The following is a 57,671-nucleotide window of genomic DNA, read 5'->3' on the forward strand; positions in this document are numbered from 1 at the left end:
AACCAGATAGCGGACTTCGGCTTCGTAAAGATTGCCGCCAAAGTGCTGACCAAGGCCTGCAAGTTCACTTACGCCTGCGACAATATCCTTCGTGCGTGCACCATAGAGACGCCCATAATGCTGCACCAGTTTGCGTGGCATCCATGGATAGCTCTCGCGCAGGTTATTGGCGAAAGTTTCATAATCGGCATTTGGAATTTCGCCGCCCGGTAATGGTGCATCATGCGTCCAGTCGCCGCCCATTTTCGGGAAGATGTGCTTCAAACGATGCATGCCGCGCTCTGCAAGTTCACGAAATGTGGTGATCTTGCCGCCAAATACGTTCAGCAGTGGCGCGCCATTGGTCTCATCCAGATCGAAAACATAATCACGCGTGACGGCGGAGGGGTTGCCCTTGCCATCGTCAAACAGCGGACGCACACCGGAGAAGCTATGCAGCACATCTTCGCGACGCAGCTTTTCCTTGAAGTAGCGGTTTACGGCAGCGAGCAGATAATCAATTTCTTTTTCGTCAGCACTCACATCTTCGGCACGGCCTTCATAGGCAATATCTGTGGTGCCGATGAGTGCCTTGTCGCCTTCATACGGGTTGATGAAAATCACGCGCTTGTCGTGGTTCTGAACCAGATAGGCGTTCGCACCGGACCAGAATTTCGGTACGATGATGTGGCTGCCTTTGACCAGGCGCACATTGCGCGATGAGTTTGAACCAGCGACATTGGTGATCACGTCCGTGACCCATGGGCCTGCGCAATTGACGATGCAGCGTGCGCGGAAGCTGCGCACTTCGCCAGTATCGCGATTTTTGGTTTCAACGATCCAGCCGCCTTTTTCACGACGCGCGGACGTGACCGGCGTACGGGTCAGAATGGTTGCGCCTTTTTCAGATGCACCCACAGCATTCAACACAACAAGGCGGGCGTCATCGACCCAGCAATCGGAATATTCAAAGCCCTTGGTATATTGATCAAGGATCGGCGTGCCTTCGGGGTCGCGCTTCAAATCAAGCGTGCGGGTGCCGGGCAGCTTTTTGCGGCCGCCAAGATGGTCGTAAAGGAACAGACCAAGACGTACCAGCCATGCCGGACGGTCCTGCGGGCTATGCGGCAGGACAAAGCGCATTGGCCAGATGATATGCGGTGCAGCATTGAGGAGCACTTCGCGCTCGATCAATGCTTCGCGAACCAGTCGGAATTCATAATATTCAAGATAGCGAAGACCGCCGTGCACCAGCTTGCCTGAACGGGATGAGGTGCCTTCTGCGAGATCATCTTTTTCTGCCAGCACAACCTTGAGGCCGCGCCCGGCCGCATCGCGAGCAACACCCGCGCCATTGATGCCACCGCCGATTACAAACAGATCGCAGGTTTCCGGTTCAGCCATTCCATGCTCCTTCGGGTGCAACCGCATCCCATAGTCTAGAGCGCAATTCGATCTGGTTGAATCAGATCGGCGCTTTAAATGTTTGTTTTGAACCGCGCATCTTATCCGAAAGCCATTTCACACTTTCGGGATACGCTCTATATGCGTGCCAGCTTGTCCCAGACCGGTGTAAGGGCCAGCCGGGCTTCCTGATAGGCGAGGAAGAGTTCTTCATAGTGCTTTGAGCGCGGACCATCTGGGGCCTCGCAAGGGCCAAGCAGCGGCTCGACCCATTCCGCAATACACGCATCCATACTTGGATAGGCACCGATGGCCACGGCAGCCATCATCGCCGCTCCGGCGGCTCCGGCTTCTTCACGTGCGGAAACGCGCACGGGCGCATTCACCGCCGCTGCAAGCGTGCTACGCAATGCTTTTGAGCGCGCGGCGCCGCCAGTGATACGCAGCTCTGCGGGCATCTCACCCATGGCCGTGTAGCAATCGCGTGTTGCTATTCCGAGGCCTTCGACGACCGAGCGCACCATTTCAGGGAAACGGTCACGGCTGGAAAGGCCGACGAACCCGGCACGGGCATAGGCATTGACGAAGGGGCCACGTTCGCCGGCTTCCGAAATATAGGGATGATAAAGGATCGCGCCTGGCCGGCTGGCATTGAACCAGTCATCGAGGCGGGGAATAAGCTCATTGAGCGAAACGGGCTTGTCGGGCGTCGACATGAGGTCGGCTGCAACTTGCAATATCCAGTCGATATTGATGGTCGCGCCCATATTGGTCTGTACTTGCGTTACGATGCCGGGGATCGGCAGCGCAATGACGTAGCCGGTGCCTTCCTTGTTGAGGTGGATATCGGCAACCGGTTTGGCGCGCATGTGTACGCCGGTGGAACCGATGGTGGAGCAACCGGCATCAGCCGTGCCGCCGCGCACACCCGCACCCAGCGCGGTCATGGCCATATCAACATAGCCAAGGCTCACCGGCGTCCCCGCCCGCAGACCCGTTGCAGCCGCCGCTTCGGGGGAAAGCGGATGCTGTACTAGAGTCCCGTCGATAATCTCCGGCAGCAATCCGCGGCGGTTCGTGAGGCCGAGGGCCTCAATCACCACATCGTCATACTGACGATTGCGGAAATTGCCAAAGGTGAAGCTTGCTTCCGACGGATCGGTGGCGCGAACGCCGGTGAGTTTGAGATAGAGCCAGTCCTTACAATGAAAGGCTGTCTCCGCATTGTCCAGTAGCTCGGGCGCAATGCTGTCCATATGCGCCATCTGCGAGCCTTGCTGGCAGGTGTTCAGTCCGGTTCCGGTTGCTTCAAAGCGCGCTCGGTTCATGGGTCCGGAGGCCAGGCGCGTGACCGTCGCCGCAGCGCGGGCGTCAAGCCATATCCAGGCATCGCCAACGGGCTGGTTGTCACGTCCCACAAGCCAGGTTCCATCGCCCTGACCGGTAACGGCGATCGCCGCAGTTCGTTCGGCAAGACCTGGCATCTTCGCGCCAAGGTCGCGCAATGCGCGAGCGCAATCCTGCCATGTCCGGGAAAGTGATTGTGTGACGGCACCGTGATCGCCGGTATCGTATTTGTTGCGAACAGCCGCAGACTCGATCTGGCGCCCACTTAGGTCGAAAGCGACTGCCTTGAGCACGGACGTGCCAGCGTCGATCCCGATGATGATGTCACCTTTCTCATGCATGGCGGATCTGTGCTTTCATAGACATTTGGTGTCCTCCCGCGACTGATAATAGGTCGCCCGCCGCCCTGTTTATAATGAAGTCGGGCAATAGCGTATGTTGGAGATAACATAACACTATCACCTTGTCTGTAAAATTTTTAAATGTGCGCATTTTTTTTCACACCAGGGTGGTTGCCGGGAAAATCGCTATGCCATCACATGCGGATTTCGATTTTATTCTTGTCAAGAAATCGGCTTATTTCTCCTTTGATTTGTAATTAATATATTGAAAATAAACAATAAAAATTCTCAGCCACAGCGAGGCTAAGCCTAGTCAGGCCGAGGAGCCGCGTGCTGTGAATAGTGCGATCAATAACGGATTATGTAGTGGATTTCGCTAGATCGTGATCGGCTTTCGGCGTGAAATTGTGCTAATTCGCTGGTGTTTCTAAAACATCCGATTGACAGCTTTCGAGCTTTATAACATCATTGCTGGAGTTAATAACATGCCGCTATCATAAGTTTCGATTGCGGCGCTTGTTTCCAGGATGCACGGAGGAGCGGGCCCTGGAATTCATGTGGAGGCTATCATGATCTCGTCCGTTGCATCCTGTGCCGCTCTGGCGGAGGCTTTCGCCTATGCGGCAAGTGCCATGGCTTTGGTCGAGGGTAGTCTTTGGGCGGTCTGATTCAGCCGCATCATCCGTTTCCATAACGACAATACGGCAGAATTGCTGAAGGCGTTTGATAATGAGTGCACAAACCAGTCAAGTTTCCCCAAAACCCGCCAAGCTGAGCCGCGCCGTCGTTTGGAGCGTGATCGCTGCGATCGTGGTTGTCGGTGCGATCGCCTTCGACACCAAGGTCGTAAAGATCGGGTCTGATTCCGATGTGCGCCAGCAGGCTTTCTCTCCCGATGCCTATGGCGCTTCCGAGTTTCCCAAGGTGAAGGCCAGCATTGAGCAGCGCGCCGTGGATGCTGTCGAAGTTGGAGCCGCTATCTCAGCCGACAAGGCTGCTGCGGGAAAGAAATATGGCGTGGGTGACGTTAATCCTGTCGTCCCGGTCAAGTTCACGGGAACGGTCGAAGAGCGCAAGTCCAACTACAATGTGGTGAAGGTCGACGGCCTGCCAGAAGGCATTGTCATCCGTGTCCAGACCGGCCCCGCCGTCAACGGTACCGACCTGCGCGATGCGACCGGTGAAATCCAGTTCGGCCAGTTCAAGAACCAGATTGAATATCAAAATGCCGGTTCAGCCCTGAACAACGAGATGAAGAAGCAGGTGCTTTCGGGCGTCGATGTCGAAAACCTCGTCGGCAAGACCGTAACGGTTGTCGGCGTATTCAAGGTCGTCAATCCGAAGAACTGGCTTGTTACGCCAGTGGGGCTCGAAGTGAAATGAGCGCCGCTCCCAAAATCGAAGGCAAAAACGGCGATGTCGTTCTTGCCGCGCATAACGTCGCCAAGTCCTACGGTCGTATTCATGCGCTGAAAGGCGTGAATTTCGAAATCCGCCGCGGCCAGGTCACGACGCTTTTCGGCGAAAACGGCGCCGGTAAATCGACGTTGATGAAGGTGCTTTCCGGCGTCATTCAGCCGACTTCCGGCACGATCATACTCGACGGCGAGCCGGTAACGTTCAATTCGTCCACCGAAGCGCGTGACCGTGGCATTTCGATCATCCATCAGGAGCTGAGCCTCGCGCCCAACATGAATGTGCGTGACAACATCTTCATGGGTCGCGAGATACGCACCGCCACCGGCGTTGATTTTGCCGAGGAAGAGCGCTTGACGCGCGAGCTTCTGAAGGAACTGGAAGAAGACATCGATCCGCTGACGCCGGTCGAGGAACTGCGGCTTGGCCAGCAGCAGGTGGTGGAAATCGCCCGTGCGCTTTCGGTCAATTCGCGCATTCTCATCATGGACGAGCCGACTTCGGCGCTCAGCGCGTCCGAAGTGGAAGTCCTGTTCAAGGTGATCCGCGACCTGACGGCGCGTGGTGTCGCCATCGTCTATATTTCGCATCATCTGGAAGAAGCACTGCAGATTACCAATCACGCGGTGGTGCTGCGCGATGGAACCATGACGGCCTATGCGCCGCGTGAGGAAATCGATCTGGAATGGATCGTGCGCAACATGGTCGGCGAGAACTTCGATCTCGGCTCGCCTCCAAGCGGATATGAGTGGGGCGATGTTGCACTCTCTATCAAAAACCTGACCGTTCCCGATCCGGGCGGTGCGGGCTTTTCGCTGGTCGACCGCATGTCGCTTGACGTGCGCGCGGGTGAAATCGTCTGCATTTACGGTCTCATGGGTGCCGGTCGTACGGAGCTTCTGGAAACTGTTGCCGGTCGTCTCAAGGCAAGCGAAGGATCTGTTTTGCTGAAGGGGCAGGATGTTTCTGGCTTCACCATCGCGCAGCGTATCGAGAAGGGCCTTGTGCTGGTGCCGGAAGATCGTCAGCGCGACGGTCTCGTGCAGACGATGACCGTCGGCAAGAACCTGTCGCTCGCCAGCATTGCGGAAATGACCAAGGGTCTTTTCACATCGCGCAAGCGCGAGAAGCAGATTGTCGATCAGTCGATCCGGAATGTGCACATCAAGACCGATGGCGGCGAAGCGGCAATCGGGTCGCTTTCCGGCGGCAACCAGCAGAAGGTCGTGATCGGCAAGATGCTGGCGACCGAACCGGAAGTCATCCTGCTCGATGAGCCGAGCCGCGGCATCGACATTGGGGCGAAGGCGGAAGTGTTCAAGCTTCTGGCTGAAAAGGCGAAGCAGGGTCTGGCCGTGGTCTACACGACTTCGGAAGTCGGTGAATGCCTCAGCATCGCGCACCGTATCATCGTCATGCACCGTGGGCGCATCTCCGCCGAATTCGGATCGGACGTGTCCAAGGAAAAGATCATGGCCGCCTCGGGCGAAGCCATGGTCGGTCATTAAAATAATCATGGAGCACTGATAGAATGTCAGTCACGAGCACCAACAAAGAAACAGCGGCTCCGAACGGCGCGAAGCGGAAGACCAGCCTCGTGCATCTGCTGCTTGAAGGTCGTGCATTCTTTGCGCTGATCGCGATCATCGCAGTCTTCTCGTTCCTTTCGCCCTATTACTTTACCGTCGACAATTTCCTGATCATGTCGTCGCATGTGGCCATTTTCGGTCTACTTGCCATTGGCATGCTGCTCGTCATCCTGAATGGCGGCATCGACCTTTCGGTTGGCTCCACGCTGGGGCTGGCAGGTGTCGTCGCCGGCTTCTTGATGCAGGGCGTGACCTTGCAGGAATTCGGCATCATCCTCTATTTCCCGGTCTGGGCCGTGGTTCTCCTCACCTGTGCGCTCGGGGCGTTCGTCGGCGCAATCAATGGCGTGCTTATTGCTTATTTGCGCGTTCCGGCCTTCGTCGCGACCCTTGGCGTTCTCTATTGCGCGCGCGGCGTAGCCCTCCTGATGACCAATGGCCTGACCTATAACAATCTTGGCGGACGCCCGGAGCTTGGCAATACGGGCTTTGACTGGCTCGGTTTCAACAAGCTTTTCGGCGTGCCGATCGGCGTTCTGGTTCTGGCCGTGCTCGCCATCATCTGCGCCATCGTTCTCAATCGCACCGCATTCGGTCGCTGGCTCTATGCATCAGGCGGTAATGAACGAGCGGCTGAACTGTCTGGCGTGCCGGTCAAGCGCGTCAAGGTGTCGGTCTATGTCATTTCCGGCATTTGCGCGGCCATTGCAGGTCTGGTGCTTTCTTCGCAGTTGACGTCGGCCGGTCCGACGGCAGGCACCACATACGAACTCACGGCAATCGCCGCCGTGGTTATCGGTGGCGCTGCGCTCACTGGGGGGCGAGGTACTATCCAGGGCACACTCCTCGGCGCCTTCGTGATCGGTTTCCTTTCCGACGGCCTCGTGATCATCGGCGTGTCCTCCTACTGGCAGACCGTCTTTACCGGCGCGGTGATCGTGCTCGCGGTTCTGCTCAACAGCATTCAATACTCCCGGCGATGATCGATAGCGGCTCTGTCCACCGTTCCGGACGGAGCCGCGAAAATAGCCGGGCGTATAGAAAGACTTCCAGAAGGGCACAACATCTCGAAAACGGCCTGATGGAAATGAGTACCGCCGGGGAACCGGCATAACGCAAACGAAAAATGTTAAGGGAGTGAGACCATGTTCAAGAAGGGAATGCGCGTTCTGTTCGCCGCCGCGGCAGCGTTGCCTCTCATCGCCAGCACGGCTTGGGCCGAAGGACTGATGACGATCATCGTCAACGATCCGTCCAACCCGTATTGGTACACGGAAGGTGAAATCGCCAAGAAGACCGCCGAAGGTCTCGGTTACAAGGCTGTTGTCGGTGGCCATAAGGGCGACACCAACACCGAAAGCAACCTGATCGATACGGCTATCACCAACAAGTCGGTTGCAATCATCCTCGATCCGGCCAATGCTGACGGTTCGATCGGCGCGGTCAAGCGTGCAATCGCCGCCAACATCCCGGTTTTCCTCGTCAACGCGGAAATCAATCAGGAAGGCCTGGCCAAGGCACAGCTCGTCTCCAACAATGCACAGGGTGCCGCTCTTGGCGCAACCCAGTGGGTCGAAAGCGTTGGCGACAAGGGCAAGTATGTCGAGCTGTTCGGTTCGCCATCGGACAATAACGCTGCAACGCGCTCGAACGGCTATGAAACCGTTCTGTCGCAGTATCCAGATCTTGTGAAAGCCGGTCAGGACGTTGCGAATTGGGACCGTACTCAGGGTCACGACAAGATGCAGGCCCTGCTTCAGGCCAACCCGGACATCATCGGCGTTATTTCCGGTAATGACGAAATGGCTCTGGGCGCGATTGCCGCTCTGAAGAAGGCTGGCAAGCTGGATCAGGTGAAGGTTGGCGGTTTCGACGGTTCGCCGGATGCGGTTGCAGCCATCAAGGCCGGTGAATTGCAGTACACTGTTCTGCAGCCTGTTGCCGTGTTCTCGGAAGCTGCCGTCAAGCAGGCCGACAACTTCATTAAGACCGGCAAGACCGGTGTGGACCAAGAAAAGCAGCTCTTCGACTGCATCCTGATCACCAAGGATAATGTCGACAAGTATACCTCGCCGTTCGTTCTCGAACAGTAAGGTTTGAACAAAGCGCATCCCGGCGGCAGAAAGCTTTCGGGATGCGTATTCCGGAAGTCCCTCTCCTCAAGAAGGTCCCAAGCAATCACTCGCTGGATTTTGGGGCTGAAGACCGCGCAATATAAAGCCTATCAGGCGATTCCGAAGCTTTCGGAACGCGCAAGCAAGGGGACAAGTGACAAGCATGGCAGTGAGCAGTAAAGCAAGCATTGACAAGCTGATGACCGAGCAGGTGCCAAACGACAGTCGGCACGCCCGTCAGCTCGTCCGCCGCCAACAAATTGCGGAAACTGTAATGGCGGAGGGCTCGATGCGTATCGAGGACCTTACCGAACGGTTCGGCATCAGCCTGATGACGGCGCATCGCGATGTCGATGAACTGGTAAGCCGCGGCCTGTTTCGCAAGTCGCGCGGCATTGTGTCGGCAGCCCCCACAAGTCTGATTGAAGCCAGCGATCTTTATCGTGTCACACGACAGTCGGAAGAAAAGAAACTGATCGCCGAAGCTGCAATGCAGTTTGTCGAACCAGGCCAGGCGATTTTTTTCGATGATTCCACCACTGTTCTGCAAATGGTGCCGCATCTTCCGGGCAAGGGTCCGCTCACCGTCATCACCAATTCGCTGATCCTGATGAACGAGGTGCGCGACATCAAGGATGTGACACTGCTTGGCCTTGGCGGTCAGCTCTATAACTGGTGCAACGCCTTCGTTGGCGGCATGACGATCCACGAAATTCGTCGCCTTCGCGCCGATGTGGCTTTCATCTCCATTGCAGCGATCACCGACGATCTTCTGTTCCATCAGTCGCCGGAAATGGTGGAAACCAAACGTGCCATGCTGGACTGCGCCGCCAAGCGCATCCTTCTGGCCGATCACACAAAGTTCGAGCGCCGCGCTTTGCACAACTTTGGCGCGCTTAGCGATTTCGACGTGGTCATCGTCGATGAAGATACCCCTTTTGCGCATATTGAGCGCATGGAGGCGCTAGGCATCAATGTTGTGGTTGCGCGTGCCCGGAAGGGCGGAACGCCCGAATAGCCTGCGCATATTTATCAGGAATACGATACATGCCTTCTCTGCTCGGAATCGACAGCGGACTGACCGTCACCAAAGCCGTAATATTCGATATTGACGGAACCACACTTGCTGTTGCGCGCCGACGTGTGGCGCAATCTCTTCCGCGCCCCCGCCATGTTGAACGCGACATGGATGAATTCTGGAATGCAACGGCGGATGCTATTGCCGAAGCGATAGCCAAAAGCAGGCGACCAGCTTCCGACATTCTGGCCATTGCCACCACCGCGCATGGTGATGGCATCTACATGCTCGACAAGGATCGCCGTCCGCTTGGCGCAGGCATATTGTCGCTCGACAGTCGCGCCGCCGACATCGCGGAGCGTTGGGTTGATAGCCCTGTCGCAGAGCAGGCTATAGCCATTACCGGCCAGCTTCCCCATGCATCGGCACCATCCGCCATTCTGGCATGGGTGAAGGAAAACGAACCCGAACGCTTTGGCCGCATTGCGCATGTGATCGCCTGCAAGGACTGGCTGCGCTATTGCCTTACCGGCGATGTGGGCACGGATCGCACCGAAGCTTCAACCTCCTTCACGGATGTCAACACGCAGGAATATTCGAAAGAAGCACTCACTCTTTTCGGGCTCAATGCGCTGTGGGATGCACTGCCCGCCATGTCGCGTTCCGATGAAATCGTCGGTGGCGTTTCCGTCAGATGCGCACAGCGCACCGGTCTCGTCGCCGGGACACCGGTTGTCGGAGGCTTGCATGATGTGACGGCCTCGGCGCTGGGTGTTGGAGGGCTTGGCGTTGGAACCGTTGCCGTGGTTGCCGGGACCTATTCGATTAACGAAACATTGTCTTCCGAACCGCACGTCGGCAAAAGCTGGTTTTGCCGCAACGGCATTGCGCCGGGCGAATGGAACAATATGTCGATCTCGCCCGCATCGACAGCCAATTACGACTGGTTCCTCGACAAGCTCTGTCCGGCAGAACGGCGCGAGGCAGAAGCAACAGGCCGCTCGATCCACGATATGTTGCGCCCGGAAATCGATGCGGCATTGGCAAAGCCGTCCACGGCGATGTTCCATCCTTATCTTTTCGGCTCGCCCTATGGGGCTATGGCGAGCGGCGCATTCTTTGGCCTCCGCGGCTGGCAGGACAGGGGTGACATGCTGCGGGCCGTCTGGGAAGGTATCGCCTTCAATCATCGCATTCATGTCGATCATCTGAAGGACGGTTTTGCGATTTCCGCCGCGCGGTTGACCGGCGGCGTGTCGCGCAGCCCGGCTTTCGCACAGATGTTCGCCAATGTGCTGGGCATGCCTGTGACGGTTACTGATACAGATGAGGCCGCGGCATGGGGCGCTGCCCTTTGCGCAGGCACGGGAGCTGGTGTTTTTGCCGATGTGTACAGTGATCCGCGTGATCTCAATGCCATTGGTCGCAGCTACGAGCCGGACGCAGCGCGCAGCGCGCTCTATGAAAAGCGCTATCAGCTTTTCAAGGAGATGGCATCGGCGCTTGTGCCGATCTGGCCGAAGATCGAAGCTCTCACGGATTGAAATAAATGGCGTATCCCGCGCCTCAGCGACGTAAAGACAGTAAAATGAATGACTTCGTAGGCAATGCCGGAATGAAAAGCCGCATCGGGCAACTCGAGACCGAGGGTGTGGATGTGCTCATCCTTGGCGCGGGCGTAAACGGAGCAGGTCTTTTTCGCGATCTTTGCGAACAGGGCGTAAGCTGTCTCATCGTCGACAAGGCGGATTTCGGTTCCGGTACAAGTGCGGCGCCGTCGCGGCTTATCCATGGTGGTCTTAAATATCTTGAAACCGGCGAGTTCGGGCTTGTGGCCCAGTCGACGCTGGAACGTAATCTGCTTCTGAAAAATGCACCGCACAATGTCGAGCCGCTGCCAACCTTCATTCCAGTATTCTCGTGGACTAAAGGCATCATGGCGGCGTTGCGCACCCTTTTCGGCTCGACAACCGCGCCACGCAGCCGTGGCGCTGTGCTTATCAAGATCGGTCTTGCGCTTTACGACTATTTTGGTGCGCGCGAGCGCGTGATGCCGCGTCACCGTTTTCTGCTGAAGGAGACGGCGACGAAGGAGATGCCCTATATCACGCCGGCGATCGTGGCGGGCGGCATCTATCACGATGCGAAGGTCAGCCAGCCGGAACGTCTGGTCTATGAACTCGTCAGCGACGGGTTGCGCGCCAATCCGAAAAGCGCTGCCGCCAACTTCACGACACTGATCTCTGCCGAGAACGGCCTTATCGGTTTTGAAGGACCGGAAGGTGTGAAGTTTGCGGTGAGGCCGAAGCTGGTCGCCAATGCGGCAGGGCCGTGGATCGACCGGGTCAATGCCGCGCTTGGCAAGCCAACCAAGATGATAGGCGGCACCAAGGGGTCGCATATTCTTGTCGACCATCCTGAGCTGGTGAAGAGCCTCAATGGGCGAATGATCTATTTTGAAGCGGATGATGGACGCATCTGCCTCGTTTACGACTACCACGGTCTTGCGCTGGTGGGTTCCACCGATATTCCTTCGGATGATCCAGACAATGTGCGTTGCGACGATCATGAAACTGACTATTTCATCGATAGTCTGCGTTCGCTACTGCCGAAGCTCCAATTCGACCGCAGTCAGATCGTCTACACCTATAGCGGTATCCGCCCGTTGCCGGCCTCCAATGCTTCTGAACCGGGTTTGATCAGTCGGGACCACTCCGCTCCCGTGATCGAGCCGGATGGCAATCGGCCGTTCGCGATCATTTCGCTTGTTGGCGGCAAGTGGACAACGTTCCGTGGCTTTGCCGAGGAAGTGGCCGACAAGGTTTTGAGCCGTCTCAACAAGACGCGGCAAGTGTCAACGCGCAACCTTGCTATAGGCGGCGGTAGGGACTATCCAGCCGATGATCGCGCCCGCAAGGCTTGGATTGCCAACTATGCCACCGAAACAGGGCTGCCCGCCGCACGCGTCGAGACATTGCTGAGGCGTTATGGCAGTACAGCCTTGCCAATCCTCCGGGAGGAAGCGAAGGCACCGGTTACTATGCTGCCGGATACCGATACGGTCAGCGCGACGGAAATCGCTTGGATCGCGCGCAACGAATTCGTCGTGCATCTGGCCGACGTAGTGCTGCGGCGCACCACGCTCGCAATCGACGGAGCGCTGACGACCGGCAATCTTGCCGCAATCGCCGATATTGTGGCGCGGGAGCTTGGCTGGGACAATGGGCGCAAGACGCAGGAAATCGAAGCGGTTAACACAGAGCTTGAGAAACGCCATAACGTGATTTTGCAGCAGAACCCCGCCAAAAGACGCTGATCTATTGATGAAGTTGATCTATCCATCTGCTTGACGCGCATCTTGTTCCGAAAATCGTTTCACACTTTTCGGGATGCGCTATGGTGCGTCTCTCATGTTGGAAAGGTGAGCGTCATGGATATCAAGAGGAACGGAACCGATCCGTCGGGAAAAGGTCCAGCAGACTGGTTTACGGGCAATGTTCGTATCGATCCGTTGTTTTCTCCCAATGATGCGCGACGCGCCGCGGCTGCGACTGTGACCTTTGAGCCCGGCGCCCGCACGGCCTGGCACACACATCCCCTTGGCCAGACGCTGATCGTGACCGCCGGGCTTGGCCTCGCGCAGCGAGAAGGCGGGCCTATTGAAGAAATCCGGCCTGGCGATGTGGTGTGGTTCGCGCCCGGCGAGAAACACTGGCACGGCGCATCCGCGGGCAATGCCATGACTCATATAGCCATTCAGGAGCAGCTCGACGGCAAGGTTGTTGACTGGATGGAGCATGTCAGCGACGCGCAGTATGGCGGCGAAAAGTAAATTTCGTCCCGGTTTAGTGCAGCTTTCAGGAATAGACCGTGCCAATCATTGGTCAAAAGTTGCGCAAAACGCAAAGATGATTGCGTATATTGCGAAGAGGCATTTCGCGTTTTCCCTATCATGTTGTTCTCAATGAAAACAATGGGGAGAAGGTAATGAAACGCACACTTCTTTTGCTTGCTGCAAGCGTCGCGAGCCTTGCCAGCGTGCAGGCATATGCCGCTGAAGGCGCAAACTGCAAAGTGCCCAAATTCTCCGATGTCGGCTGGACCGACATTACCGCAACGACTGCGGTTGCTTCTCTTCTACTTGAAAAAGCCGGATACGAGCCGCAGACAACCATTCTTTCCGTGCCAGTCACCTTTCAGTCGCTGGAAAACGGGCAGATCGATATTTTCCTCGGCAACTGGATGCCGCTTCAGGAAGAAGCGCGCAAACCCTATCTTGAAGGCAAGACGATCGAGCAGGCTGGCGTTAATCTTAAAGGCGCGAAAATCGGCCTTGCAGCAACAGGCAAGGATCTCGGCATCAAGAATTACGCGGATATTGCGAAGTTCAAGGACCAGCTTGGCGGCAAGATTTACGGCATCGAGGCGGGCAGTAGCGCCAATGCCACGATCCAGTCGATGATCGAGAAGGATAAGTTTGGCCTGAAGGATTTCCAGCTCGCGGAGTCAAGTGAGCAGGCCATGCTTTCGCAGGTTCAAAATGCGGTGCGCAAGGATGAGCCGGTCGTGTTCTTTGCCTGGACGCCGCATCCGATGAACATTCGCTACAAGCTGACCTATCTGGAAAATGGTGAAAACCTGTTCGGCCCGGCTGATGGTGCCGCGACCGTCGAAACATTGACCCGCAAGGGTTATGCAACCGATTGCCCCAATGTCTCACGCTTCCTGTCGAACCTGAAGTTCAGCACAGATATGGAAAGCACGATGATGAACATGATCCTGAATGATGGCATGGAAGCCAAGGATGCCGTCATGAAATGGATCAAGGAGAACCCGGCACAGCTTGATGTGTGGCTTGATGGCGTAACAACTTTCGACGGCAAGCCAGCACTTGCTGAGGTAAAGTCGGGGTTGGGGCTTTAAGCCTCTTATACCAGGGCGCCAGGATGCTGACGCAATACGCTCTGAAAATGCTCAATTGCCGCAAGATCTTAACCTGAACTCAATGATGAAGCTCATCGAGTTCAGGCATTATTGCCGCAGCTTGCTCGGCGACTGACCGAAATGCCGCTTGAAGGCGCGCGACAGCGAACTGATTGACGAAAAGCCAGTCTGTTCCGCTGTGTCAGCCATGGAGAGATGCGTATCAAGGATCAGCCTCCGTGCCGCTTTCAGCCGGAGCGACAAGTAGTAGTTGCCCGGTGACTGTCCGATAACATTGGCAAACAGCAATTCGAGGCTACGTGTCGAGAGGCCAAGTCTTCGGGCAATGCTCGACACCGGGATCGGATGGTCTATATGGGTTTCCATGATTTTTATGGCGTCTGCCAGTCGTGGTTCGCGGTTGAGCAAACGACCGAGAGAGACCAGTGGCTGGGCATCGGAAGCTCGCTTCACTTCATCGTAGATATAGAGGCTCGCCACATCCAGCGCGATGGAATAGCCGTGACGGGCGCGAATGAGCGCCAGCATCATGTCGAGCGCGGGGGCCGCGCCTCCGGTTGTCAGAAAAGCTCCGTCCCGCACCCAGCGATCCGATTGGGTTTCAACCTCGGGGAAGCGTTGTGAAAAGGCTTCCATGTCTTCCCAGTGCGTGGTTGCCCTGCGTCCGTTGAGCAATCCCGCCTTCGCCAGCACCCATGATCCGGCTTCCACACCCACGACAAGCTTCGATTGTGTTGCCGTCTGGCGCAGCATGGCGAGAAGTTTCGGCGTCGCATGTTCAAGTGCATGAAAGGCGCTGACAATGATAAGAATATCCTGTGCGCCAGCCTCAAAACGGCCATCGGCTGCAACCTTCAGGCCACTGGATGTGACGGGATCGCTGCCGTCCGGCGACACTACCCGCCAGCGATAGAGCGAGCGCCCAGTTACGCGGTTGGCACCGCGCATAGGATCCAGCGTCGCAGCCAGTGACATGAGCGAGCAATCCGGCAGAACCAGTAACGTAACGCTTAGTTCTTCATCTGAGGGTTCAAAAATCATGCGCTTCGCTCTTCGCCAAATAGATTTCGCAAAATGATAATCCCGGCATTTCGCGACCTGTCAAGCTCGGTACAAATTGAGGGAAACGACCATGCCTTTAAAGCCCGCCCGCGAAATATTCATCACGGCTGCAGTCACTGGCGCCGGAGCCACTACGCATCGCTCGAACAAGGTGCCGATAACGCCGCGTCAGATCGCCGATGCGGCCATTGAAAGCGCCGAAGCAGGCGCCGCCGTCGCGCATATTCACGTACGCGATCCGCAAACGGGTGAACCATCGCGCAAGCCAGAGCTTTTCCGCGAGGTTGTGGACCACATCCGGGCGTCCGGTGTCGATATTGTACTGAATCTAACGGCAGGGATAGGCGGCGATCTGGTCCTAGGGTCGACAGAAGTACCCCTGCCGCCCGATGCCGCCAAGACCGATATGGCTGGGGCAACGGAGAGGCTTGCCCATATTGCTGAACTCTTGCCGGAAATCTGCACGCTGGATTGCGGCACGATGAATTTCGGCGAAGGCGATTATGTGATGACCAACACACCTGCCATGCTCAGAGAAATGGCAGGGCAAATACAGCGGCTTGGCGTGCGGCCGGAGATCGAGATCTTCGACACTGGCCATCTGCCACTTGCACAATGGCTGCAACAGCAGGGGCTGCTTGATGACCCGGTTCTGGTGCAACTGTGCATGGGTATCCCGTGGGGCGCGCCCGATGATCTGTCGACCCTGGTATCGGTTCTCCAGAATCTGCCGGATAACTGGATTTTCTCGGCGTTTTCCATAGGTCGCAATCAGTTGCCTTATGCGGCTCTTGCCGTGTTGGCAGGCGGCAATATCCGCGTGGGGTTGGAAGACAATATCTGGCTCGACAAGGGGGTTCTGGCATCGAATGGCGATCTGGTTGAACGGGCCAAAGCCATCGCCGTCAATATGGGAACCAAAGTTCTGACGCCTGCGGACGTGCGCAAAAAACTCAAGCTTACAAAGCGCTGGTGACCTCAATGAAAAGCCATCCTCCCAAAATCGCCTGCATTGGCAGCGGCGTTATCGGTAGCGGCTGGGCCGCACGCTTTCTGCTCAATGGTTTCGACGTGGCCATTTATGATCCTGCACCGGATGCACAGGCGACGACCGAACACATTCTCGGCAATGCGCGCAAGGCATTGGCGGCGCTGACCACTCTGCGTCTCCCGCAGGAGGGGCGGTTGTACTTTGCCGCTTCGCTGGGCGATGCTGTTGCTGGTGCGGCGCTCATTCAGGAAAGCGTGCCCGAACGCCTTGACCTGAAACTCGCCGTGCTGGCGGCTATCGAAGCCGCGTGTGCAGAAGACGCGCTGATTGCCTCCTCCACCTCCGGCTTTCTGCCAAGTAAGTTGCAAGCCGGGTTGCAGCGGCCGGAGCGTCTGCTGATCGCCCATCCCTATAATCCCGTTTATCTATTGCCGCTGGTTGAATTGGTGCCGGGAAGCAAGACTTCTGCATCGATAATTGAAAGCGCCTCGGCGCTCTACCGCCAGACCGGAATGGAACCGGTCGTTCTGGAAAAGGAGATTGATGCTTTTGTCGGAGACCGGCTTCTGGAAGCGTTGTGGCGTGAGGCATTGTGGCTCGTGCACGACGGCATCGCCACAGTAGAACAGATCGATGACATCATCCGCTATTCGTTCGGGCTTCGTTGGGCGCAGATGGGGCTTTTCCAGACTTATCGCATCGCCGGCGGCCCAGCAGGCATGCCGCACTTCCTTGCCCAGTTCGGACCTGCGCTGCAATGGCCATGGACGAAACTGACAGATGTGCCCGATCTCGATGAAAGCTTGATCGCTCGCATCGCCGGCCAGTCGGATGCGCAGAATGAAGGGCTTTCAATTCGTGATCTGGAGCGGATACGCGACGAAAATCTGGTGGCGATCCTCCGCGCTCTTGCGCACCAGCAAAACGGTAAGGGGTGGGGCGCGGGTGCACTTCTCAATGCCTATACGACGCGGCTCGGCGGAGCGATGGACCGTCCCGAACCGGATTCCGGTCCGCTACAGCTTCTGGATGTGCGTGTGATCCCCGAGTGGATCGACTATAATGGACACATGACTGAACATCGTTATCTTGATGTGTTCGGCCAGACGACGGACAGGTTTCTGGCACATATCGGCGTGGACGAAGCCTATTTGAAATCAGGTCACAGCTATTACACGGTTGAAACCCATATCATGCATCACGGTGAGGCTAAGGCTGGCGATGCGCTACATGTGGAAACGCAGTTGCTTTCCTTTGATGAAAAGCGTGTGCACGTCTTTCATAGTCTCCGGCGTGGCGATGCAGAAATTGCCAGCGCCGAGCAGATGTTGCTGCATGTCGATAGTAAGGCAAGCAAGGCGGTCGCTGCGAAGGCTGAAATTCTTGCCACGCTCGAGGGGCTTTCACATGCGCACCGTGAGCTGCCGACGCCCGTCACAGTCGGACGGCACGTCGGAAGACGAGGCTGACCGGTTTTCAGTGTCTGCTTGAAAATGAAGCGTCGATCTTGCGGCGGCGCTTCGTCTGTGATGCTTGACATTTAATCAATCGATTGATTAAATATGCCAATGAGCACGACAAAACATTACAGGCCTGAGCAGCCTTCGGTTGATCAGACGCGAAGCGCGCTGATTCATGCGGCATTGCAACTGTTCGGATCGAAGGGCTTCGACGCGACATCGACGCGCGAAATTGCCTCAACTGCCAAGGCGAATATAGGCTCCATCGCCTATCACTTCGGCAGCAAGGAGGGCCTTCGTCTGGCCGCAGCGGACTATATCGTGGAGACGATACAGGGCATTGCCGGGCAGGCGCTGGGGCATTACGGGGTAATCGGTGCTTCCGTCGCGACGAAAGAAGAGGCGCGCCAGCAGCTTGGTCTGGCGCTGGAGAGAATGACCTATTTCATTGTCGCACAGCCGCAGTCCGGCGAGATTGTCCAATTTCTTCTGCGCGAACTCGCGCATCCAACGGCGGCGCTCGACCGCATCTATTCCGGTGTTTTCGAGCCGACCCATAAAAGGCTCTGTGCCATATGGGAAGTCGCGACGGGCGAACCTGCCGAGAGCGAGGCCACGCGGCTTCTGATCTTCACCCTGCTCGGACAGGTTGTTTACTTCCGTATTGGTCGTGAGGCGGTGAAACGGCGCATGGGCTGGTCCACGATGGGCGCGAAAGAGGCTGGGGCGGTAGCGGCAATCACCCGCCGGAACCTCATGGCTATTCTTGCAGCGAAGGACGCCGCCCAGAACGGCGAGGTGTCAGCATGAGCGTTCTCTGTATGCTTCCTTTTGCTTCTTATATCATGGCCGCATGCAGCGCGCAGCCTCTTGCGGTTGGCTACGTCGAGGGGGAATTCGTGCAACTGGCCCCGCTGGAAGTGGCACAGGTCCAGTCTGTTGCCGTCAGGCGTGGCGATCATGTTCAGCCGGGCAAGCCGATCGCAAAGACGGAAGATACGGATGCAAAGATTGCGGTTGCGCAAGCCGAGGCGGCACTGGCACAGGCACGTGCGCAACTGGCGGATTTGCAAGTCGGCAAACGTCCCGATGAAATTGCGGTTCTGGAAGCCGCAGTCAGGACGGCCAAGGCGCAGGCAGATGACGCCCGGCGAACGCTTTTGCGTACGCAGGACCTGACCAAGCGCGGAGTGACAACGCAGGCACAGCTTGACGATGCGGCGACGCAGCTCGAAGTCGCGGAAGCCTCGATCAATCAGGCTACTGCCAACTTGGCGGTCGGTCGTCTGCCTGCGCGCCCCGAAGCAATCAAGGCGGCGGAAAATGCCGTCAAAAGTGCCGAAGCACAGCTTGATTCCGCACGCTGGCATCTGACCAAGCGGACGATCGAGGCGCCAGCGCCGGGGCGGATCACCGATGTCATCCGTAATCCTGGCGATATTGCGGGTCCGTCTGCACCGGTGCTGACCATGTTGCCCGACGGTGCAGTCAAGCTGAAGGTTTACATCCCGGAGGACAAGTTCTCGGCAGTGCGAGTGGGAGACATGCTTTCCGTTCGCTGCGATGGTTGTGCGCCCGGTTTACAAGCCCGTGTGAGCTATGTTTCGCCGGACCCTGAGTTCACACCGCCGGTTATCTACTCACTCGAAACGCGCCAGAAGCTTGTCTATCTCGTTGAGGCGCATCCGGTCGATCCCGCATCGCCTTTGCAGCCTGGTCAGATCGTGGATGTCGATCTGGCCCCCCGATAGGCGGAGGCGGCAATGTCGAACGCCATTCATGTCAAAGGTCTCGTCAAGCGGTTTGGCGATGCCACAGTCGTCGATCATGTGAGCATGTCGGTGGCCGAGGGCGAGATTGTCGGCTTTCTGGGGCCGAACGGTTCGGGCAAGACAACCACGATCCGCATGATGTGCGGGCTGTTGACGCCCGACGAGGGGGAAGGGCAGGTGCTTGGTTTCGATCTTCGTACCGAAGGGCTGAAGATCAAGCGCGAAGTCGGTTATATGACGCAGCGGTTTTCGTTCTATGAAGACCTGACCATTGCCGAAAACCTTGAATTTGTCGCGCGTCTCTACCGGTTGAAGCCGGTGAGGGAGCATGTGGCGCGGACACTTGAGGAACTGGGCTTGACATCGCGCGGAGATCAGTTAGCGGGCACGCTTTCCGGTGGCTGGAAGCAACGGCTCGCGCTGGCGGCATGTATCATGCATAAGCCAAAGCTTCTGCTATTGGACGAGCCGACCGCCGGGGTCGACCCGAAGGCCCGGCGCGACTTCTGGGACGAGATACATCGTCTTGCAGACGGCGGGCTGACTGTGCTCGTTTCGACCCATTACATGGATGAAGCCGAACGTTGCCATCGCATCAGTTATATTTCCTATGGCAAGCTACTGGCGACGGGAACCGTCCGGGACGTTATCGACAAAGCGGGACTGACGACGTTCATCGTCAATGGCCCAAAGCTCGGGGAAGTGGCGCGGGAACTGGAGGGCGATCCAGGCGTTGAACAGGTTGCGCCTTTCGGTGCGACACTGCATGTCGTGGGGTCTGACAGGGTGAAACTTGAGGCGGCTCTGGACAAGATCAGACACTACGATGGGATTACCGTCGAGGCGGGGGAGACCAGCCTTGAGGACGTGTTCATCCAGTTCATGGCCAATGCTCAGGACAATATGTCCAAAGGCAAAAATTCCGGGAGCGGCAAGTCATGAGCGACTGGTTCTCATTCGAGCGCCTTGGCGCGATGCTGGTGAAGGAATTCATCCAGATGCGGCGCGACCGTATCACCTTCGCCATGATGCTGGTCGTCCCGTTGATGCAGTTGCTACTTTTCGGTTTTGCCATCAACAACGATCCGAAGAGCCTGCCGAGTGCTCTGGTGGTGACAAGTCAGGATCATTATACCCGCGCCATGATTTCCGCACTGGAAACCACAGGCTATTACCGCTTTGATCATGTCGTGCAAAGTGCGGCGGAGGCTGAGGCGCTGATTGCCAGTGGTGCGGTTTCCTTCGTGGTGACGATCCCGTCGGACTTTGCAAGGCGTGTCGATGCAGGTGAACAGCCGCAGATCCTGATTGAGGCTGATGCGACCGATCCGTCTGTGGCAAGCGGTGCCATCTCCACGCTTGGAACTGTCGCAAGTCAGGCGCTCCTGCGTGAACAGGGCAAGCAGGCTGAGGCTGCCGATGCCGCACGAAGCCAGTTACAGGTTGTCGTGCATCGCCGTTATAATCCAGAAGGCGTATCGCAGTACAATATTGTTCCCGGCCTGCTGGGCGTCATCCTGCAAATGACGATGGTGATGATGACGGCCATGGCGCTGACCCGAGAGACCGAACGCGGTACAATGGAAAACTTGCTTGCAATGCCCGCCACGCCTGCCGAAATCATGTTGGGCAAGGTTCTACCGTTTCTAGTTGTCGGCGGTGTTCAGGTTGTGGTTGTGCTGGCGGCGGCCAAGCTTCTGTTCGGGGTCCCCTTTGTGGGATCGCTGGCGCTCTTGCTGATCTGTGTGTTGATCTTCGTTCTGTCGCTGGTCCTGCTCGGCTATACGATTTCAACGGCTTCGCGCACGCAGATGCAGGCCATGCAACTTACCTTTTTCTTCTTCCTGCCATCGTTGATGCTGTCCGGTTTCATGTTCCCATTTCGCGGTATGCCTGATTGGGCGCAGGCGCTGGGCGAGATTTTCCCGCTCACGCATTTTCTGCGGATTGTCCGTGCGGTGATGCTGAAGGGCGCCCACTTGTCCGACATTGCCGGAGAAGTGAACGCCCTCATATTTTTCGTTTTCCTGTTTGCGTCGCTGGCTCTTTTGCGGTTCCGGCGGACCTTGGACTAGGGTCCTGCCCCCCAGCTTGCTGTGACTTCAGCAGGCTGACGGAGCAAGTGTCGCTTTCGGGCGGCGAGATAGCGTGAACAGCAATCCGGCTGCGGCGAGAAGGCCGCCAGCGACCGGAATGGTTGCATAGCCATAGCCTGCGCTGATGACGCCGCCGCCAAGCGCGGCTCCCACAGCATTGCCAAGGTTGAACGCACCGATATTGATCGACGATGCCAGCCCTGGCGCTTCCGACGCAGCCTGCATTACGCGAGTCTGAACCGGCGGAACGATGGCAAATGCCGCAGCCCCCCATGCGAGCAGGCCGATCGCCGCGCTGATGTGGCTTCCCAGCAAGAACGGTAACGCCAGACTGATGATAGCAAGCGCTGCGAGAAATATCCGCGTTGCACCATTGAGTGACCAGTCTGCAAGGCGTCCACCGAGCGCATTCCCGATAGTGAAGCCTACGCCTATAAGAATGAGCGCCAGCGTCACGAAACCTTCCGACGCGCCGGCTTGGTCGACAAGCACGGGCGCCACATAGGTGTAGAGCGTGAACATGGCGCCAGCCCCCAAGACAGTCGTTGCCAGCGATATGAGCACGGTTGGGCGCATCAGGACGCCAAGCTCACGACGGATGTCGGGCATCTTGCCCGCTTCGCCACGCGGCAGCGAAAGCCAGAGTGCGCTGATGGCGAGCAGACCCAAGACGGCAGTACCGGCGAACGACATACGCCAGCCGATCTGCTGGCCGATCCAGGTCGCAGCAGGGACACCGCCAATATTGGCAATCGTCAGCCCCATGAACATGGTGGCAACGGCGCTGGCTCGTTTTTCAGGCGGCACGACGCTGGCTGCAACAATTGAGCCGAGCCCAAAGAATGCGCCGTGATTGAGGCTCGTCACCAGACGGGCAGCAAGCAGCGTCCAGTAATCCGGTGCGAGAGCCGAAAGGATGTTGCCAAGCGTGAAAATGCCCATCAGCAGCATTAGGGCCGTGCGTTTGCCGAACCGCCCAAAAGCCAGGGTCATGATCGGCGCGCCGACCATCACGCCAATGGCATAGGCGCTGACCAGAAGGCCGGCTGTCGGGATGGAAACGTCTACGCCGTCGGCAATGACCGGCAGCAGGCCCATGGGCGCAAATTCCGTTGTGCCAATACCAAAGGCGCCGATTGCGAGCGCCAGAAGCGGCCAGTTGAAACCGGTCGCCTGTGTCGCGCTGTCGTGAGACTTTATTTTGCTCATCATTGTCTCCGCTATTTGTCCCAGACGGGAGCCAGACCTTCCGGGCTGACCAGTCGTCCATCGGGTCGGGCAAGTTTTGAAATCGACGTCATGTCTTCAGCACTGAGCTCAAAATCGAATATGTCGAAGTTTTCAGCGACACGCTCGGGCTTGGCTGTCTTGGATAGTGCGATGAAGCCGCATTCGATCAACCAGCGCAAACCGACTTGAGCGGCTGTCTTGCCGTATCTTGCACCGACAGCTTGCAGTACGTCGTCGCGCGGTACTAAACCGTCCGCCATCCCGTAGTAGGCGGTAATGGCAACGCCTGCCGCTTTGGCGGCGTCAGCTAAGGCAGTTTGGTCGAGATAGGGGTGGACCTCTATCTGATTGGTGACGATGGGCGCCGCACTGCGAAGGACAGCCTCGTTCATCTGCGCGATGTTCTGGTTGCTCACGCCGATGAAACGCGTCTTACCGGCTGCCTGCACCGTATTCAACATTTCGATCTGGTCGGCGATAGAGACTCTGTCGGCAGGCCAGTGCAGCAGCAGGAGATCGACTTGATCCATCTTCAGTTTGTCGAGGCTTTCGTCGACGGATGCGCTGAATTTTTCCTGACTGTAGTTGTCGACCCAGACTTTTGTTGTGAGAAACAGGTCTTCGCGTCTTATGCCTGCCCTTTCCAGTGCGCGTCCGAGAGCCGCTTCATTCTGGTATATCTGCGCCGTATCGAAATGGCGGAAGCCGGCTTCCAGTGCCGCTGGGACGATGCTTTCCACTTCTGAGTCCGTCATGCGGAAAACGCCGAAGCCGAGCGCCGGTATAGCTGCACCATGTGCATTCACGATTTGCATATTATCTCCAGTCGATTGGCCTTCTGCGTCTCGCGTCGATTGCGCGGGCTTGGGAGGCTCGTGCTTCGGGCCGTCAATTTTTGATCCTGTGTGACACAGTTTTCGGTGAGGTTTGATCTCGTGATGCAGAAATAGGACAAGCGCGCGGACTTGAAAATCCGCTCAGAATCCACATCATCTGTGAAACAGTTTCATAGATGGAGCGGGCGATGGATAATCGCGTTGGCGAAATGCAGGTCTTTCTGCGGGTGGTGGAAACAGGTAGTTTCTCGGAGGCGGCCCGTCTCCTGCGCATGAATCCTTCGACCATAAGCAAGCTTATATCCCGTATCGAAGCAAGGCTCGGTGTGCGACTTCTGGAACGCTCGTCCCGCCGCCTGTCGCTGACGACCGAGGGGCAGATTTATTATGAGCGAAGTCAGGGGCTGTTGCGCGATTTTGAAGAAGTCGAGCGAGAGGTTTCCCAAGGATCGGCAAGCACGGGCGGCACTGTGCGCGTCAATGCTTCAGTGGCATTGGGTACAATGGCGCTGGAGCCTTTGCTGCCGCAATTTCTGTCAGCCTATCCGCATATCGTGATCGACCTCTCTCTGTCGGATGAGCTGGTCGATCTTTATCTTGATCGCACTGACGTGGCTTTACGCATTGGAACCTTGCCCAATTCCAGCATGATGGCACGCAAGCTTGGCACGGCCCGGCGCAAGATTGTGGCGGCTCCCGCTTATCTGGAGCGCTGCGGCACGCCAAAGACGGTTGACGATCTGGCCGAGCATAATTGCATCGGGTTCAATTTTCGCCGCGCAGCTCCCGTCTGGCCGCTGAGAGAAAGCGGTCGCATCGTGGATCGTGCGGTCAACGGTTCGCTGCTGGCAAACAACGGGGAAACGGTTCGGCGCATGGCGGTTGCGGGGCTGGGGCTTGCCCGGATAGCTGATTTCCACGCACGCAATGATCTCGCATCCGGCGCGCTGGTAGAGGTGTTGGCCGAAGCGATCGAGAACGATACGGAGGAGGTTCACGCCGTATTTCTTGGTGGTGCACGTCTGCCGCAACGTGTCCGCGTTTTCCTTGATTTTGTCGTGCCACATCTACAGGCCTATCTCGCGGCCCAATAGGTCGTTTTGCTCGAATCATCGGCAATTCTCCCGGAAACGTCGGATTTCCGGGGCAAAAAGTTCGCTTCATCCAGAATAATTGCGTTTCCGATAGCCTAACGATTTCAGCTTGTTGCTGATGCATGCCTGCCTGATCACGGTTTGGTGCTCCGCTTTTGTGTTGACTATTAACATTCCGTTAACCACAGTTTGTTGCAATATGTTACAAAGCGTTATCATCAATTGTCAGAACGAGGTGTGGATTGAGCAAAAACCGGCAGACCAAACAGCAATCCTTGCAGGCAAGGGGGAGGTCTGCCGTGGCTGACATGACATCGTTCTGGGGACTGATGCGCGCCTATTGGGTTTCCGATCGATGGAAGGAAGCCTGGGTTCTCACCATCGCAATCTTTCTGATGACGGCTTTCGTGAGCAAGACCACCGTATGGGTGGCCGAGGCTTCAGGCCTGCTCATGAATTCCATCGTTAATGTCAACACTGCGCCAGTCCAGAATCCTCTCATGACGATTGCCGCCAATGCGGGTAGTCTTGTACTCCTGATGCTGGCAAAGGATGTGATGTTGGTTGGCTCACGTCATTTCCTGTCGACCACGCTGCACCGTAAATGGCGGAAATGGTTGAACGACCAGTTCTCCACTGCGCTGCTGAATGGCAAGCATACGCATTTCCATCTGCAGCAGGGTAGGGGCAAGGATCAGCTCGACAATATCGATCAACGCTTGCAGGAATCGATCAAGGGCATGACCGGCGGGGCCATCGGCCTCGTCATGGGCATTGTCGGGGTGTTTCTGTCTGCTTTCTTCATCGGCCAGAAGCTGATCGAAATGTCGACCCACGTGGAAGGGCTGGATTTCCTCGGCGGCTATGGAAGCGCTGTTCTGGCCTTTGCTGCAATCGTGATCTATGTCCCGCTCGGAACGCTGGTCGCGATCAAGATCGGCAAGCGGCTGGAGCGCCTTAACCTTGGCATCCAGAAGGCTGAGGGTTCTTATCGTGGCGAGTGGACGACATTGTTGCGTCGCAGTTTCCAGATTTCAGCATCCGGCGGCGAGGCAGTCCAGCAGTCAGTGAACAACCGCCTCTACAAGGATGTCGATGGCACCTGGAACCGGCTGAACCGTTTCGATGCCGCCTATCTGGCTTTCTCGCAGGCCTACGGCTTTCTCTCCAATCGCATCGTCGCCTACATTCCTGGCCTTCTTCCCTATATGGGCGGCTCCGTCAGTTTCCGAAACTACGTGACGGGCGCAGAGCTTGTCGCGGCAATGATCAATGATTGCTCGTGGTTCATTCAGGTCATGCCGGCGATTGCCAATCTACGCGCCAATGCGGGCCGCGTGACTGGTCTCGCGCAGGCAATCGAAAATGTTCAGGATCCGGCTGAATTCTACAGCCGCTCTGGTATCAACCGCTTTGCTTTCGCAGAGCAGCATCCCCGCTTCGGCCTTTCGGTGCGTAATCTGACCCTCATGCAGGGGCCGGACAGCGAGGCGCCGTTCCTACGCTCTGGTGTGATCAACATCCGTTCTGGCGATTGGGTTTATATGCGCGGCGAATCCGGTTCGGGAAAGACTTCCTTCGTGAAAGCGCTGAACGGCCTGTGGCCCTACGGAACGGGAGATATAATCTATCCGCAGGATGCCACTTCGCTTTATGCGACCCAAGAGGCAAAATTCCCGTCCGTGTCGTTGAAGCAGCTTGTCAGCCTGCCGGTCGATGAGAGCCTGTTCAGTGATCTTGCCGTTGCTGCGGTGCTGCACGAGGCGGGACTGGGCGAGTTCATCGAGCGCATGAATGACACCGATGCCGATGGCGCGCCTTGGGACATGGTTCTTTCCGGCGGCCAGAAGCAGAAGATCGTGCTGGCGCGTGTTCTGCTCCACAAGCCGTCTGTCATCTTTCTCGATGAGGCGACTGGTGCCCTCGATCCGGCTTCCAAGATGCTTTTCCATGAGGCGCTAAAGACGCGCTGCCCGCAAGCCATCGTCATCAGCATCATGCATGAGGACAAGCTGCCACTGCTTGGAAACGGACAAAACGTCTACTCCCATGTGCTCGATATCCGTAACGGCTATGTTTCGCTGCGTCCGGTTCAGTTTGATACAATGCCGGATGCGGCTGTCGAAACTCCACTCATTGCCGCCGAGTAAAGTCTTTCCCATCGGTTGAAACACCGTAAGGTTGCAAAAGTCCAAATCTGGACTATATTCTGATTTGGACGATCGGAGGCGACTATGGTCAGTAGCAACGCGGTACTGAAAACAACGATGGGCAAGGGACCGGATATTCTTGATGCGACCCGGTTTTCTTCTCGTTCGCGTAAGCGGTTAAGCGGTCCGGGATTGCGCGCATTTCTTGCCATTGCCGATCTGTGGGGGCTGGACGAACAGCAGCGGCTTATGGTGTTGGGACTTCCTTCAAGATCAACCTATTACAACTGGGTGAAGGCGGTGCGCGAGCATCGCGATATCACGCTTGATGTGGATGTGCTGATGCGATTGTCCGCCGTGCTCGGCATTCATCAGGCGCTCGGCGTGCTTTACCTTGATGAGAAGACCGGTATTCGCTGGCTGCACACGCCCAATCAGTCTGGTGTCTTCGGCGGTTATCCCCCCATGAGGCTGGTGACAAGTGGCCTGCAGGATGGCTTGCTGACAGTCCGTCGGTTTCTGGATGCGGCGCGCGGTGGCCTTTATATGGAGCCGAACGAACTGGATCGTGAGTTCCGGCCATATCGGGATGAAGATGTGGTATTCTCGTGAAGCGCAGTCCCGCTCCACAGCCAAGTTATCGTTTGATCCCGTCGCGTTTTCCGCCGATTGGTCTTTTTGACACGGTGGCTACCGCGGCCGATCTGGAAGCAGTGATGGAACTGGCAGGCTGGACGAATGATCGCCTTCTAGCTGAACGATTGCAGCGCCTGCCGCAAGAGGAATGGGTGTTCGGCAGGCCCAATTCCAGCGTCGTCATGGCGACTTTTCTGCACGTGGCGCCGGGAGGGATGCGCTTCAATGGTCCAGAGCTTGGCGCGTGGTACGCAGCGGCACGGCTGACCACATCCGTGGTCGAAGTTGCGCATCACATGCGTCGCGAAACGGTTGCGACACAGCGGGATGGCCTCAGCCGTACCTTCCGGGTTTATACCGCAAAACTGGAAGAGACTTTCGTCGATATATGCGGTGAGCAGGTGGCGTTGCCTGCCGTTTATGATCCGACAGATTATGCCGCTTCACAGAAGTTTGGCGAAGAAATGCGCAAGAGCGGCGAGTTCGGAGTTCTGTTCGACAGTTTGCGCCATGAAGGCGGCATTAATGCTGTAGCGTTTCGTCCGAGCCGGATCACTGAGGTGACACAGAGCGATCACTACGAAATTACGGTCGAAAGAGCTTCGTCACGCATAGAGGCCAAAAAGCTCAGTGCGTGAAGAGACAGGCGTTTTGGCATCTCTTGCTTCCCCCGGTTGTGACCAGCCATATCCATCATGGGGGTTCTGAAATTTTTCAAGCCCACGATGGCACAATATGGCTGCGCCGGCAGCTATGGTTGATGAGCGAGTGATACCCTTTAGGTCAGACTGCCCACTCTACATCCGTGGTAAAGGCAATTGTCAGCCACCGGTCCGGTCCTTCGCCGCCGAGAGCCCCCCCGATCTCATCGCGCAACGCATCCCACTCCTCAAGCTTTCGTGGCGGAAGATCGGGCGGAACGATAAAATAGAGTTCGATCTGCTTGCCGCGACCCACTTTGGCGACGTAGGCACGATACGACAGAAAACCATTGCGCTTGACGAACTCTTCAGCAACCGCATCGACATGCTGTTTAAGATCAACGGGCGTAACCAGAAATATGTCCGCCAGTGCCTGCTTGATCGTGCCGATAGGCATTGGAATGATGACAAGACAGACAACTGCCAGAACAGCCGGATCGATGTAAGGCGTCAGCCATCCGAGGTTAGTTCCTTCGATGACATAGCCGGCCGAAAAGGCGATCAGGAGTGCCGCGGTTATTCCACCTGACATGATCCAGGCTTTGGCATCAAGTGCAACGAAATCTGACTTCAAGATTCTGTTGGCACGCATTTCCAGAAATGCCATGCCGAGACAGGCAATCAGAGCGACGACTGCATAGAAAATCGCGTAGCTGAATTCGAGATCGCGCCCGCCATCCATCAAGCTGCCGATCGCATTGATAAGCGCATAAATCGCAACGCCGGTGAGCATCATGCCGTTGAGGCCCAACACCATCGGCTCAAGATGCCAGAAGCCCATTGTGAATCGATCACGCAATTCTCCGCGCGGCTGTTCCGGTAAGGCAGAAAGGGCGATGAGGCGTGAGACAAGGAGGGCAAGCCCACTCATTGCTGCATCAGCAAGCATATAAACGCCATCGAATACTATAGAAAACGAGCCGGACAGCAAGCCAAAAACGACACCGAAACCAGCAACAAGTATAGTAACAGCTATGGAAATTTGAAGAATAGTTTGTTCACTACGCAATTTTTACTCCGATATAAACCGCATGCAACGCGATTTGGTTTCGGATGTGCAATTTTACGTGCCGAACCAATTTCGCGTTGCGCAGAAAATCTACACTAATGGCGTGAAACTGACAAACTTCTTCAAATTTTGGATATTGCTAGGCCCATTCCGGCACTCGGGTCGCCGATTCCCGCAGGATCAGTTCGGCGTGCCATAATTCATGGATGTCAGTGGCCGCCCGGCCATCGAGTATGTCCATCAGGAGGTCGGCGCAACGCTTTCCGGCAGCTCGCATCGACGAGCGGGTTGCTGTCAGGGACGGCACCATATTGTCGGCGCTCAGGAAGGAGATGACATCGTCATGGGCGATGACAGAGATATCTTTGCCTATGGTCAGTCCGAAGGAGCGCGCGGCACGATATATCCCAAGCGCAGTCATCATCGAACCGGCAACAAACGCCGTCGGGCGCGAATCGCGCTCCAGAAGCTTGCGCGCAAGGCGATAACCGATCTCGTCCGTGAAGTCGCCGTGCTCGATAAGTTCCGGATCAAAAGCAATGCCTCTGCTTTCGAGGGCCCTCCGGTAACCTTCGTCGCGGTGAAGCGAGAAGGTGAAGCCGTAGCGACCATTTATCATCGCTATGCAGCGGTGGCCGAGGTCAAGCAGATGGGCAGTCGAACGGTAAACCGCGCCTTCATTGTCAATGTCGAGCCATGCATGGGGAACATCGGTTTCAGAGCGTCCGTGCACAAGGAAAGGCATGCCCAGTTCGTGCAGCATGCGGATGCGCTCGTCATTGGGCTTTGGAGAGGTCACGATGATTGCGTCGACGCGGCGGCTGGTGGCCAGCCGCCGGCAGAGTTGCACTTCGTCGTCTGTGCCGTCGTTGGCAATCGGGCTGACGAGAATGTCGACTTCATCCTGACTGAGCCGTTCGGCCATGCCGCGCATGAATTCGGCGAAGTGAAATTCGCTGTTGCGTCCCATCACGACGCCGATTGCACCGGCGCGGCCGGTAACCAGTCTGACCGCATTGACATTGGGTCGGTAACCGAGGCGCACAGCCTCGTCCATGACCCGCTTTCGCGTGCTTTCCGCCACTTCGGGATAGCCGCTCAACGCCCTGCTGACGGTCGTTGCGGAGAGGCCGAGATGTTTGGCGAATTCACGGAGCTTCATTTGACTTTCAATTATTCAGGCAGGCAAGGCCGCGGATTATAGCCGCTTCCTTGCGATTAACAATTGGTCGGTTTGCTTCTTTGAGCTGCTGCAATACACAGGGTGCACGTTATCCAAATCGATTTCAAGTTTGTTTCATTCTTTATTTTTCCATGATCGAGAAAGCATCTGCCAGAAAGCCTAATCAACACCCTGGAAAATTGATAGAATATTGAATTTGAAAAGTTTTTTGATTGTTGGGTTTCAAATAAGCGAGTGTGCAAAATCTGCTGCTTGACAGAAATGCGGTCCTCTGCAACCTTTCTGCCATCCAAACCGTTTTCGATTTTATCAAACCGCTTACTGAATGGATGGGAGGAGGGAACAATGAAGGCTTTAAAGGGTGTGTTCGCGGCCTGTGTGACATTAGGTCTGGCGACGGTGAGCGCTCATGCCGTGGAGATTTCCATCGCGGCGAACTCAACGGGCAATAACATCAAGTTTCTGCAAGTGCAGATAGCCAAGTTTGAGAAGGATACTGGCAACAAGGTCAATATCGTCTCGATGCCGCCATCAAGCAGCGAGCAGTTCAGCCAGTATCGGCTGTGGCTTGCAGCCGGTAACGCTGATATCGACGTTTACCAGACCGATGTGGTCTGGGCACCGCAATTATCCGATCAATTCGTCGATTTGGCGGAAGCAACCAAGGATGTCACAGGAGCGCATTTCCCGTCTATTATTGCGTCGCAGACTGTGAATGGAAAACTGGTTGCGCTGCCATTCTATACCGATGCTCCAGCACTTTTCTATCGCAAGGATCTCCTCGAAAAGTATAACAAACAGGTTCCCAAGACCTGGGATGAGATGACGGAGACCGCCAAGGAAATCATGGACAAAGAGCGGGCCGAGGGAAAGTCTGATCTCTGGGGCTTTGTGTTTCAGGGTAACGCCTATGAGGGACTAACCTGTAACGCACTCGAATGGGTAAAATCGTCTGGCGGAGGCCAGATCGTGGAAGCTGATGGCACTATTTCCATCAACAACGAAAAGGCAGCGGCAGCGATCGATCGCGCGAAGGGCTGGATCGGTTCGATTTCGCCGCAGGGCGTCTTGGCCTATCAGGAAGAGGAATCGCGCGGCGTATGGCAGACCGGTAATGCCGTTTTCATGCGTAACTGGCCTTATGCTTACGCACTTGGCAACAATGCCGATAGCAGCGTGAAGGGCAAGTTTGACGTTGCTCCATTGCCCGCCGGTGCTGAGGGCGACGCGCCATCCTCGACGCTCGGTGGCTGGAACCTGGCGGTTTCAAAGTATTCCACCAAACAAGACGCGGCCATTGCACTGGTTAAATATCTGGCGTCGCCGGAAGTGCAGAAGGTGCAAGCGGTCGAGATTTCGCGCCTGCCGACGATTGAAGCGCTTTACGATGACAAGGATGTCATTGCGGCGCAACCCTTCATGGCGAACTGGAAGCCTATCTTCCAGAATGCCGTACCGCGTCCATCGGCTGCGACAAAGGTGAAATACAACGAAGTCTCATCGAAATTCTGGACTGCCGTGCACAAGACGCTCTCGGGCAACGGTACTGCGGCGGAGAATCTCGAAATGCTTGAGGTCGAGCTGACAGAGCTGGAAGGCTCCGGCTGGTAAAGCCCCATCAAGCCGCGTCCGGGTTGTTCTCCCAAGCCCCTTAAAGGGCATCCCGGACGCTCCAGTTTCTCTGAGCAGGACCGAGAGTGGGATCACTATGGAGACGTCTCCCGATATGTCGGAGAGCTCGGCTACGACATGCCGTGTTCAATCCGATCTGCGCGCGCAACGTATCCGATCGGCATGGGTGTTTCTCGCACCCACTCTGATCGTGTTGGCGCTGGTGGCTGGCTGGCCACTGTTGCGAACCATCTATTTCAGTTTCACCAATGCATCGCTGACCAGCCTTGGTGCGGCAGAATTCGTCGGTTTCAACAACTACCTGTCTTGGGTCACGCTCAAGAGCGGGCGCACGGTGTATCGCGGTCTCCTCGTTGATCCCGCCTGGTGGGGCGCAGTCTGGAACACAATCAAATTCACTGTTCTGTCGGTCAGCCTTGAAACGATCTTCGGATTAATCGTCGCTCTGGTGCTGAACGCGAATTTCCGTGGTCGTGGGTTCGTACGCGCTGCGATCCTGATCCCTTGGGCAATCCCAACGATCGTTTCGGCCAAGATGTGGGGCTGGATGCTCAATGACCAGTTCGGCATTCTCAATCATATCCTGCTCAATCTTGGCATCATCAGCCAGAAGATTGCCTGGACGGCTAATCCCGACACAGCGATGATCGCTATCCTGATTGTCGATGTCTGGAAGACAACGCCCTTTATGGCGTTGCTTATTCTGGCTGGTCTGCAAATGGTGCCATCCGACATTTACGAAGCGGCGAAGATCGATGGCGTGCATCCGGTCAAGGTTTTCTGGCGGGTGACGCTGCCGTTAATCCGTCCGGCGCTGATGGTGGCGGTCATCTTCCGTATGCTGGATGCGTTGCGCATCTTCGACCTGATCTATGTGCTGACGCCGAATAATGCGCAGACCAAGACGATGTCGGTTTTCGCTCGCGAAAATCTCTTCGATTTCGACAAGTTCGCCTACGGTGCGGCCGCATCCACGATGCTGTTCCTCATCATAGCAGGCATCACCGTGCTCTATATGTTCTTCGGTCGCGTCAATATCGGCAGCAAGGGAGGCGCATGATGCATTATGTGAAATCCCTCGGCTTCTATCTGCTGGTGGCGTTCATCATTCTGATCGCGGTATTCCCCTTCTATTATGCGATCATCACCAGTCTCAAATCCGGGACGGCGCTGTTTCAGGTCGATTACTGGCCAAGCAGTTTCTCGCTTGAAAACTATATCGGTGTTGTCAGGCAGGGCAGCTTCCTTCGCAGTCTGGGTAATTCGCTGCTGGTCGCGAACGTCGTTGTGGCCATCTCGCTTTTGCTGGCGGTGACAGCGGCTTATGCGCTGGCGCGTGTAAATTTTCGTGGCCGTGGACTGTTGCTGCTCACCATTCTTTCGGTGTCCATGTTTCCGCAAATCGCCGTTTTGGCAGGCTTGTTCGAGCTGATCCGCTTCCTCGGCATCTTCAACACGCCGCTGGCGCTGATCTTCTCCTATATGATCTTCACGCTGCCTTTCACGGTCTGGGTCCTCACCACGTTCATGCGTGACCTGCCGGTGGAGATCGAGGAAGCGGCCATCGTAGACGGCGCGTCGCCTTGGGTCATCATCACGCGGGTTTTCATGCCGCTCATGTGGCCGGCGCTGGTGACAACCGGGCTGCTCGCTTTCATCTCTGCATGGAACGAGTTCCTGTTTGCGCTCACCTTCACCTCTTCGGGCAGCCAGCGCACAGTGCCAGTGGCTATCGCGCTTTTGTCTGGCAGCAGTCAGTTTGAAATCCCCTGGGGCAACATCATGGCGGCTTCCGTCATCGTGACGGTTCCTCTGGTCATCCTCGTGCTCATCTTCCAGCGGCGGATCGTGTCCGGTCTGACGGCAGGCGGCGTAAAGGGTTAGGTACAACAATGGCAGAACTTCAATTGCGTGATGTGCGCAAGTCTTTCGGTAACTTTGAGGTCATCAGGGGCGTGGATATGGATATCCGACCTGGGGAGTTCATGGTTTTTGTTGGCCCTTCCGGTTGCGGAAAGTCCACGCTGCTACGCCTTATTGCGGGTTTGGAGGAAATATCGTCAGGCAGCCTTTCCATTAATGGAAAGGTGGTCAACAGCTTCGCACCATCAAAGCGCGGCATTGCCATGGTGTTTCAGTCCTATGCGCTTTATCCGCACATGACAGTTTATGAGAACATGGCATTCGGCATGCAGCTTGCGGGCAAGAGCAAGGATGAATGCAAAGGCCGCATTCGCCAGGCAGCGGAAATGCTGCAGTTGACGCCTTATCTGGAACGTCTGCCGCGCCAGCTTTCCGGTGGGCAGCGGCAGCGCGTCGCGATTGGCCGCGCCATCGTGCGCGATCCGAAAGTGTTCCTTTTCGACGAACCCTTGTCCAACCTCGATGCGGCACTACGTGTGGCTACAAGGCTTGAGATCGCCAAGCTTCACCAGAGCATGGAAGACACCACCATGATCTATGTGACGCACGATCAGGTGGAGGCAATGACGCTGGCCGATCGCATCTGCGTTCTGCGCGATGGACGAGTGGAGCAGATCGGAACGCCGCTTGAGCTTTACGAAAAGCCAAACTCGCTTTTCGTCGCCGGGTTCATAGGATCACCGAAGATGAATTTCCTGACCGGCAGATATAGTGAGCCTTTTAAAGCGCATACGGTGGGTCTGCGTCCCGAACATCTCGCCATCGTGCCCGAAAGAGGCCACTGGAATGGTCAGGTGATCCACACCGAAATCCTCGGTTCCGATACCTATGTGTATGTCGATCTCGGCTTGGACGAGCCGCTGGTGGTCCGCGAAAGCGGCGTGGCAGCGCGCAGGTCAGGCGAGACAATCTCGGTTTCCCCGATGGGGGATAATGTTCATCGCTTCGATGAAAAAGGCCGCGCCGTATAAAGCCGACCTCCCAAGCTCAATGACACGTGAGACAAATGGGCCGTGATGCCCGTAGCAAGGAGAATACCCGTGCCTATTCGTACCATCGTCTGGGGTGAAAACATTCACGAGCAGATTAATGAAACGGTGCGTGCCATCTACCCGGATGGAATGCACAACACTATCGCCAGGGCACTCAACGAAGATAGCGCCATCGAAGCGACGACCGCGACCTTGCAGGAGCCAGAGCATGGCCTGACCGACGACCGTCTCGCCAAGACCGATGTCCTCCTCTGGTGGGGCCATAAAGACCATGGAGCCGTCAGTGACGAGGTTGTGGAACGCGTGGCCAAGCGCGTTTTCGAAGGCATGGGGTTGATCGTCCTCCATTCCGGGCATTTCTCTAAAATCTTCAAGCGTTTGATGGGAACGCCCTGCGCACTCAAATGGCGTGAGGCGGGTGAACGCGAGCGGCTCTGGGTGATCAATCGCGGTCATCCGATCACGCAGGGACTGGACGAGAATTTCGTGCTTGAGAACGAGGAAATGTACGGTGAACAGTTTTCCGTGCCTGAACCGCTTGAAACGGTTTTCATCTCGTGGTTCGCGGGCGGTGAAGTTTTTCGTTCGGGTATGACCTGGCGTCGCGGCGCGGGCAATGTGTTCTATTTCCGGCCTGGCCACGAGACCTATCCGACCTATTATGATGCGAATGTGCAAACGGTTCTGCGGAACTCGGTCAAATGGGCCTACAATCCGCAACCGGCATGGACGGGCATCCATACCGCGCCAAATGTTCCGGTCGGTAAAGCACTGGAGCCGATTGTCGAGCGCGGACCCAAACTGCATAAAGCCGGCGAAGCCGGTTATCGTTGAGGTGCATGATGCGTCTTCTTATTCTGGGAACAGGTGGTATGGCGAAGAACCATGCCGAAGCTTTCAAGGCCATCGAAGGCGTGGAGGTGGTAGCAGCATGTGACGTTTCGGCAGAGCGTGTCGATGCATTCTCTGAAAACCACGACATTCACAACCGCTTTACGCGGCTTGAGGATGCGCTGGAATGGGACCGTTTCAATGCGGTTGCAAACGTTACACCCGATGCGATCCACCATCCGACCACTCTTGCGCTGGTCGGTGCTGGCAAGCATGTTTTCTGCGAGAAGCCGCTTGCCGAAAGCTATGAAAAAGCTGCGGAAATGGCGGATGCTGCTGAGCAGGCCGGCATCATCAATATGGTCAATTTGACCTATCGCAACGTCGCGCCGCTGCAAAAGGCGCGCGAGATGGTGATGGCGGGAGAGATCGGCCAGGTGCGCCACTTCGAGGCATCCTATCTGCAAAGCTGGTTGGTCTCCAAAACGTGGGGTGACTGGAAAACCGAAAGCAAATGGCTCTGGCGGCTTTCGACCCGGCACGGTTCCAACGGTGTTTTGGGCGATGTCGGCATTCATATTCTCGACTTTTCCAGTTACGCCATCGGCAGCGATGTCGAACGGGCTTCGGCGCGACTCAAGACTTTTGAGAAGGCCGAGAACAACCATATTGGCGAGTATGTGCTTGATGCGAATGATAGCTTCGTCATGATGGCGGAATATGCCAATGGTGCACTGGGTGTCATTCATGCCAGCCGCTGGGCGACGGGTCACTTGAACGAGCTGCGGCTGCGTATCCATGGAGATAAGGGCGCGCTCGAAATACTCCACACACCCACCGGCTCAAGCCTGCGTGGTTCCATTGGCGAAGACATTGAAGCTCCGGTCTGGCGGGATATCGATGCAGGAACGGTGGAGACGAACTACCAACGTTTTGCGCGCGCTGTGGCCGATGGGGCGGAACTGGAACCGAGTTTCCGTCATGCCGCCAATCTGCAACGGGTGCTTGATCACGCTATGATTGTGGACAGGCCATTGCCGGAGGTAGTGGGCGGATAGAAAAGCCAGAAGCCCTCCCGGTCAAACCGGGAGGGCTATCGATTAGTTGTCCTTGGTAAAGGTGCTATCCACCTCGCCACGGAAGAAGTCGCGGCCATATATCAGAAGGCACAGGACGACACCGGTGGCAAAAGCCCACGCCGCACCACGCGTGGCAAGAACTGCGCCGACCACACCGGCAATGCCGAGATCACGTTGGGAACGTGCTTCCAGAATGCCGACGCGGACCGAAACATATCCTTGAATGAGCAAGGTAAGAGCGAGTGCGACACCGAGGATCGGCTGCACCAGCGTGACAATAGGCATCAGGAGCAAGCCGGTATTGGTGCCCCAGCGAAATGAGCCAGCACCACCAAAGATCGAATGCATAGCCTTCTTTCCTTGCGAGAAACGCTCGGTGATGACGACGTGCATGGCTGACCAGAGGGGGCCGCACATACACACATCAGGCCCCAGAACGCTCATCGCAGCGTTACGTCCGCCAAAAATGAGATGAGCCCGGTCTGGGTTGTAATCCACCTTTTCGTCGGGACGCGCTTCATCGGCTTCCTTCAGAATGGCGCGGCTTTGCAGGACATCGCCGAAGACGACGATATAGGCTGCAAGCATGGTCGGGATTGCGCTGAGGAACATAGAAAGCGGAGGCAAACCGAGGCCGAAAACCGTGTACTCGCGCCAAAGCGTGGTGAAATCTGGACTTGTAATCGCCCATTCAAGCTTTGGCCACGGTGCTTCACCGAAGAGGGGCGCGATAACGACAGCGAGAAGAATAATCGGAAACACTCCGAGCTTCCCGACGATGGCAAGCGCCGGATTGCTGTTTTTGATGCGTGCAAAATGGCGGGAGAAAATAACATAGAAGCCAAGGCCGACCGCAACGGTGATCGTGAACGGGAATGTATCAAAACGTCCGCCGAGCTTGAAGACTGATATCACGGCGGCAAATCCCGCGCCGACAATAATGCCTGCCTTTATGGCGGCAGGAATGAGCTGCACCACGCGATGCGCCATGCCCGTGGCACCGATAAGTATCGAGAATATACCGAGCATCATCTGAAACGCGACCAGAGCGTGAACGCGTTCGGGGCCTTCAGGAAATGTGGCGCAATAGGCCATCAAAAGTGGAATGGCGGGCGTGATCCAGCCCGGGACGACAGGGTCGCCGAGCAGATGATGCGCAAGATAAAACAGGCCGTTCAGCACGACTACCGCAAGGGCAACCTCAAAAGGCATTCCAAGAAGTTCAGTCATAAGCGGGATGGCGGACAGATCCACTGCGCACATCAGCAGGCCCTGGAAATAATCAGGCCATTCGAATTTGTAGTGAACAAAAGGCAGGCGAATTTTGAAAGGTCCAGCAGGCCAGTATGGCTGCTCCTGACCGTCGATACGTTCAGTGCTCAATTTATTCTCCAAAGACGCAGAGACGGGCTACGGAGAAGCGGCTTGCAACTCGCTTCTCCGGTGTCCGGGCTGTTACGTCATTCTGTTTGATTAGAAAGCTTCGCGATAAAGCGCCAGCGCGTCGGCCTCGGTCACATCGACCGGGTTGTTGCCCAGCAGCCGTGTTTGAAGCATCGCGTCGCGCGCGAGCATTTCCAGACTTTCTTCCGTGACGCCGACATCCCGCAGGCGGCGCGGTGCCCCCGACTTGTTCATCAGCTCTTCCATATAGGTGACGAAGGCTGCCGAGCGCTCTTCCGTCGAGCCTTCGGATTTCTCCAGCAGCAGGTCGGCAAGCTCTGCGTAAAGTGGGGCCGCGCCGGCCATATTATAACGAAGGACGGGACCCAGCATCAGGGCATTGGAAAGGCCATGCGGGACATGATAATGGCCGCCAAGCGGATAAGCCAATGCGTGAACAGCGCCGACTGGTGAGTTTGAGAAAGCCTGACCGGCATAGTTGGCGCCAAGCAGCATGGCCTCTCGGGCATGACGGTCGTTGCCATTTTCACAAGCTGCGATCAAATTGGCCGAAAGAAGCTTCAACGCTTCGCGGGCAAATGCATCCGACAGCGGGTTCTTCTTGATCCGGCTCGTATAGGCTTCAATCGCGTGCACCATCGCGTCGATGCCGGTTGCAGCGGTATGAAGGGCGGGCAGGCCACAGGTCAGCTCTGCATCGAGGATAACGAAGTCGGCGTAGAGTTGGCGGGCAACGACACCCATTTTCGTGGTTTCACCAGTCGTCAGAATGGTGATGTTCGTGACTTCCGACCCCGTCCCAGCCGTGGTGGGAATCTGGATCAGGGGAAGGCGGCTACCCTGCACCTTGCCGATACCATAAAGCTCTGAAAGTTTTTGTTCGGAGACAAGTAGTACGGCTGCGAGTTTGGCGATATCCATGGAGGAACCGCCACCCAGACCGAGCACGAGGTTGCAACCAGCGGCCTTTGCTTGTTCGACGCAGGCGAACAGCACGGATTCCGGCGGGTCAGCCACCACGTCATCGAAAACACTGATGCCGAAGCCTGCTTTTTCCAGCGAGGCCAGTGCATGGTTGAGGACGCCAGCCTTGTGGAGGCCCTTATCCGTCACGATCAGAATTTTGCGTTCGGAAAACCGTTCGCCGAGAATTTCGCCAAGGCGCTTTGCAGCGCTCCATTCGACGAGCATCGAGCTGACAGTGTCGAACGAAAATGGCTTGATCTCTGTTGTCATCATTCCACCCTTTTCACTTTCGCCAGCGCCGAGGTCTCTCATTTCCTCACCGGCACACAACGCTGGACTGTCCCGGAAGCGCTTCCGTCCTTGGAAGGAAGCGTCCGGTAATTCTCCGATGCAGCCGATGCATCGGCAGTTCTGAAAGAAAAGCCTTGGGAGAAACTTTCCATTTGTTCAGTATATTGAACAATGTTCAAAACTGAATGATCGATACAGGATTGAAAGCAGTGCTGTCAATTTCGTCCTTCGGCTAAGACGCTGAAATTATCTCTTAAAAGCGTCTTATCGGGGTGGACCAGAACATAAGTGGTTGAAAATGTTTACCAGTTCTTCGACTGGGCCACACAACTTTGTGAATGTTTTATTTAAAGCAGCTTTCTGGATGCCACCCGCGGCTGCCGCGCATTTCGTAAGCACGCTTGGAGATTAGCCGGACGTCCGATGGGCGGAAAGTTCTGACAATGGGAAACTATGACAATATCGACGTTGCTTCAGTGAGGCAGCTAGGTTGCATCGCAGTGGACGTTCCCGTGAACTGCGTCCAAAAAAGTGACGAAGCGAATGCGATTTGCTCTTGACCTCAACTAAGGTTGAGGAACTACAGAGGCATGGCCGATCATCAGGAGTATCGTCCATGCGCTTGTCACTTCATAGTGCGTCCCTTGCTTTTCTCGCTACCTGCTTTGTCCCGACAGCCACCTTAAGCAGTGATGTCGGGGCGGGAGAAAAACTCTTCAAACGATGCTCCGTTTGCCACACGGCAGATGCGGACGAGAGTAAACGCGGTCCATCCTTGAAAGGCGTGGTGGGCCGCAAGGCGGCCTCCTATCCGGGCTACCCTTATTCGGATGCGATGCGCAAGGCGGCCGACCAAGGACTGGTCTGGAATGAGGATGAGCTGAAGAGCTTTCTCAAGAAACCGCAGGCCACAGTGAAAGGCACCTGGATGGCTTTTGCCGGACTGACCAAGGAAAAAGACCTCGAAAACATGATCGCTTATTTGAAACAGCATTCCGAATAGCTGTTTCAAGCCAACGTGGCCGAGCGGACATCCCGTCGCAAGGCCATAGCCGGTCGGAAACGCTGCGGGGCGTTTCCGACCGGCGCTACATAACTATTCAGTCCGAAGGGTTGGCAAGATGATGAACAGAAATCTGCTGCATATTGACCGTGACGCAATTGGCGCTGTTTCGAAACGAGAGTTCGCGGATGCGATGTCCCGAATGGCTGCCACCGTTTCCGTGGTAACGGCACGCGACGCCGGTGAAGCCTATGGTCGTACCGTTACGGCGTTGCTGTCGCTTTCGGCGGAACCGCCGATGGTTCTGGTGTCGGTAAAAAGCGATAGCGCGCTGGCTACTGCGATCATGACCGATGGTGGCTTCTCGCTCGCCATGCTTGCCGAAGGCCAGGAAATGGTCGGGGATGCCTTTGCAGGCAAGATGCAGCACGCGCAACGCTTTCTGCTCGGCGTGTGGGGCGAGTGGCCGTCGGGCAGGCCGCGTCTCTTCGGCGCTGCGGCTGCTATCGATTGCGAATTGGCTGGCAGCGTTCCAATGGCGGATCATACGCTCTTTGCTGGGCTGGTTACGAACACCGAGTTGCCTTTGCATTCGCGCCCATTGTTGTGGGCGCGCCGCAGCTATCGCGCGCTGCGACACGACATGGATTTATGAGACGTGTTGCTTCGCCGTGGCCGCTTGTTTTAACGCGCATCGGCACAAAAACCGTTTCACGCTTTTCGGCATGCGTTTTAAGGCCTACACATTCGGGATGATTGAGTTTGACGATATGGAGCCATCAGGTCTCAAGAGGAGTCTCACGGTCGGGGATGTTTCCCGACGCGCAGGGGTGCCTGTTTCGACAGTTCATTTCTATGAAACCAAGGGCCTGATTGAAGGTTGGCGTACGGAAGGCAACCAGCGCCGTTATCATCGTGCAGTGCTGCGTCGTATCGCCATCATCAAGATAGCACAACGCGCGGGCATCCCTCTGGCGATCATCCGCGAAGCGCTGGCGGACCTTCCGCACGACCATGTTCCAACTGCTGACGATTGGAGACGTTTTTCAGAAGCGTGGAAAGATATGCTTCAGGAACGTATTGACAGTCTGATACAGCTTCGCGACCAGATAACGAGTTGCATCGGTTGCGGTTGCCTTTCGCTTTCAGAATGTCCGTTACGAAATCCCGACGATATCCTTGGACAACAGGGCGCTGGTCCCAGAAGGCTGATGGTCAAGGCCGGCAATATCAACTGACTTAGCATCTCTGAACCAGGGCCTCCAGACCGCCATTGCGCTCGCACGCATTGGCGGTTTTCCTTTGTCTCGGGTCGCTTTTCGCCCCCGTCAAAAGCCCTTGTTCTTGAGGGAAATTGCCTATTGACCTCAATTAAGCTTGAGGTTCTATAAACCCGTCGGCAACAATTCAGTTCACGGAGGCCGACAGTGCAAAGTTCGATCGAAGAAACAACGCCAGCGGGAAGTGCGGGGCATGTGGTCGCTGGTTGGGGAGAGCTTCTAAGTGGCAGAAATGGCCTCTATGCCTTGGCTTTGGCTGGTGGGGTCACTCTCCATGCCGTCAATATGTATATCGCGACCACGGTCATGCCGAATGTGGTGCGGGACATTGGCGGCATGGATTTCTACGCCTGGGCCACGACGTTGTTCGTAGTCGCCTCCATCTTGGGGGCCGCGCTTACCGCGCGGCTTCTCAAAAGCGCAGGGCCCCGCGGTGCTTACGTGGTCGCTACCTTGTTGTTCGCAGCCGGTACGCTGGTTTCATCTCTTGCTATCAATATGCCGGTCATGCTGGCCGGCCGAAGCGTGCAGGGCCTCGGCGGCGGGTTCCTCTATGCGCTCGCCTACGGTCTCACCCGTGTGGTGTTGCCCGAACGCCTTTGGGGTCGTGCAATAGGCCTCATTTCGGCAATGTTCGGAGTGGCAACGCTGATCGGGCCAGCAATAGGCGGCATGTTTGCCGAATATGGCGCATGGCGCGCAGCCTTCTGGTCCCTACTGCCTGTTGCGGGTCTTTTTGCTCTGGTCGCATTTGCAACACTGCCGCGTTCAAGCTGGGATAAGAATGAACGCGTTTCCATACCGGTTCTTCAGCTCATTTTGCTGACAGGCGCGGTTCTTGCGGTCTCGGCGGGCAGCCTGTCTAAGGAGACACTATGGAATGTCGTAGGTCTGGCTGCTGCAATATTCATGATCGCCATCATCACCGTGGTAGATCGGGACGCCAAGGCACGTCTCCTGCCGCGTCGCTCCTTCAGCCTTTCGACGCCGCTTGGGGTGCTTTACCTTATAATCGCGCTGTTGATGCTGAGCATGCAGCCCGAAATCTACGTCCCTTATTTGTTGCAGCATCTTCATGGCCAATCTCCGCTGTGGGCGGGTTATCTGGCCGCACTGATGGCTATAGGCTGGACTGTCGCTTCTTTCCTCAGTTCTAAATGGCAGGAGAAAGGCGGGGATAAGCTTGTCTTGGCGGGGCCTGTTCTCGCGCTTGCCGGTCTCGTCCTGCTTGCCGTGTTTCTTCCGATCCACGGCAACGGTAACTGGTCGTTGCTTGCGCCGGTTTGCCTTGGGCTCATCCTGATCGGGTTTGGTATCGGCCTTGCTTGGCCAAGTCTCGTCACGCGTGTCTACCAAAGTGCCCCTTCAACCGAGCAGGATCTGGCGGCGGGCGGAATGACAACTGTACAACTCTTCGCTATCGCTTTCGGAACAGCCTGCGCTGGCATGGTGGCCAACTTTGCTGGCATAGCCGACCCGGGCGGCGTGGAAGGCGCAGCAAGTGCTTCGCTCTGGCTTTCAGTAATTTTCGCGCTTGCGCCCGCAATCGCGGTAGCTGTGGCATTCAAAGTTAACCGTATCACCAGCGGAGAACATTGATTGATGCCACGTCCTATCGCAGACATTCTCGATTCCCCTGCCAGTCTCTTGCTTGCGCGGATCGTGCTCACCTTCGTTTTCTGGTCCAGCGGCCTGGCCAAGCTTTTCGATTTCGGCAGCAATGCTGCGGAAATGGAAAGCTTCGGCCTTTATCCGGGCTGGCTGTTCAACAGTGTAACCCTGCTTTTGCAACTCGGCGGATCGCTGATGATTATCTTCAATCGCGGAACCTGGCTGGCTTGTGGCGCTCTTGCTGTCTTCACGATCCTCACCATTCCGGTCGCTCATCCCTTTTGGGCGAAAGAAGGAGAAGAAGCTTTCCGAGATATGACGGCGGCACTGGAGCACATATCACTGATCGGCGGTCTGGTGATCGCCTCTATTCTCTCGCGCAAGGTCTGAACCACCAGACGCACAGATTGCCCTACCAGTACCCTGCCCATCATCTGATCGATAGGCAGGGAGAGCCTCGCATGGATGTGACGATCATAACGGGCGCATCGGACGGGATAGGTGCGGAAACTGCACGGCAGATTGCCCCGCGCGGCCGCGCCAATGCTGCTCTCGTGCTTGTTCCGCGCAATGTTGAAAAGATGGAAAATCTGGCTGGTGAGTTGCGGCAACCGATGTAAAAGTTCGTGCAGCCTACATCGATCTGATTGATAAAACTGTTTCTGTTTTCGGTCGCATCGACACGTTGATCGTGAATGCTGGCACGTCGATTCATGCCAGTTTTGCTGAAATAAAGCCGGATGATCTCAATTGGATTCGTGAATTGATGGAGTTAAATTACTGGGGCAGCGTTTGGCCTATCCATGCAGTGGTCCCTGTTATCCCCAAGGCTACCAGAATCGCGTACTGGTTTGCGCTTTGCTGACATCTATCCATTGACGAGGTTTTAACTTCGTCTACTATATATAGTGTTCTAGGTTCTTTCGATTCGACGGGTCGAAAGCTAAGACGGGAATTCGGTGCGTTTCGTCCATGATGGATGCGGCAATGCCGGAGCTGCCCCCGCAACTGTAAGCGGAGAGTTCTGTTCATCACGTCACTGGCTTTGGCTGGGAAGGCGGACAGAACGCTGATCCGTGAGCCAGGAGACCTGCCTTGAACGATTACGTCCACGGGCGGGGTGTCCGGTTGGCGCGCAATCTTGTGTGGCAGACAGTTGCCTTGCAGATTGCTGCCCCGAACTTCCCGCTCTTAGCTTCGGGGTGAAGTCCATGTTCAGTCTATTCAGCTCCAGTTCCGGTCCTCCCTTCGAGGCGTAGTTTGTTACGGTCAGGCGGCCTAGTTGCTACTGGCCGATCCCATGTCTTGTGTCTTTCGACATGCATCTTGCATGCACGAACGGCTTCTTGCATCCCCATCGAGAGCGTTCCAGTTTGAACCGGACCGTTGGGAATTCTCTATGTCTTTGTTTTTAACCATGTTTTCGCCTCTGCCCGGTTCCCTCTGTTGGGGCATGTTCTAGTGAGGAAAGAATGAACGTCACAGTTTACAGCAAACCCGCCTGCGTCCAATGCACGGCCACCACGCGCGCGCTTGATCGCCAGGGTATTGAATATGAAGTCATCGACATTTCTGCCGATGCAAACGCTTTCCATCTCGTTCAAGGCCTGGGCTATCGCCAGGTGCCGGTAGTTGTGGCCGGTGAAACCCATTGGGCGGGATTCCGCCCTGATATGATCAGCGCTCTCGCCTGAGGGTTTCGGTCGCATGAGCCTGATCGTCTATTTTTCCAGCCGGTCGGAGAATACGCACCGGTTTGTTGAGCGGCTTGAAATGCGGTCTAGCCGTATACCTATGGAGGGTTCACAAGGATTGCAGGTGAGCGAGCCATTCGTGCTTGTGACGCCGACTTATGGCGGCGGCGCGGCCAAAGGCGCAGTTCCCAAACCTGTGATCCGCTTTCTCAACAACGAGAGCAATCGCTCTTTCATCCGCGGCGTGATTGCCGCAGGAAACAGCAATTTCGGCGAAACTTTCTGCATCGCAGGCAATGTTATCTCCGCCAAATGTCAGGTTCCCTATCTCTATCGCTTCGAGCTTCTGGGAACCAATGAGGACATTGGCAATGTCAAAAACGGGATGGAACGATTTTGGACACGGCAGACACGATCTTGATCCGAGAGCGCGAGGCACGGCCAGTGGCGCAGGATGTGCCTCAAGCGGCGATTTCCGACAGTAGCAAACCGTCGAAACCCTCGGACGGGCTTGATTATCACGCGCTCAACGCGATGCTGAACCTTTATGATGACGAGGGAAAAATCCAGCTTGATCGCGACCGGCAGGCCGCACGCCAGTATTTCCTCCAGCATGTGAACCAGAACACAGTCTTTTTCCATAACTTGCGGGAAAAGCTCGATTATCTGGTGGCCGAAGGCTATTACGAACAGGAAGTACTGGACCAGTATTCCTTCAATTTCGTCCGCGATCTTTTCGACGAAGCCTATGCGAAGAAATTCCGTTTCCCGACCTTTCTCGGCGCATTCAAATATTACACCAGCTATACGCTGAAAACCTTTGACGGAAAGCGCTATTTGGAGCGCTATGAAGACCGTGTCTGCATGGTGGCGCTGGCGCTGGCGCGCGGCAACGAGCAGCTTGCACGTGATCTCGCCGATGAGATCATTTCAGGCCGCTACCAGCCAGCGACGCCTACATTCCTCAATGCGGGAAAGAAACAGCGCGGCGAACTCGTTTCGTGTTTTCTGCTGCGTGTAGAGGACAATATGGAGTCAATCGGCCGCGCAATTAATTCGGCTCTGCAATTGTCGAAGCGAGGCGGCGGGGTGGCGCTCAGCCTCACCAATATTCGCGAGGCGGGCGCCCCTATCAAGCGAATCCAGAACCAGTCCTCCGGCATCATTCCGGTGATGAAGCTTCTTGAAGATTCCTTTTCCTATGCCAATCAGCTCGGCGCGCGGCAAGGCGCTGGCGCTGTCTATTTGCACGCACACCACCCGGATATCATGCGTTTTCTGGATACGAAGCGCGAGAACGCCGACGAGAAAATCCGCATCAAGACCTTGTCGCTGGGTGTGGTCATTCCCGACATTACCTTCGAGCTCGCGAAGAACAACGAGGATATGTACCTATTCTCGCCCTATGATGTGGAACGTGTTTACGGCTTGCCGTTGACCGAAGTTTCGGTCAGCGAAAAATATAGGGAAATGGTCGATGATGCGCGCATTGCCAAGAAGAAGATCAATGCACGCGAGTTCTTTCAGGTGCTGGCGGAGATCCAGTTCGAGTCTGGCTATCCTTACATCATGTTTGAGGACACAGTGAACCGCGCCAATCCGATCGACGGGCGCATCACCATGAGCAATCTCTGTTCCGAAATCCTCCAGGTAAGCGAGGCCAGCATTTTCGGCGAAGACCTTTCCTATCATTATCTCGGCAAGGACATTTCGTGCAATCTGGGTTCACTGAACATTGCGGCCGCAATGGATTCCCCCGATTTCGGCAAGACCATCGAGACGTCCATCCGTGCGCTGACCGCAGTTTCCGATATGAGCCATATCGGTTCCGTGCCATCGGTGGCCCGAGGGAATGATGAGAGCCACGCCATCGGTCTCGGCCAGATGAATCTGCATGGCTATCTCGCGCGTGAGCGGATTTACTACGGTTCCGACGAAGGCGTCGATTTTACGAATATATACTTCTATACAGTGACCTACCACGCGATCCGCGCGTCGAACCGGATTGCTGCGGAGAAGGGGAGGTCCTTCAAAGGTTTCGAAAAGTCCAAATACGCATCGGGCGAATATTTCAACAAATATACCGAGCAACTTTGGGAACCAGCTACGGAGAAGGTTCGCGAAATCTTCGAAAAGGCTGGCATAGCGATCCCGACGCAGGATGACTGGCGCGATCTGAAAAATGCAGTGATGAAGGGTGGGCTATATAACCAGAACCTTCAGGCCGTGCCGCCGACGGGTTCCATCTCCTATATCAATCATTCGACGTCGTCGATTCATCCGATCGTGTCGAAGGTTGAAATCCGCAAGGAGGGAAAAATTGGTCGCGTTTACTATCCGGCAGCTTTCATGACCAATGATAATCTCGATTACTACCAGGATGCCTATGAGATTGGGCCGGAGAAGATCATCGACACTTACGCAGCGGCGACGCGGCACGTCGATCAGGGACTGTCTCTGACGTTGTTCTTCCGCGATACCGCAACTACCCGCGACATCAACCGCGCGCAAATCTATGCGTGGAAGAAAGGCATCAAGACCATCTACTACATCCGCCTGCGCCAGATGGCGCTCTCCGGCACGGAAGTGCAAGGCTGCGTCTCATGCGCCCTCTGATCACAGGTGATGACAAATGAATATTCAAGTGAAGACTAAGAACCCGAAACCCACGCCAGTGCGCGCGATCAACTGGAACCGGATCGAAGATGAAAAAGACCTTGAGGTCTGGAATCGTCTGACGGGTAATTTCTGGCTGCCGGAAAAAGTGCCCCTCTCCAACGATATTCAGTCGTGGGAAACTCTGAAACCGCAGGAAAGACAGCTGACAATCCGGGTTTTTACCGGGTTGACGCTTCTCGATACGATCCAGAATGCCGTCGGCGCCGTAAAGTTGATGGATGATGCGGTCACGCCGCATGAAGAAGCGGTATTGTCCAACGTTTCCTTTATGGAGGCTGTTCATGCGCGGTCCTATTCGTCGATTTTCTCAACGCTGTGTTTGACGCCCGATGTTGATGATGCCTATCGCTGGTCCGAAGAAAACGAATTTCTGCAGCGCAAGTCCGCCCTGATCCTGGATCAGTATCGCTCGGATGATCCGCTGAAAAAGAAAATCGCCAGCGTTTTTCTGGAGAGCTTTCTGTTCTATTCCGGCTTCTATCTGCCCATGTACTGGTCGAGCCGGGCAAAGCTGACCAATACGGCCGATCTTATCCGGCTTATTATTCGTGACGAGGCCGTGCATGGCTATTATATCGGTTACAAGTTCCAGCGTGGACTGGAGCGCCTAGACGAGGAGCAGAAGCAGGCAATCAAGGATTTTGCATTCGAGCTTCTGCTGGAGCTTTACGACAATGAGGTTCGCTACTCGGAAGCGCTCTATGATGGTGTAAGCCTGACCGAAGACGTAAAGAAGTTTCTGCATTACAATGCCAACAAAGCCCTCATGAACCTTGGCTATGAGGCGCTTTTTCCGGCTGAAGCATGCAAGGTCAATCCGGCGATACTTTCAGCTCTTTCGCCGAATGCAGACGAGAACCACGACTTTTTCTCCGGTTCCGGCTCGTCTTACGTCATCGGTAAGGCGGTCGCGACTGAGGATGAAGACTGGAATTTCTGATCGCATCTCGGCGCCGGTCGACACCAGCGCCGATGCTTTCTGTGATGGACATGGCGTTGACCTTGCGGTCTTGTTTTGCGACACATGAATGATGCAGACCGCCATTACAATTGATCAGGACTATCTCGTAACACGGCTCAAAGCGCTTCTCGCCATACCCAGCCCAACCGGGTTTACCGATGAGGCCGTGCGTTATGTCGCGCGAGAGCTCGAACATCTGGGGCTCGAAGTTATGCTGACGCGCCGGGGCGCTATTCGTGCGCGCCGGGCGGGCCTGACGGAGAGGCCGGCGCGCGGGATCGTATCGCATGTCGATACACTCGGCGCACAGGTGAAATATCTGAAGGAAAACGGACGACTGGAACTGGTTTCCATCGGTAACTGGTCAGCGCGTTTCGCCGAAGGTGCCCGCGTTTCCATCTTTTCGTCCAAAGGAATTTATCGCGGTTCGATCCTGCCGCTGAAAGCTTCCGGCCATACATTCAATAACGAAGTCGATACGCTGCCGGTCGGCTGGCCTTATGTCGAACTCCGCGTCGATGCGCTTGCCCGAAATCGCGATGATCTGCTGCAGCTCGGTATCGATGTTGGTGACATCGTTGCCGTCGATCCCGCGCCCGAATTCATCGATAATGGCTTCATCGTGTCGCGCCATCTTGATGACAAGGCAGGGGTCGCCATCATGCTAGCGGCCCTGGAAGCGATGCAGAGAGCGAATGTGGAAACGCCGGTCGATAGCTATTGGCTGTTCACCATTGGCGAGGAGGTGGGTGTCGGGGCTTCTGCGGTCGTCGTGCCGGATATTGCCTCCCTGGTGGCTATCGATAATGGCACCACCGCACCGGGCCAGAATTCATCGGAGTTTGGCGTCACGCTTGCCATGGCGGATCAGACTGGGCCGTTCGATTACCATTTGACGAAGAAACTTTACGAGCTTTGCGGAGAGCATGACATTCAGGTCCAGAAGGACGTGTTCCGTTATTACCGTTCCGATGCTGCGTCTGCGGTTGAGGCGGGGCATGATGTGCGCACGGCTTTGCTGACCTTCGGTGTCGATGCCTCGCATGGTTATGAGCGCATTCATCTCAGCGCGCTCACTTCCATTGCAAAACTTGCAGTTCATTATGCAATGAGCGAAGTCGAGATTAAGCGTGATGCCGAGGAAACCGCCAAGGGCCTCAAAGGTTTCACGCATCAGAAATCGGCCAAGGCAGAGCAGGATTTGAAACCCGAGGATACGCCTGCCGAATAGGCTCTGAACTTTCTGAAATCGTGAGCGGGCTCAGGCCCGCTTATTTTGTCTCGCAAAAATTAATTATGATAATTAGTTGATGATTGTTGATTTATGCATATAAATTAGAGTCTGACGGATTTGACAAACGAAGGGGAACCCCATGAGAAGGTTATTCCGTGCCGTCCTGACTGCTATGGCGCTTTCGGTCGCTGGGGCGGGCACAGTCGCACTGGCGCAAACGCCGCCTAATGTGCTGATTGTCGGACAGATTGCGGAGCCGCAATCGCTCGATCCGCATACAGTCACGGCCACCAACGACTTCCGCATCCTCGTCAATATTTATGACGGCCTTGTGCGCTACAAGGACGGAACGCTGGAAGTAGAACCGGCACTGGCGGAAAGCTGGACGATTTCGGACGACGGCAAGTCCTATACGTTCAGGCTGCGTCAGGGCGTAAAGTTTCATGATGGTTCGGAGTTCAATGCCGAAGCGGTCAAGTTCAATTTTGACAGAATGCTGAAGGAAGACCATCCATTCTATAATACTGGGCCATTTCCGCTTTCGTTCAATTTCTCGTCCATCGATGCAGTCAATGTGCTCGATGAACACACTGTCGAATTCAAGCTGAAGGAGCCGTTTGCTCCATTTCTTTCCAATCTGGCCTATCCGACCGGCCTGATCGTGTCGCCGGAAGAGGTCAAGAAGTACGGTAAGGAATTTGGCCGTCATCCATCTGGAACCGGTCCGTTCAAGTTCGCGGAATGGCAATCCGGCCAGCGAGTGGTGGTCGAGCGTAATCCCGACTATTGGGACACAGCGCCAGCACTGGAAGCAGTTGTGTTCCGCCCGATCACGGATGCCAATACCCGCGTCGCGGAGATGATGGCAGGCGGACTGGATGTCATGGTCGAAGTGCCGCCGGATAATCTTGCCACCTTCAAGCAGGACGCGAATTTCGCGGTTGCCGAACAGGCGGGTCCCCATGTCTGGTTCACCATCCTGAACGTGAAAAGCGGTCCATTCGCGGATAAGAAAGTGCGTCAGGCGGCGAATTATGCGGTTAACAAGCAAGGCCTCGTAGATAATGTGTTGCAGGGTTCTGCAACTGCTGCTGCGGGGCCGATCCCACCCGCCTTCAACTGGGTCGAGAACAAAACCGAACCCTATCCTTATGATCCGGAAAAGGCCAAGGCCCTCCTTGCCGAAGCTGGTGCAAGCAATCCTGAAATCACGTTCTATGTGACCGAAGGCGGTTCGGGCATGCTTGATCCAATCACGATGGGCGCCGCAATCCAGGCCGATCTTCAGGCTGTGGGCTTCAAGGTCAAGATAGAAACCTATGAGTGGAACACGTTCCTTGGCAGGGTGAATCCGGGGCTGGAGGGCAAGGCCGATATGGCCGAGATGGCATGGATGACCAATGATCCGGACACGGTGCCTTATCTGACGCTGCGCAGTGATGCATTGCCGGACAAGGGCGGCTTCAATTCCGGTTACTATTCCAACCCTAAAGTGGATGAACTTTTGGAAAAGGCACGGTCAACGACCGATCAGGCTGAACGTGGCAAGCTTTACGGTGAAGTGCAGAGTATCGTTCACGACGATGCGCCATGGCTTTTCGTAGCGAACTGGAAACAGAACGCTGTTACGACCGCCGCCGTCAAAGGTTTCAAGCTGCAGCCGTCCTTCCTGCTGCATTTGAAAGACGTCACGAAGGAATAAGCGAGGAGGGCGTTCATGCCAGCCTATATCCTCAAGCGACTTGTCGCCGTTATCCCCGTATTGTTCGGACTCTCGATCATCGTTTTTCTGGTGATGGCGATGATCCCGGGCGATACGGCAACCGCGTTGCTTGGATCATATGCAACGCCGGAAAATGTTGAGCGGATCAACCGCGACCTTGGCCTCGACAAGCCGCTGATGCAACAATACTTCATCTGGATAGGTAATCTCCTACATGGCGACCTAGGCCGCTCCTTCGTACTCAATCGCCCGGTGCTGGATGAGGTTCTTGAACGTTTTCAGGCCACACTCGTTCTCGCGGGTGTAGCGCTGGTACTTTGTTCAGTTTTCGGTCTGCTTGCAGGCATCGTCTCGGCGGTGCGCCAGTTCGGATGGGCAGACAGGATGATTACTCTCGTGGTGCTGGCGGGAATTTCCATCCCGTCATTCTGGCTGGGTTTGCTTCTGATTTATCTTTTCGCGGTCCATTGGCGCATTCTGCCTGCCTCCGGCATGTATGCTGTCTATGGTGGTGGCGACCTGAAGGATCTGCTCTGGCATCTGGTCCTTCCCGCCACGACGCTGGCCGTGGTGGCGGCAGGCGTGATCGCCCGTCTGACCCGCAGCGCAATGCTGGAAGTGCTTCGCCAGGATTATATCCGAACAGCCCGGGCCAAAGGTCTCAACGAACGTCGGGTGATATACGGCCATGCGTTTCGAGCAGCACTGGTGAGTGTCATTCCCGTTATCGGCATTCAGGCAGGTTTTGTTCTGGGAGGCGCCGTCTACATAGAGACGGTGTTCCAGTGGCCGGGTATCGGCGCCATGCTGGTGAAGGCCATTTCCACCCGCGATATTCTGCTTGTGCAAGGTGGCGTGCTTGTGGTCGCCGCGAGTTATGTCCTATTCAATCTGCTGGCTGACGTTATCCAGACCATGCTCGACCCGAGGATACGCTCATGAGTGCGCTTCCAGAAATTTCTGCCGCGCCAGCGGCCGCTCGCATGTCCTCCTGGCGTCTCCTGATGAGCAATCGGCTGGCGGCTTTCGGCTTTTATCTGCTGATAGCGATCTGCCTTGTCATTCTAATGGCGCCGATACTTCCTCTTCCTGACCCCGATGTCACTTCTCCCTCGATGAGATTGAAACCCGTGTTCAGTGAGGGGCATCTTCTGGGAACGGACCAACTGGGTCGGGATATAGTAAGTCGCGTCATATGGGGGACACGGGTCTCAGTCGCAGTTGGCTTTGCAGCGACGCTGATCGCAGCAATCGTCGGTTCTGCTATCGGTCTTGTGGCTGGCTACGCGGGCGGACGAACCGATAATCTCATGATGCGTGGCATCGATATGCTGATGGCGTTTCCGTACATTCTGCTGGCACTGGCTATTGTGGCGGTGCTTGGGCCGGGCCTGATGAATGCGCTTTATGCGATTGCCGTGGTCAATGTTCCATTCTTCGCCCGCAACGTTCGCGGAGTTACGCTGGGTCTCGCACATCGTGAATTTATCGACGCTGCCCGTCTCTCAGGGAAAAGCCCGATTTCAATCCTGTTGAGTGAAGTGCTGCCCAATGTGCTGCCGGTCATCGTCATTACCATGTCGACGACGGCAGGCTGGATGATCCTTGAAACGGCGGGCTTGAGCTTTCTCGGTCTGGGTGCACAGCCTCCGCAGGCCGATCTTGGCTCCATGCTCGGTGAGGGCCGCGCGCAACTCTTTAACGCTCCGCATGTCTCCATCGTGCCGGGCTTGATGATCTTCCTGCTGGTCATCAGTCTCAACGTGTTGGGAGACGGAGTCCGCGATGTTCTCGATCCCAGGTTGCGGTCAGGTGCACTGACTCGGCCTGGGGCGGTGACCGACATTGCCAAGGATCGTTCATCGCCCATAATCGAGGATAGCGGGAACGCTCTTTCGATTGCAGGTTTGGAAACGGTTTTTGTCAATGGCGGGCATTTTACTCCCGCTGTCCGAAATGTTTCGCTGGAACTGCAACGCGGCGAATGTCTGGGCCTCATTGGCGAAAGTGGATCGGGCAAGAGCGTGACTGCATTGTCGGTGATGAGGCTGGTGTCGTCCCCGCCTGGGCTTATCCGCAACGGTGCTATCTATCTGGGGGATCGCGACGTTCTTTCAATGTCCGAAACCGAGTTGACAGCTGCAAGAGGCGCGAGAGTTGCCTATGTGTTTCAAGACCCATTGACGACCTTGCATCCGATGTATCCGGTCGGACGGCAGGTCGAAGAAGCAATTGCAGCGCATCGGCGGATTGGGGTCGGGGAGCGGCGGGAACGGGCGATTGCGCTTCTTGACAAGGTTGGCATTCCAGATGCAGCCGAGCGGGCCAATCATTATCCGCACCAGCTATCAGGCGGCCAGCGCCAGCGTGTCGGCATTGCAATGGCTTTGGCTAACGATCCCGATATCATCATTGCTGATGAGCCGACTACGGCGCTCGATGTTACGGTACAAGCGCGGATTCTTGAACTGCTGCGCGACCTCCAGCACGAGCGTGGCACGGCTCTGCTGTTTATCACCCATGATTTTGGGGTGGTTTCGGAAGTTTGCGACCGCGTGGCGGTCATGAAAGACGGCGAGATTATCGAGACGGGCGTAACGTCTGACGTTCTTTCCAATCCGCAGCACAGTTATACGAAGCGCTTGATAGCCTGTGTTCCAGAGCTGGGAAAGGGCGCTGGTTTCTTGAAGCGAGTGGCGGGTCTCTTCGAACGTGAACACGAAAAGGCGGCAGGATGAGCGAAAATGCGATCAGCGTTCGCAATCTCACCAAAACCTTTGGTGGCGGACGAACGCTTCTGGGGAGGGAGCGGCATACGGTTGAGGCCGTTAAAAAGGTATCGTTCGATCTCAGAAGCGGTGAGACATTGGCGATCGTCGGTGAAAGCGGGTCGGGAAAAAGCACGCTCGCCCGAATGCTCGTCGGACTAACAGAGCCAACGGGCGGTACAATGACGATTGCCGGTCGCGATGCGCATGAACTGCGACGTTCCGGTGCTAGGGCATTTGGCAAGGTTATACAGTATGTGTTTCAGGACCCCGTTGCCTCGCTTAATCCCAGAAAGACGATCCGACAGATATTGGAAACACCACTCAAGCTTCTGGGTAGACTCGGTTCGGTTCAACGCCAGCAACGCATGGTCGAGTTGCTGGACGCCGTCCAGATGCCCAAGGATACGCTCGAACGCTATCCGCACGAATTTTCTGGCGGGCAAGCGCAGCGCATCGCCATTGCACGGACGCTGGCTGCCGAAGCGGAAATCGTGGTGCTCGACGAGCCGGTCAGCGCGCTTGATGTCTCTGTTCAGGCGCAGGTTCTTTTACTGCTCGATCAGTTGAAGAAAGAGTTTGGTCTCTCCTACCTTTTTATCAGTCATGACCTTGCCGTAGTGGAGGCTATCTCCGACAGGGTTGCCGTGATGTATTTCGGGGAAATCGTTGAGGAAGCGACCGCGAGTGATCTTTTTGCAAGACCGGAACATGCCTATACACGACAACTCGTACAAAGCGCGCCGCGCATCAGGAGAGAGTAGCAAGATATGGTCAGAACGGGCCAGAATTCAGATCGCGAACCGCAATCGCGCCCGAAGGTGGCCAAGGCCCGCCGGCGACCGGAGGAGATTGCTGATCGTATCAAGGATGTTATCCGTTCCGATGCATTGAGACCCGGAGATCGACTGCCTCAGGAAAAGGAGCTCATCGACCAGTTCAAGGCTGCCAAGGGCACTGTGCGCGAAGCGATGAAGGCATTGGAAACGCAAGGACTGATTTTTACACGCAGCGGTCCAGGCGGCGGTGCTTTCGTGGCTGAACCTTCTGCCCAGCACGCGATGGAAATGCTGGGGAGCTATTTTTTCTTCGACCAGCCGGCCCTTGCGGAAGTCTACGCTATTCGCAAGCTACTTGAACCGGAGGTCGCTGCCGTCCTGGCGGGAAAGTTGACCGAGAACGACATCGTTCGCTTGGAAAGCACAATGCGTATCTATGATCGTCCACCCGTCGATCTCGATGATCAGTATCGCCAACGTATTGCGGAACTGGATTTCCATTCGCTGCTGGCACAGCTTTGTCCAGACCGTCTGCTGGGGTTCATCTGCGGCTTGACTCATAATCTGCTGCGAAGCCTGCCGATCGCGCGCGCAATTTATGCCGACCCGACGCCAGCCTCGCGTGAAGAAGGACTTCTTTTTCAGCATCGATTGCTGGCGGCGCTCGTTGAAGATCGTAGCGAAGATGCTCGCCGGATTGCGTTTGAGCACATGGTTTCTGCCGAAAATTATATGCTTTCCAAGGCTAATATTGTTGGCAAGACTGCCTGACTCAAACCAAAAAGTTGGGAACCATCCCGGCGCTCCCGCATTTGCAATTATGCAGGCCGCCGCCATAACAGATGCGACGGCCTAATTCGTGTATGAATGACAATGGAGGTTTCGACCCTATTTATGTGTGGTATTTGCGGAGAAGTCAGGTTTGACGGTGGTTCGCCGTCAGTTTCGGCAGTCTCGAAAATGGCGGATGTGCTTAGTCCTCGCGGACCGGATGCATCCGGGATTGTGATCCGGGGCAATATCGGCTTTGGGCACCGAAGATTAAGAATCCTCGATCTCTCTGAAAAATCGCAGCAACCGATGATCGATGCCGATCTCGGTTTGACGCTTGTGTTCAATGGCTGCATTTACAATTTCCGTGAACTGCGTGCAGAGCTTGAACAGAAGGGCTACACTTTCTTTTCCGATGGCGACACCGAAGTCATTCTCAAGGCGTGGCATGCATGGGGCGAGGACTGTGTTACGCGCTTTCTCGGCATGTTCGCTTTCGCCATTCATGAACGGGATACCGGCAGGATTATCCTGGCACGTGATCGGTTTGGCATTAAGCCGCTTTATACTGCCGAAGTGGATAATGCATTGCGATTTGCCTCTTCGCTGCCTGCTCTGGTCAAAGCTGGCGGCATCGACACGTCGATAGATCGCGCGGCCTTGCACAATTATATGAGCTTTCATGCCGTCGTGCCGCCACCGCGCACGATCTATAATGGTGTGCGAAAGCTTCCCCCGGCGACGATCCGTGTCTACGAAGCAAATGGGCGTTTCGTTGATCGTATCTATTGGCAGGCGCCTTATCGCCGCCTTCCCGGTGACGGTGCATTGAGACGGGAGGAATGGCAAGAGCAGCTGCTTGATATGCTGCGTGTTGCTGTCAAGCGGCGAATGATTTCCGACGTGCCGGTCGGTGTGCTTTTGTCCGGTGGGGTCGATTCCAGTCTAATCGTGGGTCTGCTTGCTGAAGCGGGTCAAGCGGGCCTGATGAGCTTTTCAGTTGGCTTTGAGGAAGCGAACGGGGAAAAAGGCGACGAGTTTTTCTATTCAGATCTGATCGCCAAACATTTTGGTACCGAGCATCACAAGATTTTCGTGCCCTCCGCAGACCTCATGGATGCCTTGCCGGGAACGATTGCGGCGATGTCAGAGCCGATGGTGTCCTATGATAATGTCGGCTTCTACCTTCTTTCGAAGGAGGTTTCCAAGCACATCAAAGTTGTCCAGTCGGGACAGGGCGCAGATGAAGTTTTCGGCGGTTATCACTGGTATCCGCCGCTGATGGATTCCAATGATGTCGTGAGCGATTACGCCAAAGGGTTTCGCGACCGCACCCATGAGGTGCTTGCCACGCAACTATCGCCGGAATGGATGCCGGATCGTGACTACAGTCAGGACCTTCTGGAAAAGTATCTGCTGCAGGATGGAGCGGATACTCCTGTGGACCGTGCGCTGCGGCTCGATACCAATGTGATGCTGGTGGATGATCCGGTAAAGCGCGTAGACAACATGACGATGGCATGGGGACTTGAAGCACGAGTGCCATTTCTGGACCACGAGCTGGTTGAGCTTGCTGCCCGCATTCCGCCGGAGGAAAAACTGCGTGACGGCGGTAAGGGCATCCTCAAGGATGTGGCTAGGAAGGTCGTTCCAAGTGAAGTGATTGACCGTAAAAAGG

At 55.9% G+C, this 57,671-nt stretch carries 52 protein-coding genes, 1 pseudogene and 1 riboswitch (1 of these 54 running past the window's edge); of the genes and pseudogenes, 43 read left to right on the forward strand and 10 right to left on the reverse strand.

The features are described 5' to 3' along the window. The 3 genes and pseudogenes from FJQ48_RS11450 to FJQ48_RS11460 form a co-directional block, all read right to left on the reverse strand. The coding region (locus tag FJQ48_RS11450) for a glycerol-3-phosphate dehydrogenase (RefSeq protein WP_139975247.1) at window positions 1-1,383 on the reverse strand (1,383 nt) is incomplete at its 3' end. A 137-nt stretch (window positions 1,384-1,520) separates the two neighbouring features. Continuing rightward, window positions 1,521-3,071 carry an FGGY-family carbohydrate kinase gene (locus FJQ48_RS11455; protein ID WP_139975248.1) on the reverse strand — a complete coding sequence of 517 codons (1,551 nt, stop codon included), beginning with the start codon at window positions 3,069-3,071 and terminating at the stop codon, window positions 1,521-1,523. 671 nt (window positions 3,072-3,742) lie between these two features. After that, window positions 3,743-3,821, reverse strand: a pseudogene (locus FJQ48_RS11460) (ATP-binding protein); the annotation flags it as partial. Here FJQ48_RS11460 and FJQ48_RS11465 point away from each other — a divergent pair. From FJQ48_RS11465 to choX, 9 genes are all read left to right on the forward strand, one after another. Continuing rightward, window positions 3,801-4,454, forward strand: coding sequence for a DUF2291 domain-containing protein (locus FJQ48_RS11465; RefSeq protein WP_139975249.1), 654 nt, complete (start codon window positions 3,801-3,803; stop codon window positions 4,452-4,454). The pseudogene FJQ48_RS11460 and the gene FJQ48_RS11465 overlap by 21 nt on opposite strands. Beyond that, window positions 4,451-5,995 carry a sugar ABC transporter ATP-binding protein gene (locus tag FJQ48_RS11470; RefSeq protein ID WP_139975250.1) on the forward strand — a complete coding sequence of 515 codons (1,545 nt, stop codon included), beginning with the start codon at window positions 4,451-4,453 and terminating at the stop codon, window positions 5,993-5,995. Before FJQ48_RS11465 ends, FJQ48_RS11470 begins: the two co-directional genes overlap by 4 nt. Before the next feature lie 23 nt (window positions 5,996-6,018). Next, window positions 6,019-7,059, forward strand: coding sequence for an ABC transporter permease (locus FJQ48_RS11475; RefSeq protein WP_139975251.1), 1,041 nt, complete (start codon window positions 6,019-6,021; stop codon window positions 7,057-7,059). A 162-nt stretch (window positions 7,060-7,221) separates the two neighbouring features. Then, window positions 7,222-8,169 carry a D-ribose ABC transporter substrate-binding protein gene (locus FJQ48_RS11485; protein WP_139975252.1) on the forward strand — a complete coding sequence of 316 codons (948 nt, stop codon included), beginning with the start codon at window positions 7,222-7,224 and terminating at the stop codon, window positions 8,167-8,169. 184 nt (window positions 8,170-8,353) lie between these two features. Beyond that, a complete protein-coding gene (locus FJQ48_RS11490; protein ID WP_139975253.1) occupies window positions 8,354-9,208 on the forward strand; it encodes a DeoR/GlpR family DNA-binding transcription regulator in 855 nt (284 codons plus the stop codon). Window positions 9,209-9,237: 29 nt separating this feature from the next. Next, the gene (locus tag FJQ48_RS11495; protein WP_139975254.1) at window positions 9,238-10,752 is read left to right on the forward strand and encodes an FGGY-family carbohydrate kinase; all 1,515 of its coding nucleotides are present in this window, start codon (window positions 9,238-9,240) and stop codon (window positions 10,750-10,752) included. Between the two features lie 71 nt (window positions 10,753-10,823). Further along, window positions 10,824-12,524, forward strand: a complete 1,701-nt coding sequence (locus tag FJQ48_RS11500) for a glycerol-3-phosphate dehydrogenase/oxidase (protein ID WP_180350193.1) — start codon at window positions 10,824-10,826, stop codon at window positions 12,522-12,524. A gap of 114 nt (window positions 12,525-12,638) precedes the next feature. After that, a complete protein-coding gene (locus FJQ48_RS11505) occupies window positions 12,639-13,040 on the forward strand; it encodes a cupin domain-containing protein (protein ID WP_139975256.1) in 402 nt (133 codons plus the stop codon). Between the two features lie 155 nt (window positions 13,041-13,195). Next, on the forward strand, window positions 13,196-14,131 hold the full coding sequence (gene choX / locus FJQ48_RS11510) for a choline ABC transporter substrate-binding protein (protein WP_139975257.1): 936 nt from the start codon (window positions 13,196-13,198) through the stop codon (window positions 14,129-14,131). 108 nt (window positions 14,132-14,239) lie between these two features. On the opposite strand, the gene FJQ48_RS11515 is transcribed toward choX, so the two are convergent. Continuing rightward, window positions 14,240-15,193: a GlxA family transcriptional regulator gene (locus tag FJQ48_RS11515; protein WP_139975258.1), complete on the reverse strand. Its 954-nt coding sequence runs from the start codon at window positions 15,191-15,193 to the stop codon at window positions 14,240-14,242. Between the two features lie 91 nt (window positions 15,194-15,284). Here FJQ48_RS11515 and FJQ48_RS11520 point away from each other — a divergent pair, with 91 nt between their 5' ends. The 6 genes from FJQ48_RS11520 (at window position 15,285) to FJQ48_RS11545 (ending at window position 21,512) form a co-directional block, all read left to right on the forward strand. After that, window positions 15,285-16,190 (forward strand): 3-keto-5-aminohexanoate cleavage protein, encoded by a 906-nt coding sequence (locus FJQ48_RS11520; RefSeq protein ID WP_139975259.1) that lies wholly within the window; start codon window positions 15,285-15,287, stop codon window positions 16,188-16,190. 5 nt (window positions 16,191-16,195) lie between these two features. Further along, a complete protein-coding gene (locus FJQ48_RS11525; protein ID WP_139975260.1) occupies window positions 16,196-17,674 on the forward strand; it encodes a carnitine 3-dehydrogenase in 1,479 nt (492 codons plus the stop codon). 99 nt (window positions 17,675-17,773) lie between these two features. Beyond that, window positions 17,774-18,475: a DUF1956 domain-containing protein gene (locus tag FJQ48_RS11530; protein WP_139975261.1), complete on the forward strand. Its 702-nt coding sequence runs from the start codon at window positions 17,774-17,776 to the stop codon at window positions 18,473-18,475. Next, window positions 18,472-19,416 (forward strand): HlyD family efflux transporter periplasmic adaptor subunit, encoded by a 945-nt coding sequence (locus FJQ48_RS11535; protein WP_139975262.1) that lies wholly within the window; start codon window positions 18,472-18,474, stop codon window positions 19,414-19,416. Before FJQ48_RS11530 ends, FJQ48_RS11535 begins: the two co-directional genes overlap by 4 nt. Before the next feature lie 12 nt (window positions 19,417-19,428). Further along, a complete protein-coding gene (locus FJQ48_RS11540; protein WP_139975263.1) occupies window positions 19,429-20,379 on the forward strand; it encodes an ABC transporter ATP-binding protein in 951 nt (316 codons plus the stop codon). Continuing rightward, entirely contained in the window at window positions 20,376-21,512 is a 1,137-nt protein-coding gene (locus FJQ48_RS11545) for an ABC transporter permease (RefSeq protein WP_139975264.1), read from the forward strand. Before FJQ48_RS11540 ends, FJQ48_RS11545 begins: the two co-directional genes overlap by 4 nt. 27 nt (window positions 21,513-21,539) lie before the next feature. Here FJQ48_RS11545 and FJQ48_RS11550 read toward each other — a convergent pair whose 3' ends face one another. Further along, a complete protein-coding gene (locus tag FJQ48_RS11550; RefSeq protein WP_139975306.1) occupies window positions 21,540-22,742 on the reverse strand; it encodes an MFS transporter in 1,203 nt (400 codons plus the stop codon). Between the two features lie 11 nt (window positions 22,743-22,753). After that, the gene (locus tag FJQ48_RS11555) at window positions 22,754-23,578 is read right to left on the reverse strand and encodes an aldo/keto reductase (protein ID WP_139975265.1); all 825 of its coding nucleotides are present in this window, start codon (window positions 23,576-23,578) and stop codon (window positions 22,754-22,756) included. 209 nt (window positions 23,579-23,787) lie between these two features. On the opposite strand from FJQ48_RS11555, the gene FJQ48_RS11560 reads away from it, so the two are divergent. The 4 genes from FJQ48_RS11560 to FJQ48_RS11575 all read left to right on the forward strand — a co-directional run bounded on the left by FJQ48_RS11560 (window position 23,788) and on the right by FJQ48_RS11575 (window position 28,117). Beyond that, the gene (locus tag FJQ48_RS11560) at window positions 23,788-24,693 is read left to right on the forward strand and encodes a LysR family transcriptional regulator (RefSeq protein ID WP_139975266.1); all 906 of its coding nucleotides are present in this window, start codon (window positions 23,788-23,790) and stop codon (window positions 24,691-24,693) included. 299 nt (window positions 24,694-24,992) lie between these two features. After that, window positions 24,993-26,843: an ABC transporter ATP-binding protein/permease gene (locus FJQ48_RS11565; protein ID WP_180350189.1), complete on the forward strand. Its 1,851-nt coding sequence runs from the start codon at window positions 24,993-24,995 to the stop codon at window positions 26,841-26,843. Between the two features lie 84 nt (window positions 26,844-26,927). Further along, window positions 26,928-27,455: an MbcA/ParS/Xre antitoxin family protein gene (locus FJQ48_RS11570; RefSeq protein WP_139975268.1), complete on the forward strand. Its 528-nt coding sequence runs from the start codon at window positions 26,928-26,930 to the stop codon at window positions 27,453-27,455. After that, window positions 27,452-28,117, forward strand: coding sequence for an RES family NAD+ phosphorylase (locus FJQ48_RS11575; protein WP_139975269.1), 666 nt, complete (start codon window positions 27,452-27,454; stop codon window positions 28,115-28,117). The genes FJQ48_RS11570 and FJQ48_RS11575 overlap by 4 nt, the downstream gene beginning before the upstream one ends. A 145-nt stretch (window positions 28,118-28,262) precedes the next feature. Here the strand turns inward: FJQ48_RS11575 and FJQ48_RS11580 are convergent, their stop codons facing one another. Together FJQ48_RS11580 and FJQ48_RS11585 are read right to left on the reverse strand one after the other, a co-directional pair. Next, window positions 28,263-29,189 carry a cation transporter gene (locus FJQ48_RS11580; protein ID WP_139975270.1) on the reverse strand — a complete coding sequence of 309 codons (927 nt, stop codon included), beginning with the start codon at window positions 29,187-29,189 and terminating at the stop codon, window positions 28,263-28,265. A gap of 139 nt (window positions 29,190-29,328) precedes the next feature. Then, entirely contained in the window at window positions 29,329-30,351 is a 1,023-nt protein-coding gene (locus tag FJQ48_RS11585; protein ID WP_139975271.1) for a substrate-binding domain-containing protein, read from the reverse strand. Between the two features lie 366 nt (window positions 30,352-30,717). On the opposite strand from FJQ48_RS11585, the gene FJQ48_RS11590 reads away from it, so the two are divergent. From FJQ48_RS11590 to FJQ48_RS11615, 6 genes are all read left to right on the forward strand, one after another. Then, window positions 30,718-31,983: an ABC transporter substrate-binding protein gene (locus FJQ48_RS11590; RefSeq protein ID WP_139975272.1), complete on the forward strand. Its 1,266-nt coding sequence runs from the start codon at window positions 30,718-30,720 to the stop codon at window positions 31,981-31,983. A gap of 115 nt (window positions 31,984-32,098) precedes the next feature. Continuing rightward, entirely contained in the window at window positions 32,099-33,064 is a 966-nt protein-coding gene (locus tag FJQ48_RS11595) for a sugar ABC transporter permease (protein ID WP_180350190.1), read from the forward strand. Next, window positions 33,061-33,888 (forward strand): carbohydrate ABC transporter permease, encoded by an 828-nt coding sequence (locus FJQ48_RS11600; protein ID WP_139975274.1) that lies wholly within the window; start codon window positions 33,061-33,063, stop codon window positions 33,886-33,888. Before FJQ48_RS11595 ends, FJQ48_RS11600 begins: the two co-directional genes overlap by 4 nt. Window positions 33,889-33,896: 8 nt before the next feature. Next, window positions 33,897-34,898, forward strand: a complete 1,002-nt coding sequence (locus tag FJQ48_RS11605) for an ABC transporter ATP-binding protein (RefSeq protein WP_139975275.1) — start codon at window positions 33,897-33,899, stop codon at window positions 34,896-34,898. A gap of 69 nt (window positions 34,899-34,967) precedes the next feature. After that, window positions 34,968-35,753 (forward strand): ThuA domain-containing protein, encoded by a 786-nt coding sequence (locus FJQ48_RS11610; RefSeq protein WP_180350191.1) that lies wholly within the window; start codon window positions 34,968-34,970, stop codon window positions 35,751-35,753. Window positions 35,754-35,761: 8 nt separating this feature from the next. Continuing rightward, window positions 35,762-36,808 (forward strand): Gfo/Idh/MocA family oxidoreductase, encoded by a 1,047-nt coding sequence (locus FJQ48_RS11615; protein ID WP_139975307.1) that lies wholly within the window; start codon window positions 35,762-35,764, stop codon window positions 36,806-36,808. 42 nt (window positions 36,809-36,850) lie between these two features. Here the strand turns inward: FJQ48_RS11615 and FJQ48_RS11620 are convergent, their stop codons facing one another. Together FJQ48_RS11620 and FJQ48_RS11625 are read right to left on the reverse strand one after the other, a co-directional pair. Further along, window positions 36,851-38,212 carry a hypothetical protein gene (locus FJQ48_RS11620; RefSeq protein WP_139975277.1) on the reverse strand — a complete coding sequence of 454 codons (1,362 nt, stop codon included), beginning with the start codon at window positions 38,210-38,212 and terminating at the stop codon, window positions 36,851-36,853. A gap of 90 nt (window positions 38,213-38,302) precedes the next feature. Continuing rightward, on the reverse strand, window positions 38,303-39,472 hold the full coding sequence (locus FJQ48_RS11625) for an iron-containing alcohol dehydrogenase (RefSeq protein ID WP_139975308.1): 1,170 nt from the start codon (window positions 39,470-39,472) through the stop codon (window positions 38,303-38,305). A gap of 634 nt (window positions 39,473-40,106) precedes the next feature. On the opposite strand from FJQ48_RS11625, the gene FJQ48_RS11630 reads away from it, so the two are divergent. The 18 genes from FJQ48_RS11630 to FJQ48_RS11710 form a co-directional block, all read left to right on the forward strand. Beyond that, on the forward strand, window positions 40,107-40,493 hold the full coding sequence (locus FJQ48_RS11630; protein ID WP_139975278.1) for a cytochrome c family protein: 387 nt from the start codon (window positions 40,107-40,109) through the stop codon (window positions 40,491-40,493). Window positions 40,494-40,611: 118 nt separating this feature from the next. Next, window positions 40,612-41,148, forward strand: coding sequence for a flavin reductase family protein (locus FJQ48_RS11635; RefSeq protein WP_139975279.1), 537 nt, complete (start codon window positions 40,612-40,614; stop codon window positions 41,146-41,148). 115 nt (window positions 41,149-41,263) lie between these two features. Continuing rightward, on the forward strand, window positions 41,264-41,731 hold the full coding sequence (gene soxR, locus FJQ48_RS11640; RefSeq protein WP_180350194.1) for a redox-sensitive transcriptional activator SoxR: 468 nt from the start codon (window positions 41,264-41,266) through the stop codon (window positions 41,729-41,731). Window positions 41,732-41,920: 189 nt separating this feature from the next. Further along, window positions 41,921-43,372 (forward strand): MFS transporter, encoded by a 1,452-nt coding sequence (locus FJQ48_RS11645; RefSeq protein ID WP_139975280.1) that lies wholly within the window; start codon window positions 41,921-41,923, stop codon window positions 43,370-43,372. 3 nt (window positions 43,373-43,375) lie between these two features. Beyond that, a complete protein-coding gene (locus FJQ48_RS11650) occupies window positions 43,376-43,774 on the forward strand; it encodes a DoxX family protein (protein ID WP_139975281.1) in 399 nt (132 codons plus the stop codon). 71 nt (window positions 43,775-43,845) lie between these two features. Continuing rightward, window positions 43,846-44,004: an SDR family NAD(P)-dependent oxidoreductase gene (locus FJQ48_RS22710; RefSeq protein ID WP_247870359.1), complete on the forward strand. Its 159-nt coding sequence runs from the start codon at window positions 43,846-43,848 to the stop codon at window positions 44,002-44,004. Between the two features lie 26 nt (window positions 44,005-44,030). Next, entirely contained in the window at window positions 44,031-44,249 is a 219-nt protein-coding gene (locus tag FJQ48_RS22715; RefSeq protein ID WP_247870361.1) for an SDR family NAD(P)-dependent oxidoreductase, read from the forward strand. Window positions 44,250-44,282: 33 nt separating this feature from the next. Further along, window positions 44,283-44,497, forward strand: a riboswitch (cobalamin riboswitch). Between the two features lie 359 nt (window positions 44,498-44,856). Further along, window positions 44,857-45,078, forward strand: coding sequence for a glutaredoxin-like protein NrdH (nrdH, locus tag FJQ48_RS11660; protein WP_139975282.1), 222 nt, complete (start codon window positions 44,857-44,859; stop codon window positions 45,076-45,078). Window positions 45,079-45,091: 13 nt separating this feature from the next. After that, entirely contained in the window at window positions 45,092-45,499 is a 408-nt protein-coding gene (nrdI, locus tag FJQ48_RS11665) for a class Ib ribonucleoside-diphosphate reductase assembly flavoprotein NrdI (RefSeq protein WP_139975283.1), read from the forward strand. Then, window positions 45,475-47,694, forward strand: coding sequence for a class 1b ribonucleoside-diphosphate reductase subunit alpha (nrdE, locus tag FJQ48_RS11670; protein ID WP_139975284.1), 2,220 nt, complete (start codon window positions 45,475-45,477; stop codon window positions 47,692-47,694). The genes nrdI and nrdE overlap by 25 nt, the downstream gene beginning before the upstream one ends. 16 nt (window positions 47,695-47,710) lie before the next feature. Further along, window positions 47,711-48,697 (forward strand): class 1b ribonucleoside-diphosphate reductase subunit beta, encoded by a 987-nt coding sequence (gene nrdF, locus FJQ48_RS11675; protein WP_139975285.1) that lies wholly within the window; start codon window positions 47,711-47,713, stop codon window positions 48,695-48,697. Between the two features lie 91 nt (window positions 48,698-48,788). After that, window positions 48,789-49,949, forward strand: coding sequence for an osmoprotectant NAGGN system M42 family peptidase (locus tag FJQ48_RS11680; RefSeq protein WP_139975310.1), 1,161 nt, complete (start codon window positions 48,789-48,791; stop codon window positions 49,947-49,949). Window positions 49,950-50,091: 142 nt separating this feature from the next. Beyond that, complete coding sequence (locus FJQ48_RS11685) at window positions 50,092-51,654, forward strand: ABC transporter substrate-binding protein (protein ID WP_139975286.1); 1,563 nt, start codon at window positions 50,092-50,094, stop codon at window positions 51,652-51,654. Window positions 51,655-51,669: 15 nt separating this feature from the next. Beyond that, window positions 51,670-52,617 (forward strand): ABC transporter permease, encoded by a 948-nt coding sequence (locus FJQ48_RS11690; protein WP_139975287.1) that lies wholly within the window; start codon window positions 51,670-51,672, stop codon window positions 52,615-52,617. Then, window positions 52,614-54,413: a dipeptide/oligopeptide/nickel ABC transporter permease/ATP-binding protein gene (locus FJQ48_RS11695; RefSeq protein ID WP_139975288.1), complete on the forward strand. Its 1,800-nt coding sequence runs from the start codon at window positions 52,614-52,616 to the stop codon at window positions 54,411-54,413. Before FJQ48_RS11690 ends, FJQ48_RS11695 begins: the two co-directional genes overlap by 4 nt. Next, entirely contained in the window at window positions 54,410-55,207 is a 798-nt protein-coding gene (locus FJQ48_RS11700; protein ID WP_139975289.1) for an ATP-binding cassette domain-containing protein, read from the forward strand. The genes FJQ48_RS11695 and FJQ48_RS11700 overlap by 4 nt, the downstream gene beginning before the upstream one ends. Window positions 55,208-55,213: 6 nt before the next feature. After that, on the forward strand, window positions 55,214-55,993 hold the full coding sequence (locus FJQ48_RS11705; RefSeq protein ID WP_139975290.1) for a GntR family transcriptional regulator: 780 nt from the start codon (window positions 55,214-55,216) through the stop codon (window positions 55,991-55,993). 123 nt (window positions 55,994-56,116) lie between these two features. Then, window positions 56,117-57,671, forward strand: the 5' portion of a protein-coding gene (locus FJQ48_RS11710) for an N-acetylglutaminylglutamine amidotransferase (protein ID WP_139975291.1). 221 nt of this gene lie beyond the right edge of the window; the window shows 1,555 of its 1,776 coding nt (coding positions 1-1,555); its start codon is at window positions 56,117-56,119; its stop codon lies beyond the right edge, outside the window.

This window comes from Ochrobactrum sp. CGA5, assembly GCF_006345815.1.
GTDB lineage: Bacteria > Pseudomonadota > Alphaproteobacteria > Rhizobiales > Rhizobiaceae > Brucella.

Bases quoted from the DNA above. Each gene is read 5' to 3' on its own strand.
- FJQ48_RS11455 (WP_139975248.1), bottom strand. From the start codon at position 3,071: ATGCATGAGAAAGGTGACATCATCATCGGGATCGACGCTGGCACGTCC.
- FJQ48_RS11465 (WP_139975249.1), top strand. From the start codon at position 3,801: ATGAGTGCACAAACCAGTCAAGTTTCCCCAAAACCCGCCAAGCTGAGC.
- FJQ48_RS11470 (WP_139975250.1), top strand. From the start codon at position 4,451: ATGAGCGCCGCTCCCAAAATCGAAGGCAAAAACGGCGATGTCGTTCTT.
- FJQ48_RS11475 (WP_139975251.1), top strand. From the start codon at position 6,019: ATGTCAGTCACGAGCACCAACAAAGAAACAGCGGCTCCGAACGGCGCG.
- FJQ48_RS11485 (WP_139975252.1), top strand. From the start codon at position 7,222: ATGTTCAAGAAGGGAATGCGCGTTCTGTTCGCCGCCGCGGCAGCGTTG.
- FJQ48_RS11490 (WP_139975253.1), top strand. From the start codon at position 8,354: ATGGCAGTGAGCAGTAAAGCAAGCATTGACAAGCTGATGACCGAGCAG.
- FJQ48_RS11495 (WP_139975254.1), top strand. From the start codon at position 9,238: ATGCCTTCTCTGCTCGGAATCGACAGCGGACTGACCGTCACCAAAGCC.
- FJQ48_RS11500 (WP_180350193.1), top strand. From the start codon at position 10,824: ATGAAAAGCCGCATCGGGCAACTCGAGACCGAGGGTGTGGATGTGCTC.
- FJQ48_RS11505 (WP_139975256.1), top strand. From the start codon at position 12,639: ATGGATATCAAGAGGAACGGAACCGATCCGTCGGGAAAAGGTCCAGCA.
- choX (WP_139975257.1), top strand. From the start codon at position 13,196: ATGAAACGCACACTTCTTTTGCTTGCTGCAAGCGTCGCGAGCCTTGCC.
- FJQ48_RS11515 (WP_139975258.1), bottom strand. From the start codon at position 15,193: ATGATTTTTGAACCCTCAGATGAAGAACTAAGCGTTACGTTACTGGTT.
- FJQ48_RS11520 (WP_139975259.1), top strand. From the start codon at position 15,285: ATGCCTTTAAAGCCCGCCCGCGAAATATTCATCACGGCTGCAGTCACT.
- FJQ48_RS11525 (WP_139975260.1), top strand. From the start codon at position 16,196: ATGAAAAGCCATCCTCCCAAAATCGCCTGCATTGGCAGCGGCGTTATC.
- FJQ48_RS11530 (WP_139975261.1), top strand. From the start codon at position 17,774: ATGAGCACGACAAAACATTACAGGCCTGAGCAGCCTTCGGTTGATCAG.
- FJQ48_RS11535 (WP_139975262.1), top strand. From the start codon at position 18,472: ATGAGCGTTCTCTGTATGCTTCCTTTTGCTTCTTATATCATGGCCGCA.
- FJQ48_RS11540 (WP_139975263.1), top strand. From the start codon at position 19,429: ATGTCGAACGCCATTCATGTCAAAGGTCTCGTCAAGCGGTTTGGCGAT.
- FJQ48_RS11545 (WP_139975264.1), top strand. From the start codon at position 20,376: ATGAGCGACTGGTTCTCATTCGAGCGCCTTGGCGCGATGCTGGTGAAG.
- FJQ48_RS11550 (WP_139975306.1), bottom strand. From the start codon at position 22,742: ATGAGCAAAATAAAGTCTCACGACAGCGCGACACAGGCGACCGGTTTC.
- FJQ48_RS11555 (WP_139975265.1), bottom strand. From the start codon at position 23,578: ATGCAAATCGTGAATGCACATGGTGCAGCTATACCGGCGCTCGGCTTC.
- FJQ48_RS11560 (WP_139975266.1), top strand. From the start codon at position 23,788: ATGGATAATCGCGTTGGCGAAATGCAGGTCTTTCTGCGGGTGGTGGAA.
- FJQ48_RS11570 (WP_139975268.1), top strand. From the start codon at position 26,928: ATGGTCAGTAGCAACGCGGTACTGAAAACAACGATGGGCAAGGGACCG.
- FJQ48_RS11585 (WP_139975271.1), bottom strand. From the start codon at position 30,351: ATGAAGCTCCGTGAATTCGCCAAACATCTCGGCCTCTCCGCAACGACC.
- FJQ48_RS11590 (WP_139975272.1), top strand. From the start codon at position 30,718: ATGAAGGCTTTAAAGGGTGTGTTCGCGGCCTGTGTGACATTAGGTCTG.
- FJQ48_RS11595 (WP_180350190.1), top strand. From the start codon at position 32,099: ATGTCGGAGAGCTCGGCTACGACATGCCGTGTTCAATCCGATCTGCGC.
- FJQ48_RS11600 (WP_139975274.1), top strand. From the start codon at position 33,061: ATGATGCATTATGTGAAATCCCTCGGCTTCTATCTGCTGGTGGCGTTC.
- FJQ48_RS11605 (WP_139975275.1), top strand. From the start codon at position 33,897: ATGGCAGAACTTCAATTGCGTGATGTGCGCAAGTCTTTCGGTAACTTT.
- FJQ48_RS11615 (WP_139975307.1), top strand. From the start codon at position 35,762: ATGCGTCTTCTTATTCTGGGAACAGGTGGTATGGCGAAGAACCATGCC.
- FJQ48_RS11625 (WP_139975308.1), bottom strand. From the start codon at position 39,472: ATGATGACAACAGAGATCAAGCCATTTTCGTTCGACACTGTCAGCTCG.
- FJQ48_RS11630 (WP_139975278.1), top strand. From the start codon at position 40,107: ATGCGCTTGTCACTTCATAGTGCGTCCCTTGCTTTTCTCGCTACCTGC.
- FJQ48_RS11635 (WP_139975279.1), top strand. From the start codon at position 40,612: ATGATGAACAGAAATCTGCTGCATATTGACCGTGACGCAATTGGCGCT.
- soxR (WP_180350194.1), top strand. From the start codon at position 41,264: ATGGAGCCATCAGGTCTCAAGAGGAGTCTCACGGTCGGGGATGTTTCC.
- FJQ48_RS11650 (WP_139975281.1), top strand. From the start codon at position 43,376: ATGCCACGTCCTATCGCAGACATTCTCGATTCCCCTGCCAGTCTCTTG.
- FJQ48_RS22710 (WP_247870359.1), top strand. From the start codon at position 43,846: ATGGATGTGACGATCATAACGGGCGCATCGGACGGGATAGGTGCGGAA.
- nrdH (WP_139975282.1), top strand. From the start codon at position 44,857: ATGAACGTCACAGTTTACAGCAAACCCGCCTGCGTCCAATGCACGGCC.
- nrdI (WP_139975283.1), top strand. From the start codon at position 45,092: ATGAGCCTGATCGTCTATTTTTCCAGCCGGTCGGAGAATACGCACCGG.
- nrdF (WP_139975285.1), top strand. From the start codon at position 47,711: ATGAATATTCAAGTGAAGACTAAGAACCCGAAACCCACGCCAGTGCGC.
- FJQ48_RS11680 (WP_139975310.1), top strand. From the start codon at position 48,789: ATGCAGACCGCCATTACAATTGATCAGGACTATCTCGTAACACGGCTC.
- FJQ48_RS11685 (WP_139975286.1), top strand. From the start codon at position 50,092: ATGAGAAGGTTATTCCGTGCCGTCCTGACTGCTATGGCGCTTTCGGTC.
- FJQ48_RS11690 (WP_139975287.1), top strand. From the start codon at position 51,670: ATGCCAGCCTATATCCTCAAGCGACTTGTCGCCGTTATCCCCGTATTG.
- FJQ48_RS11695 (WP_139975288.1), top strand. From the start codon at position 52,614: ATGAGTGCGCTTCCAGAAATTTCTGCCGCGCCAGCGGCCGCTCGCATG.
- FJQ48_RS11700 (WP_139975289.1), top strand. From the start codon at position 54,410: ATGAGCGAAAATGCGATCAGCGTTCGCAATCTCACCAAAACCTTTGGT.
- FJQ48_RS11705 (WP_139975290.1), top strand. From the start codon at position 55,214: ATGGTCAGAACGGGCCAGAATTCAGATCGCGAACCGCAATCGCGCCCG.